This window comes from Trichormus sp. NMC-1, assembly GCF_001858025.1.
GTDB lineage: Bacteria > Cyanobacteriota > Cyanobacteriia > Cyanobacteriales > Nostocaceae > Anabaena.
The window spans coordinates 8232-65902 of sequence record NZ_LZQD01000006.1; the positions used below are offsets into that span (position 1 = coordinate 8232).

60 protein-coding genes and 1 tRNA gene (1 of these 61 only partly in view) are annotated in these 57671 nt (G+C 40.3%); 30 read left to right on the top strand and 31 right to left on the bottom strand.

From position 1 onward, the window contains the following. Nucleotides 1-122: 122 nt before the first annotated feature. The gene (locus tag A9Y75_RS27770) at nt 123-323 is read left to right on the top strand and encodes a hypothetical protein (RefSeq protein WP_143046450.1); all 201 of its coding nucleotides are present in this window, start codon (nt 123-125) and stop codon (nt 321-323) included. Nucleotides 324-393: 70 nt separating this feature from the next. Here A9Y75_RS27770 and A9Y75_RS18270 read toward each other — a convergent pair whose 3' ends face one another. The 4 genes from A9Y75_RS18270 to lpdA all read right to left on the bottom strand — a co-directional run bounded on the left by A9Y75_RS18270 (nt 394) and on the right by lpdA (nt 4578). Next, nucleotides 394-1545, bottom strand: coding sequence for an alanine--glyoxylate aminotransferase family protein (locus A9Y75_RS18270; RefSeq protein WP_071190970.1), 1152 nt, complete (start codon nt 1543-1545; stop codon nt 394-396). Nucleotides 1546-1680: 135 nt separating this feature from the next. Beyond that, on the bottom strand, nt 1681-1929 hold the full coding sequence (locus tag A9Y75_RS18275) for a DUF5340 domain-containing protein (protein ID WP_071191222.1): 249 nt from the start codon (nt 1927-1929) through the stop codon (nt 1681-1683). Between the two features lie 182 nt (nt 1930-2111). Continuing rightward, complete coding sequence (gene trpC, locus A9Y75_RS18280) at nt 2112-2996, bottom strand: indole-3-glycerol phosphate synthase TrpC (protein WP_071190971.1); 885 nt, start codon at nt 2994-2996, stop codon at nt 2112-2114. Between the two features lie 151 nt (nt 2997-3147). Next, a complete protein-coding gene (gene lpdA, locus A9Y75_RS18285; protein WP_071190972.1) occupies nt 3148-4578 on the bottom strand; it encodes a dihydrolipoyl dehydrogenase in 1431 nt (476 codons plus the stop codon). 570 nt (nt 4579-5148) lie between these two features. Here lpdA and A9Y75_RS18290 point away from each other — a divergent pair. The 5 genes from A9Y75_RS18290 to A9Y75_RS18310 all read left to right on the top strand — a co-directional run bounded on the left by A9Y75_RS18290 (nt 5149) and on the right by A9Y75_RS18310 (nt 16905). Further along, nucleotides 5149-10932: an AAA family ATPase gene (locus tag A9Y75_RS18290; RefSeq protein ID WP_201788427.1), complete on the top strand. Its 5784-nt coding sequence runs from the start codon at nt 5149-5151 to the stop codon at nt 10930-10932. Between the two features lie 128 nt (nt 10933-11060). Then, on the top strand, nt 11061-11387 hold the full coding sequence (locus tag A9Y75_RS18295) for a hypothetical protein (RefSeq protein ID WP_071190973.1): 327 nt from the start codon (nt 11061-11063) through the stop codon (nt 11385-11387). 354 nt (nt 11388-11741) lie between these two features. Next, nucleotides 11742-13970, top strand: a complete 2229-nt coding sequence (locus A9Y75_RS18300) for a TOMM precursor leader peptide-binding protein (protein WP_071190974.1) — start codon at nt 11742-11744, stop codon at nt 13968-13970. A 380-nt stretch (nt 13971-14350) separates the two neighbouring features. Beyond that, nucleotides 14351-15787, top strand: coding sequence for a SagB family peptide dehydrogenase (locus tag A9Y75_RS18305; RefSeq protein WP_071190975.1), 1437 nt, complete (start codon nt 14351-14353; stop codon nt 15785-15787). 350 nt (nt 15788-16137) lie between these two features. Beyond that, nucleotides 16138-16905, top strand: a complete 768-nt coding sequence (locus A9Y75_RS18310) for a transposase (protein WP_071190976.1) — start codon at nt 16138-16140, stop codon at nt 16903-16905. Between the two features lie 52 nt (nt 16906-16957). Here the strand turns inward: A9Y75_RS18310 and A9Y75_RS18315 are convergent, their stop codons facing one another. The 14 genes from A9Y75_RS18315 to A9Y75_RS18385 all read right to left on the bottom strand — a co-directional run bounded on the left by A9Y75_RS18315 (nt 16958) and on the right by A9Y75_RS18385 (nt 27374). After that, nucleotides 16958-17755 (bottom strand): GUN4 domain-containing protein, encoded by a 798-nt coding sequence (locus A9Y75_RS18315; protein ID WP_071190977.1) that lies wholly within the window; start codon nt 17753-17755, stop codon nt 16958-16960. Between the two features lie 119 nt (nt 17756-17874). Then, on the bottom strand, nt 17875-18657 hold the full coding sequence (locus A9Y75_RS18320; RefSeq protein WP_071190978.1) for a caspase family protein: 783 nt from the start codon (nt 18655-18657) through the stop codon (nt 17875-17877). 3 nt (nt 18658-18660) lie between these two features. Then, nucleotides 18661-19044, bottom strand: a complete 384-nt coding sequence (locus A9Y75_RS18325) for a hypothetical protein (RefSeq protein ID WP_071190979.1) — start codon at nt 19042-19044, stop codon at nt 18661-18663. A gap of 447 nt (nt 19045-19491) precedes the next feature. Continuing rightward, nucleotides 19492-19719 (bottom strand): hypothetical protein, encoded by a 228-nt coding sequence (locus A9Y75_RS18335; RefSeq protein WP_236721458.1) that lies wholly within the window; start codon nt 19717-19719, stop codon nt 19492-19494. Between the two features lie 144 nt (nt 19720-19863). Continuing rightward, a tRNA-Ser gene (locus A9Y75_RS18340) sits at nt 19864-19950 on the bottom strand. A 311-nt stretch (nt 19951-20261) separates the two neighbouring features. Next, on the bottom strand, nt 20262-20486 hold the full coding sequence (locus A9Y75_RS18345) for a hypothetical protein (protein ID WP_071190980.1): 225 nt from the start codon (nt 20484-20486) through the stop codon (nt 20262-20264). Between the two features lie 43 nt (nt 20487-20529). Beyond that, on the bottom strand, nt 20530-20991 hold the full coding sequence (locus A9Y75_RS18350) for a hypothetical protein (protein ID WP_071190981.1): 462 nt from the start codon (nt 20989-20991) through the stop codon (nt 20530-20532). Then, nucleotides 20988-21254, bottom strand: a complete 267-nt coding sequence (locus tag A9Y75_RS18355) for a hypothetical protein (RefSeq protein ID WP_071190982.1) — start codon at nt 21252-21254, stop codon at nt 20988-20990. Before A9Y75_RS18355 ends, A9Y75_RS18350 begins: the two co-directional genes overlap by 4 nt. Before the next feature lie 4 nt (nt 21255-21258). Further along, nucleotides 21259-21846 (bottom strand): hypothetical protein, encoded by a 588-nt coding sequence (locus A9Y75_RS18360; protein WP_071190983.1) that lies wholly within the window; start codon nt 21844-21846, stop codon nt 21259-21261. Between the two features lie 109 nt (nt 21847-21955). Beyond that, the gene (locus tag A9Y75_RS18365; protein WP_071190984.1) at nt 21956-22804 is read right to left on the bottom strand and encodes a hypothetical protein; all 849 of its coding nucleotides are present in this window, start codon (nt 22802-22804) and stop codon (nt 21956-21958) included. Nucleotides 22805-22806: 2 nt separating this feature from the next. Further along, nucleotides 22807-25485 carry a hypothetical protein gene (locus A9Y75_RS18370; RefSeq protein WP_071190985.1) on the bottom strand — a complete coding sequence of 893 codons (2679 nt, stop codon included), beginning with the start codon at nt 25483-25485 and terminating at the stop codon, nt 22807-22809. Between the two features lie 2 nt (nt 25486-25487). Continuing rightward, complete coding sequence (locus tag A9Y75_RS18375) at nt 25488-26423, bottom strand: collagen-like protein (RefSeq protein WP_071190986.1); 936 nt, start codon at nt 26421-26423, stop codon at nt 25488-25490. Between the two features lies 1 nt (nt 26424). Continuing rightward, nucleotides 26425-26823, bottom strand: a complete 399-nt coding sequence (locus A9Y75_RS27775; protein ID WP_143046451.1) for a hypothetical protein — start codon at nt 26821-26823, stop codon at nt 26425-26427. A gap of 227 nt (nt 26824-27050) precedes the next feature. Next, complete coding sequence (locus A9Y75_RS18385) at nt 27051-27374, bottom strand: hypothetical protein (RefSeq protein ID WP_071190988.1); 324 nt, start codon at nt 27372-27374, stop codon at nt 27051-27053. A 223-nt stretch (nt 27375-27597) separates the two neighbouring features. On the opposite strand from A9Y75_RS18385, the gene A9Y75_RS18390 reads away from it, so the two are divergent. Further along, nucleotides 27598-28176: a tyrosine-type recombinase/integrase gene (locus tag A9Y75_RS18390; protein WP_071190991.1), complete on the top strand. Its 579-nt coding sequence runs from the start codon at nt 27598-27600 to the stop codon at nt 28174-28176. Between the two features lie 270 nt (nt 28177-28446). Here the strand turns inward: A9Y75_RS18390 and A9Y75_RS18400 are convergent, their stop codons facing one another. The 5 genes from A9Y75_RS18400 to A9Y75_RS18415 form a co-directional block, all read right to left on the bottom strand. Further along, entirely contained in the window at nt 28447-29442 is a 996-nt protein-coding gene (locus tag A9Y75_RS18400) for a hypothetical protein (RefSeq protein ID WP_071190994.1), read from the bottom strand. 24 nt (nt 29443-29466) lie between these two features. Next, a complete protein-coding gene (locus A9Y75_RS28675; RefSeq protein ID WP_177176232.1) occupies nt 29467-29643 on the bottom strand; it encodes a hypothetical protein in 177 nt (58 codons plus the stop codon). Further along, nucleotides 29636-30301, bottom strand: a complete 666-nt coding sequence (locus A9Y75_RS18405) for a hypothetical protein (RefSeq protein WP_071190995.1) — start codon at nt 30299-30301, stop codon at nt 29636-29638. Before A9Y75_RS18405 ends, A9Y75_RS28675 begins: the two co-directional genes overlap by 8 nt. A 19-nt stretch (nt 30302-30320) precedes the next feature. Next, nucleotides 30321-30713, bottom strand: coding sequence for a hypothetical protein (locus tag A9Y75_RS18410; RefSeq protein ID WP_071190997.1), 393 nt, complete (start codon nt 30711-30713; stop codon nt 30321-30323). 154 nt (nt 30714-30867) lie between these two features. Continuing rightward, nucleotides 30868-31116 carry a helix-turn-helix transcriptional regulator gene (locus tag A9Y75_RS18415; RefSeq protein WP_083389661.1) on the bottom strand — a complete coding sequence of 83 codons (249 nt, stop codon included), beginning with the start codon at nt 31114-31116 and terminating at the stop codon, nt 30868-30870. Nucleotides 31117-31478: 362 nt separating this feature from the next. Here A9Y75_RS18415 and A9Y75_RS18420 point away from each other — a divergent pair, with 362 nt between their 5' ends. The 16 genes from A9Y75_RS18420 (at nt 31479) to A9Y75_RS18490 (ending at nt 40476) form a co-directional block, all read left to right on the top strand. Beyond that, nucleotides 31479-31664: a hypothetical protein gene (locus tag A9Y75_RS18420; protein WP_071190999.1), complete on the top strand. Its 186-nt coding sequence runs from the start codon at nt 31479-31481 to the stop codon at nt 31662-31664. Between the two features lie 517 nt (nt 31665-32181). Beyond that, complete coding sequence (locus A9Y75_RS28680) at nt 32182-32349, top strand: hypothetical protein (RefSeq protein ID WP_177176233.1); 168 nt, start codon at nt 32182-32184, stop codon at nt 32347-32349. Continuing rightward, nucleotides 32339-32566, top strand: coding sequence for a hypothetical protein (locus A9Y75_RS18430; protein WP_071191004.1), 228 nt, complete (start codon nt 32339-32341; stop codon nt 32564-32566). The genes A9Y75_RS28680 and A9Y75_RS18430 overlap by 11 nt, the downstream gene beginning before the upstream one ends. A gap of 68 nt (nt 32567-32634) precedes the next feature. Next, on the top strand, nt 32635-32883 hold the full coding sequence (locus A9Y75_RS18435; protein WP_236721459.1) for a hypothetical protein: 249 nt from the start codon (nt 32635-32637) through the stop codon (nt 32881-32883). Further along, nucleotides 32883-33161: a hypothetical protein gene (locus A9Y75_RS18440; RefSeq protein ID WP_071191006.1), complete on the top strand. Its 279-nt coding sequence runs from the start codon at nt 32883-32885 to the stop codon at nt 33159-33161. The genes A9Y75_RS18435 and A9Y75_RS18440 overlap by 1 nt, the downstream gene beginning before the upstream one ends. A gap of 9 nt (nt 33162-33170) precedes the next feature. Further along, the gene (locus A9Y75_RS18445) at nt 33171-33413 is read left to right on the top strand and encodes a hypothetical protein (protein WP_071191008.1); all 243 of its coding nucleotides are present in this window, start codon (nt 33171-33173) and stop codon (nt 33411-33413) included. A 19-nt stretch (nt 33414-33432) separates the two neighbouring features. Further along, nucleotides 33433-33657 carry a hypothetical protein gene (locus A9Y75_RS18450; protein WP_177176234.1) on the top strand — a complete coding sequence of 75 codons (225 nt, stop codon included), beginning with the start codon at nt 33433-33435 and terminating at the stop codon, nt 33655-33657. A gap of 227 nt (nt 33658-33884) precedes the next feature. After that, a complete protein-coding gene (locus A9Y75_RS18455; RefSeq protein WP_071191011.1) occupies nt 33885-35066 on the top strand; it encodes a transposase in 1182 nt (393 codons plus the stop codon). 34 nt (nt 35067-35100) lie between these two features. After that, nucleotides 35101-35469: a 2Fe-2S iron-sulfur cluster-binding protein gene (locus A9Y75_RS18460; RefSeq protein WP_071191013.1), complete on the top strand. Its 369-nt coding sequence runs from the start codon at nt 35101-35103 to the stop codon at nt 35467-35469. A 9-nt stretch (nt 35470-35478) separates the two neighbouring features. Then, nucleotides 35479-36072, top strand: a complete 594-nt coding sequence (locus A9Y75_RS18465) for a thermonuclease family protein (protein WP_236721460.1) — start codon at nt 35479-35481, stop codon at nt 36070-36072. A gap of 164 nt (nt 36073-36236) precedes the next feature. Continuing rightward, nucleotides 36237-37046 carry an inositol monophosphatase family protein gene (locus A9Y75_RS18470; RefSeq protein ID WP_071191016.1) on the top strand — a complete coding sequence of 270 codons (810 nt, stop codon included), beginning with the start codon at nt 36237-36239 and terminating at the stop codon, nt 37044-37046. 97 nt (nt 37047-37143) lie between these two features. Further along, a complete protein-coding gene (locus A9Y75_RS18475; protein WP_071191017.1) occupies nt 37144-38076 on the top strand; it encodes a J domain-containing protein in 933 nt (310 codons plus the stop codon). After that, complete coding sequence (locus tag A9Y75_RS18480) at nt 38076-39287, top strand: ATP phosphoribosyltransferase regulatory subunit (RefSeq protein WP_071191018.1); 1212 nt, start codon at nt 38076-38078, stop codon at nt 39285-39287. Before A9Y75_RS18475 ends, A9Y75_RS18480 begins: the two co-directional genes overlap by 1 nt. 64 nt (nt 39288-39351) lie before the next feature. Next, the gene (locus tag A9Y75_RS18485; protein ID WP_071191019.1) at nt 39352-39579 is read left to right on the top strand and encodes a ferredoxin family protein; all 228 of its coding nucleotides are present in this window, start codon (nt 39352-39354) and stop codon (nt 39577-39579) included. Nucleotides 39580-39607: 28 nt separating this feature from the next. Continuing rightward, on the top strand, nt 39608-39754 hold the full coding sequence (locus A9Y75_RS28685; RefSeq protein ID WP_177176235.1) for a hypothetical protein: 147 nt from the start codon (nt 39608-39610) through the stop codon (nt 39752-39754). Then, nucleotides 39751-40476: an ABC transporter ATP-binding protein gene (locus tag A9Y75_RS18490; RefSeq protein ID WP_071191020.1), complete on the top strand. Its 726-nt coding sequence runs from the start codon at nt 39751-39753 to the stop codon at nt 40474-40476. Before A9Y75_RS28685 ends, A9Y75_RS18490 begins: the two co-directional genes overlap by 4 nt. Nucleotides 40477-40718: 242 nt before the next feature. Here A9Y75_RS18490 and A9Y75_RS18495 read toward each other — a convergent pair whose 3' ends face one another. Continuing rightward, nucleotides 40719-41204: an SgcJ/EcaC family oxidoreductase gene (locus tag A9Y75_RS18495; protein WP_071191021.1), complete on the bottom strand. Its 486-nt coding sequence runs from the start codon at nt 41202-41204 to the stop codon at nt 40719-40721. 424 nt (nt 41205-41628) lie between these two features. On the opposite strand from A9Y75_RS18495, the gene A9Y75_RS18500 reads away from it, so the two are divergent. The 3 genes from A9Y75_RS18500 (at nt 41629) to A9Y75_RS18510 (ending at nt 44628) form a co-directional block, all read left to right on the top strand. Further along, nucleotides 41629-42096, top strand: a complete 468-nt coding sequence (locus A9Y75_RS18500; RefSeq protein ID WP_071191022.1) for a M67 family metallopeptidase — start codon at nt 41629-41631, stop codon at nt 42094-42096. Nucleotides 42097-42126: 30 nt separating this feature from the next. Next, entirely contained in the window at nt 42127-43299 is a 1173-nt protein-coding gene (gene moeB, locus A9Y75_RS18505; protein ID WP_071191023.1) for a molybdopterin-synthase adenylyltransferase MoeB, read from the top strand. 135 nt (nt 43300-43434) lie between these two features. Continuing rightward, nucleotides 43435-44628, top strand: a complete 1194-nt coding sequence (locus A9Y75_RS18510; RefSeq protein WP_071191024.1) for an MFS transporter — start codon at nt 43435-43437, stop codon at nt 44626-44628. 217 nt (nt 44629-44845) lie between these two features. Here the strand turns inward: A9Y75_RS18510 and purB are convergent, their stop codons facing one another. From purB to A9Y75_RS30225, 3 genes are all read right to left on the bottom strand, one after another. Further along, nucleotides 44846-46141 (bottom strand): adenylosuccinate lyase, encoded by a 1296-nt coding sequence (purB, locus tag A9Y75_RS18515; protein ID WP_071191025.1) that lies wholly within the window; start codon nt 46139-46141, stop codon nt 44846-44848. Between the two features lie 73 nt (nt 46142-46214). Next, the gene (locus tag A9Y75_RS18520; protein ID WP_071191226.1) at nt 46215-47120 is read right to left on the bottom strand and encodes a YihY/virulence factor BrkB family protein; all 906 of its coding nucleotides are present in this window, start codon (nt 47118-47120) and stop codon (nt 46215-46217) included. 413 nt (nt 47121-47533) lie between these two features. Next, on the bottom strand, nt 47534-47665 hold the full coding sequence (locus A9Y75_RS30225) for a hypothetical protein (RefSeq protein ID WP_269086313.1): 132 nt from the start codon (nt 47663-47665) through the stop codon (nt 47534-47536). A gap of 128 nt (nt 47666-47793) precedes the next feature. On the opposite strand from A9Y75_RS30225, the gene A9Y75_RS18525 reads away from it, so the two are divergent. The 3 genes from A9Y75_RS18525 (at nt 47794) to A9Y75_RS18535 (ending at nt 51423) form a co-directional block, all read left to right on the top strand. Beyond that, nucleotides 47794-49203, top strand: coding sequence for an ATP-binding protein (locus tag A9Y75_RS18525; RefSeq protein ID WP_083389662.1), 1410 nt, complete (start codon nt 47794-47796; stop codon nt 49201-49203). Nucleotides 49204-49467: 264 nt separating this feature from the next. After that, nucleotides 49468-49809, top strand: a complete 342-nt coding sequence (locus tag A9Y75_RS18530; RefSeq protein WP_083389663.1) for a multidrug efflux SMR transporter — start codon at nt 49468-49470, stop codon at nt 49807-49809. Nucleotides 49810-50340: 531 nt separating this feature from the next. Then, nucleotides 50341-51423 carry a polysaccharide pyruvyl transferase family protein gene (locus A9Y75_RS18535; RefSeq protein WP_071191026.1) on the top strand — a complete coding sequence of 361 codons (1083 nt, stop codon included), beginning with the start codon at nt 50341-50343 and terminating at the stop codon, nt 51421-51423. Nucleotides 51424-51561: 138 nt separating this feature from the next. On the opposite strand, the gene hpsE is transcribed toward A9Y75_RS18535, so the two are convergent. Further along, on the bottom strand, nt 51562-52488 hold the full coding sequence (gene hpsE / locus A9Y75_RS18540) for a hormogonium polysaccharide biosynthesis glycosyltransferase HpsE (RefSeq protein ID WP_071191027.1): 927 nt from the start codon (nt 52486-52488) through the stop codon (nt 51562-51564). 470 nt (nt 52489-52958) lie between these two features. On the opposite strand from hpsE, the gene A9Y75_RS18545 reads away from it, so the two are divergent. Continuing rightward, nucleotides 52959-54239, top strand: a complete 1281-nt coding sequence (locus tag A9Y75_RS18545; protein ID WP_071191028.1) for a tetratricopeptide repeat protein — start codon at nt 52959-52961, stop codon at nt 54237-54239. Between the two features lie 775 nt (nt 54240-55014). Here the strand turns inward: A9Y75_RS18545 and A9Y75_RS18550 are convergent. The 3 genes from A9Y75_RS18550 to A9Y75_RS18560 form a co-directional block, all read right to left on the bottom strand. Beyond that, nucleotides 55015-56181: a pyridoxal phosphate-dependent aminotransferase gene (locus A9Y75_RS18550; protein WP_071191029.1), complete on the bottom strand. Its 1167-nt coding sequence runs from the start codon at nt 56179-56181 to the stop codon at nt 55015-55017. A gap of 273 nt (nt 56182-56454) precedes the next feature. Beyond that, nucleotides 56455-57399, bottom strand: a complete 945-nt coding sequence (locus A9Y75_RS18555) for a heme o synthase (protein ID WP_071191030.1) — start codon at nt 57397-57399, stop codon at nt 56455-56457. Nucleotides 57400-57566: 167 nt separating this feature from the next. After that, nucleotides 57567-57671, bottom strand: the 3' portion of a protein-coding gene (locus A9Y75_RS18560; protein WP_071191031.1) for a heme A synthase. It continues 819 nt past the right edge of the window; the window shows 105 of its 924 coding nt (coding positions 820-924); its start codon lies beyond the right edge, outside the window — the gene reads right to left on this strand; its stop codon occupies nt 57567-57569.

Sequence of the window (57671 nt, forward strand, 5' to 3'; positions counted from 1 at the left end):
CAAAATTAGAAATTCAAAATCAAAATTAGAAATTAGAAAATTGATTGCTGGTGAGAATTTTGACCGCTGGCTGTAGTCAAGTTAAATGTTGGATAGTTGAGCTACTTCAGGAGAATTGAGGTATGTCACATCAACTCTGCCCTGTGCAAAGTTTGAGAGATAAAACGATTAATTCAGACTGTTTATACTCATTTAAATTCAAACTAAAAGAGCGAGTTATTTGTTTAACTCGCTCTTTTAATGTTATGGCAGGAGTCAGGAGTCAGGAGTCAGGAGTCAGGAGTCAGGAGTCAGAAGGAAGAAAAATAAAATATTCCCAATGACCAATAACTAATGACTAATGACCAATGACCAATGACCAATCACCAATGACCAATCACCAATGACTATTAACTATTGTGCAAAAACTCTCGCTGCTGCGGCTACACCTGCGCCAGAATTGAACTTTTCATGGCCAATTTCTAAGAGAACTACTTCCAGTGAGGCTATACAGCTGAGGATATCGCGATCGCTCACAAAACCCAAGTGACCAATTCGGAAAATCTTATTACTCAGATGGTCTTGACCACCAGCTAAAGCAATATCAAAGCGTTTTTTCATCAATGACCGAATTTTATCCGCTTCAATTCCTGGGGTTGCTACGGCTGTAATTGCTGGACTCGCACAATCATCTCCAGCAAACAATGGTAAATTTAAGGCTTTCATTGCTGCACGGGTAGCATTTTTCTGCCGTTCATGACGAGTAAAGATTGATTCCAAACCTTCTTTTTTCATCATCCCCAAAGTGGTGTGTAGTGCCACCATTAAGTTAACTGGGGGAGTAAAAGGAGTTGTATTTTTAGCAGTAGCTTTGCGATATTTACCTAAATCTAAATAATATTTTGGCAATTTCGCAGTTTTGTAAGCTTCCCAAGCTTTGGGACTGACAGAAACAAATCCTAAACCGGGAGGAATCATGTAGCCTTTTTGGGAACCAGAAGCGACTACATCTAAACCCCAAGCATCTACAGGTACATTGTAAGCACCTAAACTGGTGACAGCATCAACGATAATTAAGGCTTGACCATGTTCTTTAACGTGGCGGTTGATAGCTTCTAGATCATTGATTACACCCGTTGAGGTTTCGCTGTGGGTGATAATTACAGCTTTGATTTCCTTGTTGGTGTCTGCTTGCAACTTTTGTGCAAACTTGTCTGGGTCTAAAGGTTGTCCCCATTCTGCGGTAACAGCTTCGACATTGAGACCAAAAGCTTGGCCTACTTCTACCCAACGTTCACCAAATTTACCATTAGAACCAACTAAAATGCGATCGCCGCTTGAGAGAAAATTAATTATCCCAGCTTCCACTGCACCAGTACCGCTAACATTCAGCATTAGTACATCACTTGCAGTTTGATGTAGCCATTTGAGGTTTTCTGTCACCTCACCCATCATGTTGCTGAATTCACTGGTACGATGACCAATAGGATGCTTGGCTAATGCCAGTAAAGCCGCTTCTGGAACCGGGGTGGGGCCAGGAATCATCAACATCAACTTATCGTCCATTATCTCTATCCTAAAAGTCAAATAAAAGTCAAATTTGTGTGAGGATGGTTAAATCGGATGGCAAATTTTAGATATTCATCTACAAATTTCGTCATCAGTTTATAGTACCTGAGAGAGCGACATCTGCTGTAGGTATCAATCAGGAGTAATAACTTTTCCCCCAAGATGATTAAGTGACCAACGATGATCAACCACGACAGCAGAAGCTTGACAAATTTCCTCCAGTCGCTTCTGTTGCGCCGCAGCTTTTCGCATGGTAATAATTAGCTGACTGATCTGATGCCGTAAATCTGAGTTTTGACTTACTGCGCTCATGGTTTGCTTCTCTAAAACTTGAAGTATAAGTTCATAGTGGATAGGTGCAGGTAGAGGAAGTTGCTCCATGAAGTTAGTTTGAGAGTGCTTTCTTTGAGATTTCATCTTACTCAGAGTGTATCTCTTTCCACTAAATTGTTACATAGGAAACAAAGTTTGGGCATTGGGCATTGGTCATTGGGAGATTATGTATTTTTCTTCTGTTCCCTGTTCCCTGTTCCCTGTTCCCTGTTCCCTGTTCCCTGTTGCTGTTATTTACCAAAAAGATTAGTAATTGCCAATTTCGGATCTGGTTGTTTTACTAAAGACTCACCAATCAGCACTGCTGAAGCACCTGCTGTTTCCACTACACTTAAATCTTCTGAGTTATGAAGTCCTGACTCGCTGACTACAAGAATATTTTTTTCCTGCAATTGGCTACCTCTTTCTTTCAGTAGTTGACAGGTAGTTTGTAAGTCAACAGAAAAATCTTCTAGATTGCGATTATTTATACCAACTAAGGAAACACCATCTAAGGCTAAAACTCGATCAAGTTCTTCTAGACTATGGACTTCTATCAAAGCTGCCATTTTTAGCTTGTTAGCAATTTTGACAAAGTATTGTAAATCTTGATCACTAAGAATTGCAGCTATTAATAAAATCGCATCTGCGCCATTAATTCGCGCCAAATACATTTGATAAGGATAAATGATAAATTCCTTACATAGTAATGGTAAATATACGGCAGCACGAACCAAAGATAAGTTTTCAAAACTACCTTGAAAAAACTTGGTATCTGTGAGTACAGAAAGACAACTAGCACCACCGGCTTGATAAGATTGTGCGATCGCTACTGGGTCAAAATCTGCACATAAAACTCCTTTACTAGGAGAAGCTTTTTTAACTTCAGCAATCAGTGCGGGTTTGGTTTTACCTTGACGGAGTGCGGCGATAAAATCACGACTTGGGGGTGCAGAGACTAGCTTTTTCTGCAATTCTGCCAAAGGCAGCTTTTCCCGCATTTTCTCAACTTCTATCTCTTTTTGCCAGACAATTTCTTCTAAAATATTATTTGGTTCTGAATCTGGTAGAGCTATCCTATAGCCCAAAATAGAAACATCAATGGCTTGACTAGGTGAACGACGACGAATTTGCATTTTTTAACAGGGAACAGGAAACGGTGGGAACTGGGAAGTAGGGGAAGTAGGGGAAGCAGGGGAAGCAGGGGAAGCAGCGGAGGGAGGAGAAATATTTATCTTTCTGTCACCTGTCACCTGTCACCTGTCACCTGTTCCCTGTCACCTTCTTCTAACTTGCGATCGCTCTTTTATAAGCTTCATCCAGCACTTCTGATAGTGTAGGATGGGCGTGAACCAAATGAGCCAGGTTCTGCACAGATTGACGGTTAGCTACCGCTGCGGAGGCTTCGTGAATCAAATCTGAAGCGTGTAATCCGAAAATATGCACACCTAAAACTTCACCAGTATCTTTACGGTAAATCACTTTAGCGATACCATCAGCTTCTTTTTCTGCCAAAGCCTTAGAATTACCTTTGAAATAACTCTTACTAGTAGCAATTTCAAAGCCTTCAGCTAAACCCAATTCTTGGGCTGCTGTTTCCGTTAAACCCACATAACTAACTTCGGGATGAGTAAAAGCGGCTGCGGGAATGCTGCGATAGTCTACTTTTTTGCCTTTACCCAGGATATTGTCTACAGCCACAATACCTTGACCAGAAGCCGCGTGTGCCAGCATCATTTTCCCATTTGCGTCGCCAATAGCCCAGAGGTGGGGGACAACTTCACCACCTGAGAGTACCGCCATACTGTCATTAACGGGGATAAAATTCCGTTTATCCAGTTCCACACCCACAGAATCTAAACCAAGATTTTGGGTTGCGGGAATGCGTCCTGTCGCTACTAAACAAGCATCAACTTCTAAAACCTCTAGATCTTCTTTAGTTTGGAAATCTGCCAATTCAATCACCACGGGAGAACCGGGAATTATTCTTTTGGCGTATATTCCCACTTTGGTTTCAATATCGCGGGGAGCGATTAAAACCCGTTCTGCCAGTTTAGCAATATCGCGGTCAAATCCTGGCATTAACACATCTAGGGCTTCAATCATCGTGACTTCACAGCCCAAAGCGGTGTAAATATCAGAAAATTCCAAACCGATATAACCACTACCAATAATCGCTATCCATTGGGGTAAGGATTCTAATTTTACTCCTTGGTCACTGGTAAAGACAGTTTTACCGTCTACTTCAATTCCGGGAGGAACAAAAGGAACAGAACCGGGACAAAGAATGATATCTTGGGCTGTGATGGTTTTTTCACCTTTGTCTGTAGTCACGGAGACTTTTTGAGTCCCAGCGACTTTTCCCCAACCGCGAATGATATCGACTCCCAAACGTTTGAGGCTGTTGGTTAAGTCTCCTTGAATTTTAGAAACAAGATTATCGGCATGATTAGCGATCGCTTGCCGATCAAATTCTACATTACCAACTTGAATTCCCAAAGATTTCAGGTGGTGAGCGTTGCGTAACTCCCGCACCCTTCCCGAAGCCGCCAACAGCGCCTTAGAGGGAATACAGCCCCGGTTGACACAAGTTCCCCCCATGTCTGCTGCTTCGATAATCGCTGTTTTCAGACCATAGTTAGCGGCGTGTAGGGCTGCGCCATGTCCACCTACACCCGCGCCGATAATCACTAAATCGTAATCAAATTCAGAACTCACGTTAGTCTCCCCGTTTTTTTAGCCTACTTGTTTTATAACTGTATATCCCCTCTGTTCAAACATTTCAGCCGGTGCGTTAGTGTTCAGAATGGGGATGACTGGGTAAAATTATAGTTATATTTGGATAATGGGTTTTTAATGACACTGTGCAATTTTAGCGGATTTTCCGATAATTTTGAGTTTCGGTATAGATGATGTGTTGAGTATTTGCTGTATACTGCCTAGACTTAGCTTATATGTATCAATATTCAATATATTTTTGTTTTGAAAAGGCCACAATACGACTTACAGCAGATTTCAGGTAAATGAAATACAAAATTTCAGAAAAAAAGCCATATAACAAAAGACTTTCAACCCTGTTAAGAGTTCCCTGCTGCATATCACAATGAAGTTAAAAATGCTCTCAAAGGATGTTTGAAAAGTTTTGAGGAGTCGAATTTCATGGCAGTTGCCTCACCATAATACGGATCATATTTTGTTTTGGGCAATAACTCATAATCTCTAACCACATAACTTCTAAGTAGGGGAGTGTCAATTCGGTTATTATTGTCCTGAAGGCAGATGACAGAGATGACAAAATTGATGATCACACTTCCAGGCTATCGGGTAAACGAAAAAATCTATGATGGCTCCAGAACCCTAGTTTATCGGGGAATTAAAGAATCAGACCAAAAATCTATTGTCATCAAACTGCACAAAAGCGAGTATCCCACTTTTGCCGAACTTGTGCAGTTCCGCAATCAATACATCATTGCCAAAAACCTCAACCTACCTGGGATTATCTCCCCCATTAGCTTAGAAAACTACCGCAATGGTTTTGCACTAGTAATGGAGGACTTTGGCGATATCTCCCTCAAAGAATACAACAACTCCAAAAACCTCAGCTTAGAAGAATTTCTGAATATAGCCATTGCCATTGCCGAAACTTTAGAAAGACTTTATCATCACCATATCATTCATAAAGATATCAAGCCGCACAATATTTTAATTAATCCCCAAACTAAACAAGTAAAACTAATAGACTTCAGTATCTCCTCTCTTTTACTCAGAGAAAATCAGGAAATTCAAAATCCTAACGTGCTAGAAGGAACCTTAGCTTATATGTCCCCAGAACAAACGGGACGAATGAACCGAGGTATTGATTATCGCACCGATTTCTATTCCCTAGGAGTGACATTTTACGAACTGCTAACCAACAGACTTCCCTTCCAATCAAATGACCCAATGGAGTTAGTTTACTGCCATATTGCTCAAAAACCTATTCCCCCCATTGAGGTTAATCCAGCCATTCCCCAGATAGTTAACGACATCATCATTAAATTGATGGCGAAAACCCCGGAAGAAAGGTATCAAAGTGCATTTGGACTCCGGTACGACTTAGAAAACTGTTTACAAAAATGGCAAACTAACAGCGAAATTACCCCATTTATTTTAGGACAAAGAGATATTTCCGACAGATTTTTTATTCCCGAAAAACTCTACGGTAGGGAAACAGAAGTTTTCACCTTGTTAGCAGCATTTGATCGCATCAGTCAGGGAACCATCGAAATGATGCTGGTGGCAGGATTTTCGGGAATTGGAAAAACAGCCATAGTAAATGAAGTTCACAAACCAATTGTCCGCCAACATGGTTACTTTATTGACGGTAAATTTGACCAGTTTAAGCGCAATATTCCTTTCTCTGCCTTAGTGCAAGCATTCCAGCATTTAATGCGGCAGTTACTCACAGAAAGAGTCGGATCTCTAGCCTCATGGAAGACCAAAATATTGTCAGCATTAGGAGAAAACGGACAGGTAATTATTGATGTTATTCCCGAACTAGAAAGAATTATCGGCAAACAACCAAAAGTTCCAGAAATTCCCCCCACCGCTGCCCAAAATCGGTTCAATATATTATTTGAAAAATTTATTCAAGTATTTGCCAGTAAAGAACATCCCCTAGTTATTTTCTTAGATGACTTACAATGGGCTGATTCTGCCTCATTAAAATTAATTCAGCTATTAATGACAGAGGGAGAACTCAGTTGTTTATTAATAATAGGAGCCTATCGTGACAATGAAGTTCATCTAACTCATCCCCTCATATTAACATTAGATGAAATCCAGAAAAATCAAGCCATAATTAATCAAATCACCTTAGCACCATTAAATGTGCATGACCTCAACCACTTGATTGCTGATACTTTAAATTGTCCTTCAGCAATAGCCTTGCCTTTAACTGAATTGGTGCATCTAAAAACCCAAGGCAACCCATTTTTTGCTAATCAATTTCTTAAATCTCTACATCAAGACGGCATAATTTCTTTTGATTTTAATTCCCGATTCTGGCAGTGTGATATTACACAAGTTAAGTCCTTAGCAGCCAGCAATGATGTAGTTGAATTTATGGCTAACCAATTGCAAAAATTACCAGATAAGACTCAAGAAGTATTAAAACTGGCTGCTTGTATTGGCAATGAATTTGACTTGGATACTCTAGCGATTGTTTATGAAAAATCTCAGGCAGAAACAGCAGCAGATTTGTGGTTGGGGTTACAAGAAGGTTTAATTTTACCTCAAAGTGAAACTTATAAATTATTTCAAGAAGATCCATCATTCAGTAATCAAAACCCAATCATAAATAACCGAGAACAAATCATAATTTATTACAAATTTTTGCATGATCGAGTGCAGCAAGCAGCTTATTTCCTAATTCCAGAAAGCCAAAAACAGTCTACACACCTAAAAATTGGACAACTGCTTTTGAGAAATATTTCTCTAGAAGCACGAGAAGAAAAGATTTTTGAAATTGTCAATCAGTTGAATATTGGCATAAATCTTCTTGATCATCAAGCTGAACGAGATGAACTAGCTCAATTAAATTTAATTGCTGGAACTAAAGCCTTAGCTGCTACTGCTTATACGGCTGCTACCAAATACTTAAATGTAGGAATAGAGCTTTTAGCAGCAGACAGTTGGGATAATCAGTATAACCTAACATTAGCATTATATGAAAAAGCCGCAGAAGCAGCTTATCTCGGCACTGATTTTGAGCAGATAGAAAAATTATCTGAGGTAGTGATACAGCAAGCCCAATCACTTCTAGATAAAATAAAAATTTATGAAATTAAAATTCAAGCTTATACAGTACAAAACCAACTGTTAAAAGCAGTGCAGACAGCTTTATCGGTGGTGAAATTATTAGGAGTTAACTTTCCAGAAAAACCCAGTAATTTAAATATTTTGCTGGGAATGTTGGGAACAAAGTTAACTTTGGCTAGGAAAAAACCAGCCGATTTAATTAACTTGCCGCTAATGAGCAAGCCATTGAAGTTAGCAGCAATGCAAGTTCTATTAAGCGTCCAATCTGCTGTTTATTTAAGCACTCCTCAATTATATCCGTTGATTATATTTAAATTACTCAAACTATCAGTTAAATACGGTAATACTTCTGGTTCTGTAGTTGTTTACGCTACTTACGGATTGATACTTTGTGGCATTGTCGGAGATATTGACACTGGCTATCAATTTGGACAACTAGCTTTAAGTTTGTTAGAAAGTTTAAATGCTAAAGAAGCCAAAACCCAAACCTTATTTCATGTTTATAACTTTATCTTTCATTGGAAAGATCACGCCAAAGAAGGAGTAAAACCTTTATTAGATGCTTATTTTAGTGGACTGGAAACTGGAGATTTAGAATTTGCTGCTTATTCTGCTCATCAATACTGCTTTCGTTTATACGCCATTGGTAAAGAATTAGGCGAAGTTGCTAAAGAAATGCAGACTTACAATGATGCTATAGATAAACTCAAACAAAAAACTGCCCTTAATTACAATCAAATTTATCATCAAGCTGTTTTAAATTTAATTGAAACCCCAGAAAATCCCTGTATTTTAAGCGGCAAAGTGTATGACGAACAGATAATGTTGCCAGTTCATCTGTCCGCAAATGACCAAACTGCTACTTATAATTTATATTTTAATAAACTTATCCTCTGCTATTTGTTTGCTGATTATATACAAGCAATTGAAAACGCAGAAAAAGCCGCAAAGAATTTAGAATCAGTCGTAGGTTCGCCATTTGTTCCTCTATTTTATTTTTACGATTCTTTGTCTCGACTAGCAATCTATCCAGACACTTCAAAATCAAAACGAAAACAACTTCTCGCTCAAGTGCAAGCTAACCAGAAAAAAATGCATAAATGGGCAAAACTGGCTCCAATGAATTATATGCATAAATTTTATCTAGTAGAAGCAGAGCAATATCGAATTTTTGGTCAAAATGTCAAAGCGATGGAATTTTACGAACGTGCTATTGCTGAATCTCGAAAATATGAGTATCTCAACGAAGAAGCCTTAGCTCAGGAATTAGCAGCCAAATTTTATCTTGCTTGGGGCTACCAACCAATTGCTCAAACTTATTTAATTAATGCTTACTACGCTTATGCTCGTTGGGGGGCAAAAGCCAAATTGAAGGATTTAGAAAAACGTTATCCTCAATTACTCATCCCCATATTTAACCGACACACTAACATAAATACTAGCGATACTCTCGCTCAGATGACAAAAGGAACTATTTGTTCTACTAGCACAAGTAATTCAGCAGTTTTAGACTTAGCGACAGTAATTGAAGTTTCTCAAGCTCTGTCTGGAGAAATCATTTTAGAGCAATTACTTTCAACTTTGATGCAAGCAGCCATTAAAAATGCCGGAGCGCAAAAATGTGCTTTTATCTTACAAAAAGCAGGTAATTTGGTAATAGAAGCCACTGGATTTAGTGAAACTACCAACTTAGAAATATTATGCGTAACCTCTTTATTAAAGTCAATTCCAGTTGAATCTAGTTCAGAAATTCCAGTTAGTTTAATCAATTATGTCTCGCGCACATCAGAAACCCTCGTATTCGATGATGCGACTACCCAAAAAATTTTTGCTGCTGATCCCTATATCATCCAACATCAACCCAAATCAGTATTATGTTCTCCTATTATCAATCAAGGGAAATTAGTTGGCATTCTGTATTTAGAAAATAATTTAACCACAGGTGCATTTACTGCTGATAGGTTGGAAGTATTAAAAATTTTATTTTCTCAAGCGGCTATCTCAATTGAAAATGCCAAACTTTATTCAGAAGTCAAAGAAAGTGAGAGACGGTTAGCTCAATTCCTAGAAGCCGTGTCAGTAGGTGTATTTGTGGTAGATGGAAATGGTAAACCTTACTACGCCAATCGTACCGCACAGCAAATTCTTGGTCAAGAAATAGCTACCCATACTTATAATGAACAACATAATGAACAACTGGCAGGACTTTATCAAGTTTATCTAGGAAGAAACCTGAGAGAACGGGATGCTTTAATGCAGGCATTAAAAGGGGAAACGACGACTGTTGATGATATGGAAATCTGCCAAGTAGACAAAGTTATTCCCATAGAAGTTTGGGGAACACCAATATTTGATGAGCAAGGCAATATTGCTTATGCTATTATCGCTTTTCAAGATATTACAGAACGCAAAAAATCCCAAGCAGAACAAGAAAGATTCACTAATGAACTTTTTCAACTTAACCAAGCTTTTTCCCGCTTTGTGCCACGTCAATTTCTACAATTGTTGGAAAAAGAAAGCATTGTTGATGTCCAATTAGGCGACAATGTACAGCAAGAAATGTCAGTATTATTTTCTGATATTCGCGACTTCACAAGTATATCAGAAACTATGAACCCGGAAGATAATTTTAAATTTATTAACTCCTATCTAAGTCGCATGGAACCTGCCATTATCGAGAATCAAGGTTTTATTGATAAATACATTGGTGATGGAATTATGGCATTGTTTAGTCGCAGTGCTGATGATGCGGTAAAAGCAGCTATTGATATGTTGTCAAGGGTAGTTGAATATAATCAAAATCGACAAAGTGTGGGGTATCCGGCCATTAAAATTGGGATTGGCATCAATACAGGTTCTTTGATGTTAGGTACGGTCGGTGGACAAAACCGCATGGATGGGACCGTGATTAGTGATGCTGTTAATTTAGCTTCCCGTATTGAAGGATTGACTAAAAATTATGGGGTGTCACTGTTAATTAGTCACCATACTTTTTCCCGGTTGGAAAATGCTAACCAATATCATATTCGTCTGATTGACAAAGTGAAAGTTAAAGGTAAATCAGAAATGGTGTCAATTTTTGAAGTCTTTGATGCTGACTCACCGGAATTGCGAGAGGGTAAGTTAATGACTCGCTTAATCTTTGAAGAAGCTTTATTGCTCTACAATAATCGTTATTTTAGGGAAGCAGCAGAACTGTTTAAAGATTGTTTGCGCTGTAACCCAGGAGATCGAGTTTCTCAAATTTATGTAGAACGCTGTCAGCAATCGTAATTTGGAAATTAGCTTAAATTATAGGGTTTTCCAGCAAAAGTACGGTCAAGCTAAATTCTATTGCTGGTTATTGCGCTTTGGTGTACAATCTAACAAAGTATTCAATTAAACACAGTCAACAAGGAAACATGGTACTACAAGCAGGATGGCAGCAAATCGGCCAGCAAGTTTCTCAAATCATTGCCAAAGCATGGCTAGACGCTGAGTTTAAGGAAAAACTAATTAATCACCCCAGAAAAATGCTGCAACGCGAAGGGATCGAAATCCCTGAAGGTGTGGAGGTGATTATTGATCAATCCACATATAACTGGAGTGTTGGTTCGGAAGCAGGTTATGTAGTTTGGCGTATCCCCGTACCACCAAAACCGGCCAATATTTCAGAGGAGGAACTATCAGTTTGGACGAAAGAGAACTTTTCCAAAGAACTTGAGGGAATGATACCCGCTTGCTGCTAAACATCGCCCGTGATGTAGAGCGCAAAACCGATGAATGTTAAGTGAATCGACCAGCTTTTACTAGCGGTAATCTCTTTGCAATTCCTCCTGATAGAATACCCGGTTGCTGCTAATAGTTAGCGAAAGTTAAAAAACCCGTTTTTTACAGCCAATACCTTTACCAAAAGGCTAAAGTCCCACTTAGATTGTATTGAGTTTCTTGGCAATATCTACGCAATTGAATTGCCCCCATAGTTGGGAGGGGAGTATGATTCTTCTCTCCCAAGTTTGAGGGTATGGCCGCAAACAGCACTTATAATATAACAACCATGACCTCCACAGAGCAGGGTTAAATAAAAACTATAATTTAGGGTCATGATTCTTCAACCAAGATTTAAGCATTGCTTTCATATAGAAGTAGTAGAACCAGAAGGTGTCTTTTTACTCTGGGAGCAAGATCCTATATTTTTGACCGGACAAATCTATCAAAAATTAGCTCCTTTGCTGGATGGTTCTCACACAGTAGAAGAGTTAGTTAATTTACTGGCAGATAGAGTATCTGCGCCGGAAGTTTACTATGGTTTGATGCGATTAGAACAGCAGGGTTATATTGTTGAAAACCATAGCAATTTATCTCCTGAAGCAAGCGCTTTTTGGGATAGCTTACCCATAAATAATCAGCAAGTATCTTATTTGCAATCAACAGATGAAGTAGGGATAACAACCTTTGGTAATATTCCCACTCACTTATTTGTATCAAGTTTAGAATCATTGAATCTTCAGGTAAATCAGCAGGGAAAATATCAGGTTGTTTTAACAGATGATTACCTGCGGGATGAACTGGCTATTTTTAATCAAAAAGCACTCCAATTACAGCAACCTTGGATGTTAATTAAACCAGTGGGAACTGTGCTGTGGATTGGTCCGATTTTCCATCCTGGAAGAACAGGTTGTTGGGAATGTTTAGCACAGCGATTAAGAGGCAATCGTCCTGTAGATGCGTTTATCCACCAAAGAAAAGGAAAAGCCGCTTCTTTCCCGACTTCTAAAGCTGCGTTACCTTCTACTCTGCAAACTGCATTTGGTTTAGCGGCAACAGAAGTGGGGAAATGGGTTGCACAGGCAGAAAATCAACCCTTAGAAAGTCGGGTCATAACCCTAAATCTGCGATCGCTAGAAATGGTTTCCCATCAGTTAGTTCAGCGTCCCCAATGTCGCAGTTGTGGCCAAGTTGAATTATACGCTCCTACTCGCTCTTCCATCCCCATCAATTTACAAAGTCGTCCCAAAGCCTTTGTCGAAGATGGTGGCTATCGCAGCCTCACCCCAGAAGAAACCTTAGCAAAATACGAACATCACATTAGTCCGATTACCGGAGTCGTGCGAAATCTCAATCGCCTTTCTCACCCCACCCACCGCTGGAATCACACCTATGTAGCTGGACACAACTTTGGTCTCATGTTCGACGACCTTTATTTTCTGCGCCAAACAGTCAGAGGTCGCAGCGGTGGTAAAGGTAAAACCGTAAACCAAGCCAAAGCCAGCGGTTTGTGCGAAGCCATAGAACGCTATTCTGGAACATTTCAGGGCGACGAAATCCGCATTCGCGCCACTTATCAAGACTTAGGTAAAACAGCTATTCATCCCCATACCTGCCTAAATTTTAGTTCCAAACAATATCAAAATCGACATCTTTGGAATGTCAATTGTCCCCCCCATCAAAAAATACCAGAACCCTTCGATACCTCTCGAATAATTGATTGGACTCCCATTTGGTCTTTAACGGATCAAACCTTCAAATATTTACCTACAGCTTATTGCTATTACGGTTATCCTCGCTCTCAAAGTCCCGATTGCTGGGCAGACTCCAACGGAGCCGCCGCCGGCAATAATATGGAAGAAGCTATTCTGCAAGGTTTTATGGAATTGGTAGAGCGGGATAGCGTTTGTTTGTGGTGGTATAATCGCTTGCAGCGACCTGGTGTAAATTTAGCAAGTTTTGATGACCCATACATTCGGGGATTACAAGAATATTACCGCACAATTGAACGCCTGATTTGGGTTCTTGATGTTACCAGCGATTTTGGCATTCCCACTTTTGTCGCTATTTCTAGTACTTTCGATCAAAAAGTTAGTCAACGATTGTTAGGTTTTGGAGCGCATTTCGATGCCAAAATAGCAATTACCAGAGCTTTAACTGAAGTTAATCAATCACTCCCCTCGGTTTTAGCAGCACGGGAGACAAACTCTGACTCAAACAATCATAAATCGGAGCAAACCACTATTGAAGATAGTGCCTATCTTTTTCCCCATCCTCACCTACCTGAAAAGATTTCCTCTGACTATCATCAGTTTGTCCATGAAGATTTACTCGATGATGTTTTAGCTTGCCAAAAAATTGTAGAAAATAAGGGAATGTCTATGTTTGTATTGGATCAAACTCGTCCCGATATCAATTTAAATGTAGTCAAAGTGATTGTTCCTGGGATGCGCCATTATTGGCGGAGATTAGCACCGGGAAGACTTTACAATCTCCCCATACAGTTAGGATGGCTCTCAGAACCGCTACCAGAAGAAAAACTAAATCCTCAATCAATTTTTTAGTTATGATAAAAACCTTTGGAAGCTTTATTTTTAAACGCAGAGGTTCGCTGAGGTAAACGCAAAGTGACGCAGAGTTTTTATTGAAGTTTTCGCTTTGAATTTTGTTATCCTCATAAAGTCGAGATATTAACCGTTTTTAGGATAATTTGTTAATTATAAGTAGCCATCATGAACTGCGTACACCAGAACACATGAAAAAGAACTTCTTATTCCCCTCCTCGCTTGCGGGGAGGGGTTAGGGGTGGGGTTTTATTCTCAAGTCAGGTGGGCAGAATAAAACCAAACTATCTAAAGAAAAGTAAATAAGGCTAAAAACCTTTTTCTCCCTGCCCCCTGCCCCCTGCCTTATCCCAACGACAATTTTTAACGCCAACCTACTTATGTCTGAAACTTCCATCCTTTCTTTTTTACCTAACATATCTCTAGAGCAGCAAAATCAGGAATGGGTGCTTCACTGTCAAACTGCAACCTACTCTAAAAATACGCTTTCTTTAACCAAGTGTTCTCTGGGAATATTGAAAGCTTGGCAAGCACTTTGCGGTGAGGGAGGAACGCGAGAACAACTGAGTTCTCTGGTTCAGGAAACTGATGGATTCTCTAAGCTGCCTGAATTTTATTATTATCTTGAACAATTTGAACGCCTTGGACTGATATGTCAAACTTTCTGTGCAGACGGAACACCGCTAGTCAAGGTGGTTCCTCTTGTACCTGCACCTATATTTAAAATTCAAGTTAAAATTCAAGAAGTTTCTCCCCAATATTCTTATGTTTTATCACGGTTTGCTTATTTGCATCGCCATAACAATCAAATAGTATTGGAATCCCCCCTATCTAAGGTGCAGTTGGTAATAGCAGATTGGCGAGGAGGTGCTATTTTAGCTGAACTTAATCAACCATGCTCTTACTCTCAACTTTGCGAAAAAATATCTGGCATTTCTGCAAATGTCGTCCAACAATTTCTCAATTTGCTGGACACAGCCAAGATGCTTTCGGAAGTGGAAACAGGGGGAGAAATTGCCGAAGATCAACAGGATGCACTTGTGCAATGGGAATTTCACGATTTACTTTTTCACAGTAAAGTCAGAACCGGAAGACATCGCCAACCAGTGGAAAGAACCTATCGCTTTTTGGGCAAAATTCCCCCACTTCCTGCTATTAAAAGTCAGGTAACGGACAGTGTTATTTCCCTATATCGACCGGATATAGAAGCACTCAAAAAAGATGATTTATCTTTTACTTTGGTTTTAGAAGAGAGAAAATCAATTCGAGATTATGGCGACCAAGTAATTAGCGATCGCCAATTAGGAGAATTTCTTTACCGTTCACTCAGAGTTAGAAACATCCTCAAAATAGACACACAAGAACTGAGTAATCGACCATATCCCAGTGCCGGAGCTTGCTATGAATTAGAAGTTTATACTATAATTAATAGTTGCGATCATATTCCCTCTGGTTTGTACCATTACAATCCTCAAGAACATCAACTTTCTTTAGTGTCTCCTAGAACTTCTCAAGTAGAAGCTTTACTGGTGGAAGCAGCGCAAAATAATCATCATGAACAAACTCCTCAAGTTCTAATTATTTTAGCGGCTCGATTTTCTAGAATCGCCTGGTATTACGAATCCATTGCCTATGCTAATATTCTGAAAAATGTAGGCACTGTATTTCAAACCATGTATTTAGTGGCAACTAGTCTCGATTTAGCCCCTTGCGCTATTGGTTGCGGCAATGCAGATTTATTTGCCACTGCCGTAGGCACAGACTACTATGCTGAGTCATCTGTTGGCGAATTCGCTCTATGTACCAAGCCGTCTTAGAGAATGTTTGAAAAGTGAAATTGTAGGGTGGGTAAAGCCCTTGCGGGCATGGCTTCGCAAGAGCGACAGCGTAACCCACCATTAAGCATCAATATTCATGGTGGGTTACGGCGCACAATAATAATTATCTTATAGAACCCATGATTGTTTGTTGCGCCTAAGAGGTTGTTTGAAAAGTATTAGATGAAACCAATAATTTCCAAGAACCTAACCCCCCTGCCCCCCTTCCCTACCAGGGAATGGGGGTTTCAAAGCCTCTCCCCGCGTCGGGGAGAGGTTTGGAGAGGGTTTTATTTATACATTAAAAACTTTTAAAACATCCTCTAACCCACCCTACAAAATAAAATCTCATGTCTCGTCCAAAACGCAATTGTAAACCAGGTTTCTGTTATCACATCACTACCCGTTGCAATAACCGCGAATTTCGACTTACACGGTTAGAATGTCGTGAAGTTTTTCTTTATGCGATTAAAAAAGCACAACAAAAGTATGGTTTTAAACTCTATGCACTGTGCATTATGAGTAATCATGTTCATTATCTCCTAGAACCAAAACAGCCAGAAGAATTACCAAAAGTTATGCACTGGTTAAACTGGTACACTGCTATGTGTTTTAATCGAATGCTGAACCGCACAGGGCATTTTTGGGAAAAGCGATATCACAGTACAGGTTTTGAGAATACAGATTATCGTCGGGCGTTAAATACTTTGCGATATATCCACGCTAACCCGAAAGCAGCAGGAATACAGCAAGGATTTTTTTATGACTTTAGTAATTACGGTACTCATGACCGCTTGAGTAATGATGGTATCACTCAATGGCATCCGGCATTTTTGCAACTGGGGAGAACTTTGGAAGAATGTGCAGCTAAATATCGCGGGTTTTGCAAGAGGTATAAACCAAAGGCCAAACCAGAAAAAAGAAACTATTGGGGAAGTCGGTTTTTACCGTCAATGAAGAAAAGCGGTAAGGGGAAGAAGTCACCCGGACAGATGAGTTTACCGTGGGATAAGCAAAGGGTAACGGAAAGTACAGAGGTGCAGGAGGTAGCAGAAAAATTTATCCACGCAAATAGCTTTTTCTCTGCCGTGCCAGGTAACGAAAATCGCAAATGTTGATTCTAGCGTGGGAAAGAGGGCTGTAATAAATATTTACAAATTTTGGAAAGCCTTAGATGTTACAGTTTACAAGTCTCGATGCGAGAGAAGAGAGAAGAGACCTACTCTTTAAATTTATTAAACTAAGGTAAATAATATCAAAAGGTAAGTGTCCGACTACTTTAAGGTAAATAATATCAAAAGGTAAGTGTCCGTGGGGAGACGCATCATAGGTAACTTCATCTTTCCATCCTACTTTTTCCACAAATTTTCCCCAGGCATCTGAATAATACTTGCCATCAGCCTTACCACCCACGCTCAAGTATATCTCCTTTTGGACGCTGAAGCCAAATTTTCCTTTACTGTATTTTACCCACAATTGGTCAATTGTGCGGAGGTCTTTACATGGGAAATTTAATAATTCATCGCTTGTAAGCCAGTCCCCAGACTTTTTACTTACAGCTTTAATCATAACTTCGTAGGTTTCTTTATCTGCTTCCTGCCATTTTTGTGCTGCTAGTAGGTCACGCAGTGTGGTGTAGTCTATACCTTTTTCTGAGGATAGGTTATCAGTTTGAGGTGGAGTTGGTGGTGTTTCTGGGGGATTATTTGCAGGTGAAATTAACCTATCATGAATAGGTTTTACATCCTCATCTCTTAAATTTAATAGTTGCTGTAAGTCTTTTAAGACTTTATGTTTTTGTTGTTCAGGAATTTTTCCATCACTAATAATTTTTGTGTAATTTCCTTCATATAGTCTGAGGCTTTCCTGATATTTTTGATGTGGCTCTAAGACTTGTTTTTCAATTTGTCCAGCGTCATCATCTGATAGTTTATATATTTCTTGTACTACTTTTAAATACTCCTTCAATGAACCAGTAATTTCACCGTTAATAACTGATTCTTCTACTTTCTTGCGATACTCTAATTTTAATTTTAAATCACCTTCAAGTTTTAATTTTAAATCACCTTCAAGTTTTAATTTTAAATTTAAATCACCTTCACTTCAAGTTTTAATTTTAAATCACCTTCAGGTGCTTTTGCTATTTTAATTTTGTAGCCTTCTTGAGAAGTCTCAATTTGTGGTTTCATCGCGGGTGCTGCTTCATGTACCTTTTTAAAGGCAAACTCATGAAGTTCTTGAACAGAAATATAACCATCATTATCAGTGTCAGCCGCACCAGTTTCAATACCTTCAACAATATAACTGGTATAAATTCCACCTGATGATTCTTCTTGAGAATACTCAGTAGCACTAGAAGAAGCCAAAATTGCCCTTCCTTCACCTCCCAACTGAGTTTTAATATCTACAGTAATATCAGCACTTCTGACCGCTCTTTTCATTGCAAAAGCACCGCTAAAGCAAGAGTCAAGAATTACAACCATTCGCCGAGAACGGCTTTCGTTCATTCTATCCTTTATCCAAGTAGCCTCAGTAGCAGTAGCCTTAACCAAGTTTTTGTGGATATCTCGCTCTGTCTTGCTATTTGTTATGTAGAATTTATTACTATTAAAATCAAGGATACCGTGACCAGCAAAGTACAATAGTACCAAGTCATCTTTATCTCGGTTGGAAAAAAGCTGTTCAATCGCTTTTTCCATCTCTATTTTTTCGGGGTTTTTCAGGACTGTGACATCATCTTTAGCAAAGCCACCCATATCTAGATGCAGTAAAACTCGCTGCATTTTTTCTAAATCTTGCACAACCCCATTTAGCTGACTTAATCCATGTTGATATTCACTCACCCCTATCAGCAGTGCAAACTTCCTCATTATCTAGTCCTGTTTGTTGTTAATAAAATCCTGTGCTTTCTGATAAAAAAATTCAAATTCTTCTTTGTTGTTGATTTCTAGACTGATTTCTCTACCATCTGAGGCTTTAACATTAAATTTAATTGGTTGCTTAACCAAGCGTTTTAAAACCCCAAACAATTTTAAAGCATTGGCTGGTTTTACCTCAGCCATTAACCATCCTGGTATCAAACCTGCACCTCGGCCGTCCTTTGGGGGGTTGGGGTCAATAACTCCCCTTACGTTTTCTACTTCGTCTAGCGACTGGAGTGTATTCCGTAGCTTCTGCACTTCCTGATTCTTGTCTTCGTCGTCTAAGTCTGTATCAGTGAAGGCAATGGTAATTTGAAAATTGGATGTGTCCAACATAGTAACAGGCTGTTATTACAAATTTATTCATAAGTATACCAATATCAGCCCGATAAATTACGTTAATCAGGTAATTTTTGCCACTTTTTAGCGCTAAAGTCCAATTTTAGCGATCGCTAAACCTTATGTGGGAAAATAACGATAAATCTCTTTTCGATGCAAAACCCTTTGAAATATTAGTGTTTCACTATTAAAAATAATCCCAATTCGATAATCACCAACACGAATTCTATAAGCATCATCATATCCCTGACGCTTTCCTAGAACCCTTGTAGAGACGTTCCATGGAACGTCTCTACATTCTTTTCCGGAGATGTCTATTACTGATTTCTTCAAAATTTCCTATTTGCGGTATTTCTTCAAAAGCAAGAGTTTTAATAGACTTATAATAAGGTGTACTTTTAAGACTCTTCAAATCTTTTATAAAGCTGGGTAGATACTGGGTATTCACTCTGATTCTAATTCTGCTAAAGCTTCATCAAGGTTAAGTGGTGTTTCATGTTTTACTTCTTGCATTGCTAGGATGAGTCCTTCATCTTCAATTGCTTCTAGCAAGCGTAAATAGTCATGAAAATCTATAACTACTTTTCTGACATTACCTTCAATATCAGTAATCAATTCTTGAGCAAAAGGATATTGTTCGGCTTGCATCGCTGTTTTGGTGTTTGTTGCCATAATATAACTTTAGCCTAAATAACATTTTACAAAAAGCCGCAATTAAGGTTTCTGTACTTACTGATTCTTTACCGCATAAAAAATTGACCCAGAATGTTTGTATCAATCCAGGTCAACTGAAAATATTTAAACCTGTTTCAGAAACGGAGAGGGAGGGATTCGAACCCTCGTATACATTTCTGCATAACAGACTTTCCAGGTCTGCGCCTTCAACCACTCGGCCACCTCTCCAGGTGCCATGAATTTCAATAATAAAACAAAAACCCAAAAAATGCAAATATTAAACAAGATATTTTTACAATGAATCCCCAACCGGAAGTCAGAGTCAAGTCGTAGTCAAGTCAGGGTATAGAATGTTGCCCTTGGGATTTTGATTCTCATCAATTCTCAACAAGAAAAGAAGAATACAGCTTCATTCGTCCAGTCCAGGTGCAGCTTCTTCTAAGGGGCGAAAGTATTGATAAATCAAGCTTCTTGAAAATCAGCCGCACCAGCTTGATAAAAGTTCATCCAGACTCAATTGAGATTAGTTAGCGATAGAGTCAATTATTACCAGATGAGTTGGCGGTCTTTGCCCCTTCGAGCGCATCCAGGCGATAATTCTGAATTTCATTCTGAGCTACTATCTCAGACCTGAGTAACTTAATTTCAGCACCCATATCAGAGACCTTGCTACCAATGGAGAAGCCACCGGTGATTAAATAAAGTCCTGACTGTGTGGCAATAGTCAGGACGGTGATCAACATCGTCAGTCGTTCGGTACTCATAATCCTGGAAAAGGTGAGAGCGATCGCTTTTCAAGTGCGATCGCTAATTAGATGGAGTGAGAGCGTCAATTTTGCCTTCAATTCGTGCAAGGTAGTCAATATCTAGGGTTACATCGGGTCCATCATACTGATAGATTCCGATGGAGATATCCTTAAACCACTTGGGAGGCAAGATAGTTATCTTGTAATCAGCTTTTACCTCCTGAAAGCAGATTAAATTCCTCTCACCCAAAAATAAAGGTTTCTTCTCCTCAGAGATAGAGTCACCGAGCGCTGTAACTATAATCTTGCTCAAAGTCCCGGCGAACTCCCAAATAGCGCCCGCCGGAACTGACGTGCTAACCGCAACTGATATTACCTGACTATCAAAAACTATAGGCACGATAATTTTTGTTAGCCTGGCACAAACTTCCTCACCGTCTTCCTTCGTAAAACAAAGTGGAGGTATGGAGTTTGAATAAACCAATGAGAAATTGGCAGGATTATTTAAGTCCAGTTGCCTCACAGACCATGCCTCATGATCAGTTCAGTGTGATCTAAGAATTCGCCTACTAACTCGTATGGGTCAGGAGTGCCAAAGAGTTGAAGCTTATCGCAATACTCACTTAATGTGGTTTCACCCCTCAACCACTCCCTACCAGCTTTGTTGATGCCGATCATGCCTTTGACCTCTTCTTCGCTGGCATCTATGTCAACATCGACAGAAAGCAGATCAATATCGTCATCGGGAGTCCAAATAAATCCTTCTCTTTGTGCAATTCCAGCCATGTTTTTAGCCTTCTGGGGTAAATTTGAACGATTTCTTGACAGTTGACGTACTGCTATCTGCCCAAGCTTTAGCCCCGCTTGTCTTGGCTTTGATGTTCACCACTGCGGTGTCGTAATCCTCTGTCATCGTTTTCCCGCCGAAAGGAGCGGAAACAGTGTCACTGGAAGGCTTTTTATAAGACCGTTTAGTGATTCTGGAAACACGATCCACGAATGACTCTCTGTTAATGAAAGAAAGCCTCGCGAATTTATAGCGGGGATTATCAATGACTACTGGGGTAGTACCTGTTGCCGCCGCAAAGTATTGACCATCTAGGGCAGTTCTAAGAGCAGTGGCAACATCGGACCCAGGGCCAGAACCTTGAGTAGCTGCCAAAATTTTCTTAGTTTCTACGTAAACAACAATAGTACCTGTAGCATTAAATGGAATGATAAACCCCGTCCCAAATACAGGTTTAGCCCTGCTGGTGGCAATATTTGGAATAGCATCGTACAAGGCTTTTTTAGCATCGGGGCCTAAAGCCTTCCATGCCTTGTAATTGTCGTATGCTGCTTTTTGTGATTCAAATCGCTCTAAATCTCTAAAACTCATATTAAATTTTCGCTACTACGGGATACTTCTTGGTTCACCATATCCCGTATTTTGCTGTTAACTTTTGGGGTGAAACCTAATAGGTTTTCTCAAAATTTCCCCACCAACACTACAACCATTCGACCAGGCTTTGATTTCTCAGTGTGGTGTCTATCAGGAATATAGGATTGATCAAGTTACCCAGGCTTATATAAGCGTATCGGAATCGAAGGATAGCAACGGGGCGGTATCTCCTGTTGTTGCGCTGCTTTCCTAGAATAGTTGTTTTACCAGCCGTGGCAGTCGTGGTAGACGCTTTGTCTGGGTCGTTGACAACGATGTGGCTATCACCCTTGTAGGGTACGTCAATAGCGTTGCACATCTTTGAGTAAATGTTTGTAGCATCAGTCTTTGCATTTACTAACAAATAATTGCCCTTAGGAAATCCGTTATCTGGGTCTGTGTAGCTTGCTGACTTATTTCCAGTAGTGTATGTGATACCTTTTTTAGCATCCAGAAATAAAGACTTTATCTCATTAGCAATTGCAGTCATATCTGCTTTCGTGATAGCAGGTTGTTTGCCATCAGCAGAACACGAGAATTTCATCAACCTGCAACTTTTTTCATGCTCAATTAACGGTTCATCGGTCGGTTGAGCGGCACCATCCTGAGAGAAGTGCAAAAATAATTGAGGATGCCCAGCAACGGGCGGCGCGGTATCAAATTTATTGCCATAAACAACAGCTAAATTTTTCCTGCCATAACCAATAACATCAAAAAATAACTTGTGCCTCATGTCCGTGATAGCTTGGTTATCATTGTCCGTCATTCGGCAGGCAAGCTTTAATGATGGTCGAGGTCCCGACAAGTCTCCATTACCTTGCACGTCTTTAAAAAACCTGTCAACCCTTCTGTTAAATTCAATTTGATAGGTTTTTTGTAAATGCTCAAAGGGGTTATCTGGTAAATTAGTTGCCATAATTAATCCTCCCCGTCAAATAAATCACTGAAATCAAATGGAGAGGGTTGGGAATCAGTCTTGGACTGAGTTTCTTTTTCTTTAACCTTGTCAGGTTCTGGTATCTCAGTGGCTTTATTTTTCTCGTTACCGTCTTCCTTTACAGCCTTAACAAATTCAGTTGAAGCTGTTGTTAGCTCCGTTGTGGCATTTACGAAATCTAGTGGTATCTGAGTCACCATTTGCACAGTTGACGCAGTAGCCTGGAAGCCTTCTAGCGCTTGCGTAACACGATTAAATTTAGGCTGCGGATTCATCCACCCATAGGCATTTTCCAGAACTACCCCACCTTTTTTCAAGGCATTGCCTATTTTCCCGGTGTAAGCAGCTATCATTTCGGATGCTTGTAGAACAACCTGAGTAAGGCTCATGAAACTATTCAAAACGTTCGTTGTAGCCTGGTAAATGCGATTAGCTTTAGCCCAAGCATTGGTGAGGTTGGTGTAATTCTCAGCCCCCACAATCCCTTTGACAACTCCTTCGACAGTGCTATTTATTGCCTGTCCAACATCAAAAGGCTGCCCTTTTTCATCTTTGGGAGTTATTAAAGTAAGAACATTAGTTAGTGCGCCAACAAGTGTTTGAAGAATGTCGTTTGAAAGCATTGCAGCATTATGGACTGTGGCAGCAAAAGTAAGAATATTCAAGGCTCTATCTATCTGCAACCATTTAAAACCATCAATCAATTTACCTGACAAACCACCGGGAATAAAATTACCAAGGCGCTTTAAAATTTCCTGTTGTCCTGCTAGTAAGCCAGCATTTGCGCCAGCATTAAATTTATTAAGTAAGTCGTTATTATTGGCTTTAGCAGCGCTGTTGATATCTGCGGTTTGACCGTCTAGAGCGGATTTACCGCACCCTCCGTTAAACGACTTACAAACAGCTTTACCCACTTCAGTATTAATTTGAGGGAGTGTAGGAATGGAAGGTCTGAGAGCATCAGAAACTCTACCAGGGAGAAGTGGGATATTCCCTAGCAACGGTAGCATTTTATCTAACTTTTTATTAGCTTCAATATCCATCGTCTCTCCTTCCTTTATTTTCTTGTTGATTTCATTGATCTCTCGTTCCTGCTTATCTAAGTCTTTGCTAATTTCGTTGAGTTGATTATTAATTGGAGCAATTTTTTTATTAACCTGTTTGCTGACATCTTTTTCAATTACTGGAATAATACTTCTGTTTGAATTTCTGTTCTTAATATCCTCCCAGAAATTATCAAGCTCAAGAGCAATTTTTTTATCAACCTCCGCAGCGGCTTTCGCATCTCCCTGAGATGCTTTATATTGCAAAGCGGCTAAATCTCGATAATCATCTTGCAACTTCTTGGTATCAGCGGATATTTTATCTAGATACGCAAATGGATTCTTGCCACCAAACAATGCCTTGTTATTGTCTTCAATGCTTTGAGAATAATCTTTCTCAAGCTTTTTCTGTAAGGCATCGTGAGAGAATATATCGTTATTGTGCTTAATCTCGGCTTTGTTGATTTTTGTGTCAATTAAGTTTTGAGTTGCCTCTGTTTTTTGGTTTAACTCGTTCCTTAATGCGGCTATGTCTCCTTGTCTGGGTACTGCATCAAAAGCCCGAATCAAAGAGGATGATAATCCTACCGCAGCCCTTATTTCTCCATCTTGTAGATGATTCTTGTCTATTGCACTTTGGGCGATGTTTTGAGCGGCTTGTATTTGCAATCTCAATTCTGTCAACCTGGCGTTAACCGCCCCTCCTAATCCCTGTCCTACTTTCAAAGATGATAATTCGTTATATTGTCTCGTCAAAGTATCAATTAAAGTTGCATTTTTGTTTATCCTAGAAAGGGCATCATTACCTAATTTGCGAGATTCTGATATTTGCCCTTCCAGAATCTGTCGTCCCTGACGAGTTTCATATAACGCGTCATTGGCTTGTTGTTTGCTTTCGGCTATCTTCCCTTCCAGAATCTGTCGTCCCTGACGAGTTTCATATAACGCGTCATTGGCTTGTTGTTTGCTTTCAGTTATCTTCCCTTCCAGAATCTGCCTGCCTTGTCGCACTTCGTATAAAGCATCATTGGACTGTTGTTTACTTTCAGTTATCTTCCCTTCTAAAATCTGCCTGCCTTGTCGCACTTCATATAAAGTGTCATTTACGGTTTTATTAATTGGTGCAATTTGTTTTTCAAGCGCGTAAGTTCTGTCTCTAGTTCGTTGGTCACTAAGCTCAAACTCCCTTAACTTTGATCTATTAATTTGTATTTGGGTTAAAGCTTTAGATAAGTCCCGTGAAAGTATATCTGTCCCCTTTTCTTGTGCTGCTTGCGTCATCTCATCATATTTAATTTTGATAGCAAGAATGGCGGCAACTCCACCTATCCCAATTACGGCAGTAACTATCGACCCTATTTGTAAAGCCTTAGCAGAACCACCAAGCCCAAGTATTTTGTCTAAGAGTCCACCTGTTTTTTCTGCTTTTTTTATTGTTGTGTCTAATGGTTTAAGTACCTTGCTTTGCATATATTGATTTCGCTGTAGAGCGGAGGTTAGCCCATTAGCGAGTCCGGGCAATTGCTTCATCCTGGAGACTCTGTAGGCAAGATCAGCTGAAAGTTGTCGGCTGACACGGGCAAAATGAGCGGCTGAATTACTAGTGGAGTAAGGCATGATTATTCAAAAAATCCTGCGAAGAAATCGATAAAATCAACGATGGGTTGTGAGAAAGATTGAAAATTCACCGCTATCTGCTGAATGTAAATTTCAAGCGATTCGGAATATTGTTCAAGGGTCTGAACTCGCCGCGCTAGGTCGTTATTAGAACCTTCGCCCTTAGCTCCTCCTGGACTACCATCGCCCCCACGGGGACCCTGAACGCCTTGAAAACCACGCTCACCCTTAACTCCCTGTTTACCAGGTTCACCTTTAAAACCACGCTCACCCTTAGCTCCCTGTTTACCCGGTTCGCCTTTGAAGCCACGGTCGCCTTTAGCCCCTGGCTTACCCGGTTCACCTTTAAAACCACGCTCACCCTTAGCTCCCTGTTTACCCGGTTCGCCTTTGAAGCCACGGTCGCCTTTAGCCCCTGGCTTACCCGGTTCACCTTTAAAACCACGCTCACCCTTAGCTCCCTGTTTACCCGGTTCGCCTTTGAAGCCACGGTCGCCTTTAGCCCCTGGCTTACCCGGTTCGCCTTTGAAACCACGGTCGCCTTTAGCTCCCTGCTTGCCCGGCTCCCCTTTAGGACCAGGAACACCAGATTTCCCTAATGCTTGTTTTGCTAATCCCAATGCTTGATTCGCAATACTTTTAGTAGCTGTGAGTTGGGATAATATTGTCGAAGATATTTTCTCTAAAGCTGCGACTCTTTGCTCTAGTCCCTTGTCCCCCAGGCTTTTGATGAAAGCAACTAATGCGCTGTAAATTTCGTTGTACGCTCTGGAAACCGCAGATTGTATGATTCCTTCTTTCTGAGATTGAGGGATGCATTTATTAATTTGATTTTGCAAATCAGCAATATCTTTTTTAAGTGCAAACTTCCCATCTAATCCCCCAATAGCCGCACTTAAAGCCGCAATCTGACTGGAGATTTCATCGCAACTACTCATACTATTTCATTGATAAAACTTTTTTCGTAAGTGCAGATAATTGATTAAAAATACCTGCACAATCCAAACAACAGCCGCCACAATCCAATGTATTAGGAGGACAGGGCTTGATACATTCAACACTGAAGGCACAGCTATCATGTTGCCCTTTGTGCAATTCCTGCGCCCCTTGCCTTACGGTGATGATTTTTTTTAAATAATCTTCACCTTGATTAGGCGCGAATCTCTTCTTGATAGAAATTATTGAGAAAGTCCCCGTCGTGGTCTCAGTACTCCAATTATCCCAAATCGCCCATGATGGTTCAGCCGCACCATAAGAAGCGAGTAGTTCTAAATACGTTTGTCCGTTATTAGATTCGGATCGAGTACGTAGTCCCAATACGGGGATGCCTACTTGCATTCCCGAAAAACTAGTCGAGCATTTGGTGTAAGTTTGCGTTGTTGTTACCAATCGCCCACGAGAGATGAACCGGACTGTTAGATTCACTCGGATGCAGACATCTACTGGAATCCCATTAGGCTCTAGCGCCCCATCCTCACAGGTGATATCGATAGGCGCGGCGAAATCCCTGCTGCTGCCATCTGGAAAAGTAACACGGGCAGTATCGCCCGATTGGCAGTACCCCATTAGTAATCGTTAGGATTTAATGTTGCGCCGCTGTCTACCTTAGAAAAAGTTAGTGTCAGCTGATCATTCCGATAAGAAATATTACCTTCCCCACGGGTAATAAAACTAGAGAACCCTTCTTCTACAACAACTGACTGGTCGATGTTTGCGTCAAAGTTTGCTTGAGTAAGATATGTCTTAGCCTTGAGAGCCGTACCAGCAAGAATTGCCTCACCTTTTGCTACGGCATCGGTGACTCCAATGTCGGATTTCAGTAAAGTTACTGTTGTCGCGGTTTGAGTTGCACCATTGCCGAAAATTTGCTGTAATGTTGGTTCAGCCATGTCGATTAAATAATTTATCAATAGTTTCTAAACCATTAATAAATCGCTATCAATTAAATGTAAATATTCCACTTTTATGTAAAAACGGAATGTTTAAAAATTAGTCAAAAGTCTTGCTATATATAAAACACAGGCTATTATAGGTAGTGGGTAATAAAGAATATATTCCAGATTTACCACCCTTAAAGGTAAAACCGGAATAGCTAAAGGTAAAACTTTTTCAATGAAAAATGCACGAAGTGGAAAAGCCGCAATTCTTACAGAAAGTGATTATTCAAAGTTGAGACGAAATATTAAAACTATTAAGTACAAATTACTATTAGACTTGGCTTGGTACACGGGGGAAAGGTGGGGGGCTTTGGTGCAGTTACGGGTAAGTGATGTGTATCTGCCAAATGGAACCCCAAGGGATGTAATCACTTTTCGCGCTGCCACCAGAAAAAAGAGGCCGGATGGAACTGCTGAAACTAGACAAGTGCCGGTTCACCCAATTCTGTTTGAAAATTTGCGGTCGTTCGCACCTGGTGCTAGTCCCTGGTTATTCCCAAATCGGGACGGGGGTAGGTCTGTCACTTGGCGAAATGTGTACGCGGTGTTTATGAAGGCAGTGGAAAAATCAGGTCTGACCGCCAAGGGTGTCAGCACTCATTCCACCCGGCGGAGTTTTATAACTAAGCTACACAATAATGGTGTGGCCACTGCGACTATCAAAAAAATCACCGGTCATCGTGACTTCAAGGCTTTGGAGGGGTATATAGAAATTAGTGGTAATGAAATTAGAGGAGCGATCGCAACACTATGACCATCCCCAAGAAAATTCATAAGCGACTACTCCAACTGGCAACTTTTCCAGAAAATCATACTCTTTTAGAATTGGCTGAGGAATTATTCAAACTTTCACTCAAATGCTCTGAACAGAGTAACGGAGAATTTCGATATGTGGTTTTTTACAACCCCGCTCTCCTTGGAATTAAAAAAGAATAATTATGATATATTTATACCAGTTTCAAATTTGGTAGATGACGCACAACCCAGATAGGTATGTCCCGACGAGTGGGACATACCTATTTTTTTACGCACTCTTGATTAACTGCTGAATTTGTTCTGGAAGATGTCCGAGTGCGATCGCTTTCTCAATCCTCTGTTTCATCTCCAGACACTTATCGCTCATGGTGTTACCGCCTGGTATATGGATATGTTTAATCCTTCCCTGGTAGTAGCAATAGCGGTAGTACCAATACTTTGACCCACTGCGATTCACGTAATAAGACTCTATCCACTGGTTAACTTTGGACTTTTCCAGAACACTATTTACTTGTTCTGGAAGAGTCACGACTTCATTAGAATCTACACCTAACTCGGTAGGCGATGAGGAAGTAATTACCTTTGTAGCGCCGTCTTTGAGTAAAGACGATGAATCCGTCGATATTCTTGGAAGAGAAGACAACTCGCGTAGCAAAACTTTCTCCTTGATAATTTCACCTGCAAAATATCCCTGACACTTGGAAACTGACGCGAGTAGCTTGGTAATTTTGAATTGAGTATTTCTGGAAGAGTGCCAATAAATTCCTCCCTCTTCAAAATGAAAACCCTTCACCGGCTCTTCCAGAACATCATCAACGAATTCTTGGGGTAACTCTTCCAGAAATTCTTCCTCAATATCTTTAATTAGCTCCAATTCTGACCAGTGGAAAACTCCAGCCGTTCCCCAGAGTTCAGTCTGCACTGAACACCGCACAATTTTCTTGACTTTGGTAATTGCTCCAAAATATTTAGAATCTGGTTTCGAGACTGCGACCTGTTGCCCTGCCCTAAATTTGGTTTTAATTTCTTCAGCAATTTCTGGAAATTGCTCCTCCCATTTTAACCACGCCTGCTGGAAATCATAAGGTGTTTCGTGGTCGTCTGGGTCTGGTGGTTCACTGGATGAATCATAGAGCAATGTAACCTGACCGTTAGACTCAATGTTTCCAGAACAATCTAGAACAATTTCATCCCAAGCTGGATCTATCAACCTAGGAACCTCTGGTATTGAGGTGTACTCATCAAGGTTAAATAATGTAGACATGGTAATCACTTTGGTATAAAAAGATTAGCTGCCACTACCAGGACGGCGGAACGGAACTATCTCATGGCGCATTGAATCAGCTATTTCTCTCATGGCCTCACACCAACACAGTGCTAAGTCCGTCGGCATATTGTAAAGGTCAGCTTCTGTTATAAAGCGTTGGCGTATCCAGTTCTTGAATAGTTCTCTCTGGTTATTCATGGTTTTGACTTGGTAAAAAGTAATCCTCAATATTCATCACTGCACCACCAAAGTGCTGAACTATAGCGCAATAGTTCCTGTCCTGATCCCAATATCTATGTCTTAAGCAGTGCCGTATCCATCCTTCAGGATTGTTGATTTTCTGTTCAGCACCTCGCATCTTAAACAGCAGTAGTGCAGCTTTAATTTCAAATTGAGGACGGGCTAAAACTTCCTTTTCATGTGTGTCAAAATGAATACCCTCTTCAGCCATTAGTTGTTGACTAGATAAGATATGCTGCTGCTGAACATCCTGGTCAACGGAATTAGTGGGGTTTGGAGTGGGTGTTTTGTAAGTTGAGTTAGGATTGTGTAACTTTTGTTTCCTGCGTGGTTTTAGCCACTCCAGCGGTCTAACTATTAACTTGAATACCTTCCATGAATACTGTTTAATCGTCTGTATTACACGGTTTTCTACCAAGACGTTAAACATCTGTTTGAGGTAATTGTGGGCGTAACCTTTACCTCGATGTTTCTCGACCCAGTGGTTAAATTCGGATAAGTCTGGCTCAACTTCCTCTGCTACTCCTTCCCTGATTAGCCACTGCCATAGAAGTTTTGCAGCTGGTGGGATGGAGTTCTTTAAGCAAAATTGGTCGTGTTTTTCTGTCCAAGTCATATTTTTGAATGCAGGAATGTTAATTGCGATCGCGCTCCAAATCCCAAATCACTTTTTCCAGAATCCATCTGTCTGACTTCTCTGGATGTAATTGCCGTTGTTGGTTGATCAGTCGTCTGGCTGTAGCTACGTCATTGTTGAGTAGTTGCAACAGCCGCACCTGTAAATCGCTCCTACTTTCTCTTCCACGCCTGGATGGGCTGGGCTTTGGCGTTAACCATCTGGTTATCATTTCATCCAAGTCCACAAACAGAAAGCCAGTTCCTGGTATTCGTTGGAGAAAAATTAGGAAAATTAAAAAGGCAATTGCCACCAATAGAAGGAACAGGATAAAGAGCGTCGCCAATACCAACCCAACCATTGGCTCAGGTGTGCTGTTGGAAAGGCTAGTCAAAAAATCTAAAACAGACATAATTTGGTTTGTAAGTAATCCTCAGTGCTAATTGTTCCCATTCCTCCTTGATTTTGAATACAAGAATCTGTCACCACCTGGTGAATAGGTGGTTGGGATGCTGAAACCGGATTTTAGATTTGGATATTGGACCTAGCGCCGAAGTGGGGAGAGCTTAATCGTCGGGTATTCCTAAAGTATTAATCCCCAATGAGTGAAACATGGTCTTTAGAGAAACTCGGTATAAGCGACATAGCGCGGCAACGTTCTCAGCATTTGGCATAGCCTTACCTGATTCCCAGTCAGCCTGCCGTCGCTCCGAAACACCGATTTTGTCTTTAACTTGGGGGCGCGTTAGCCCCGCCTCTTCTCTTAGTAGCCTCAAAGGAGACTTTTCCTGATTTAGTTTTTGCTCTTCTATCATAGGACGTTTTATTCATGAATGAAAGGTCTTGACAAAGTAAAAATCAGGACGTATCATTCATGTTGAGAGATGCACGATTCCAGCCAAGTTAATACTCGGCAAGTAGTTATAAATTGGCTGGTTGCTCAAAGTCTCTCACCTTAGCTTTTCCAGAACAACAGCAGAACTCAATATTGCAAGTCAATTTTGAATTCCCTGCGCCGCTCCCACCCCACATCGGGGATTCCCACACGGAGCAAGCACCCACGCCTAGACCTTGCGTGGACAAACTGCAATCACCGGAGACATAGGCGCTGATCACGAGTTGACAGCGCGGTGATATTTTCTCGTTCAATGTTCAGTCAACATAACAACAAAAACCCATGACAATAACAGTTCAAGATCTAACAGCGAAGCTCGAACAGTTCCAAGACTGCGCAACTGTTCAAGTAGAAGATGACGGCGTTAATTTGCACATCGCCGAAGTTAAAAAAGACGAAAATCGTAACGCAATTCTAGTCATCAAATCTGAAGATGACGAAGACGAATCCGACGAAGACGACGAGTAAGTAATTCTTGATGTGTTCCTGACCTAATGCTTATTGGTGATGAGGTAATTACTTCATCACCTATCACAACTACCAATTACCAATCATGTGAGCGACCCAATTAACGAAATTAGCCCTAATTGTCCGTCACTGAAGCAGTCGCAGATAACTGGAATCATATCTAGTCCTACGGATGAAGTTGCTTTTGACACTTTGACTGATTACGTGAGCGAACTTGTTGACAAAATCAGGTCTAATTATCCGTCATTAAAGCAGTGGCAGGTATACGCAATCGTAGGTGGTCTTATCAATAAAATGAACAATGATATTGATAATCCTGTATACGAAAAGGGTATATCTAGCGCTATTTTACGGCTCAATGAAATGACTGATATCTAATGACCAATGACCAATGACCAATGACCAATAATTAATGATGTCTAGACGCAAATAAAATTAATTTTCGTAGTAGCTAATTGCAACTGTCTTTTGTAAACGCCGACAGGGTGTAGCTGTCGGCATTATTTACCATCTACCTATGAACTATCGTAATACTCTTAGCCCCTGGTGCGTATTTCGCAAAGAGGCTTCACTTTTTAATGTCTGCGTTGCTAGATTTCGTCGCCGTGACGATGCTTGCGCCTATGCCCGACTACTTGAAAGCAATAATCATCATCCCTATGAGGTAGTTTTTGATGTTAACTAAGGCTCAACTATTAGCCCTGGCTGATTACATCATCGGACTAGAAAGGGGTGTCAGACTTGAACCAGATGCAGAACAAGCGCTAATCCTAGAATCAATCATACCTAAAGTCAGCCGGATGAATTCATTGACAAGATTTCAGGCTCTCAGTTATGCCGCTTTTGGTCTTAGAGAAAATTCAAGAATCGAACAAGCTGTCAATAATTACGTGGAGGAATAATGAGAATCAAAACTATCACTTACAAACGAATTCTCAACCTAGGTAACTACGAAAGTAAGCACCTAGAGATGACTTGCGAAATTAACGAATATGATGACCCGCTAGATGAGGCATCTGGACTTATGAGAAGTGTTGAGTTCAAGATTCGAGAAGATCAATCAGAGGCAATTAAAGACGAGATCGACTCACTTCGTCATGAACTGCGGATATTAAAAGGCGAACAGCGCGGACTGCTTAACAAAACCGCCAAAGAACCTGATATTGAAGATTTTTCAAACGAAGTACGTGAAGGTGTATCTGAAGGAGGGCTTTTCTAATGCCTAAATCCTTGGTTCCCTATAACGAAGATTACGTCCTAATCCACAAACGTGCATTGTTTGTTAATCAATTCACTATGTCACTCATGGTTCAGTTCCTGAGTGATAAATTGAAAATGTCCGAAGCTAATTATGAGCAAATTTTAAATAGTTTTGCACAAATCGCCATCGCAGAAGCAGATAAACTCAGTAATCAGAAAATCTCTGAAACAATCCTGGAGAGTATTATCGCGGGTGAGAAAAAGGGCTGTCCACGGGTTGTCAAAACTGATTTTTAGCAGATAAGTATGATTTCATCCCAATCGATAAAACCGTTTGATGAACAGTATTTGCTTGTTGATAAGCGAAATATTCTGGCATCAAATTTGGCAGTAACCAGCCTGGCTAGTTATGTATCTCTCATTACTGGTAAGCCAGTTGATGCAATCATTGTTGGTGTCGGCGTGGAGTCAAGAAAATTAGCCGAAAAATTCACCCAGCAAGAAGTTGACTCCCACATCCAGACTATCCTAGACAGCTATGAACAGTAACCAAGCACCCCCATCAATAATGCCATTCGACGAAGAATATATTTTGATTCGCAAGCGGCGATTCTTGGCTGGCAATATAGCTATGGCATCAATGGCGAAATATGTTTCAGCTATTGAAAATTGCTCACTAACTTACGTTGCTCAAAAATTCGCTCAAAACGGGGTCAATGTGGCTGAAAGTATGCCGCAAGATTTGGTAGATATGCAAATACAATCTGTCATGAATTCTCAAAAAACCGCCTGATGATGGCTGCTTGTCCCAGCAGCCGAAACACACCCCCTGGTGTGTCGCGGATTGGGTCCAAACCAATCTTGCAACCAGCAAAGTAACTTAAGGCTTTGACGATGAAGTAAGCTTTTTGGCTTTCTTAGATTCATAAGCTTGGTTACTTTTGCTGCTTTGAGACTGAATTAGGCTGTTATGGCCTTTGGGTGATTCTTAAGCGTAATTTCACACCCCTTACAAATTATATGAGAATAGTTGGTTTAGATGTCTCTAAGTCATCGGTTTCGTGCTGCTTACTTGAAAGCAAACCGAGTGATGTTAGGGAATTTTACTATGATTACAAATTCCATCATTTCCAGAGCAACCAAAAAGGAATATCAGGGCTATTGGCTTTAAAACCAGACGTAGCCATCCTTGAACCCACCGGGGTCAATTACTCTAAATTTTGGACTCAACTCTTAACCCGCGCCGGAGTGGAAATTAGACTAATCGGACACAAGGAACTGAGAAGGTATCGTGAGAACCACCTGCAACTACCCGACAAGGACGACGACGCGGACGCGCTGGCTATAGCCTGTTACTACTTTGATTACTGTAGCGATCGTTCTCGATTTGTTCGAGTTTTAGATCCGGTGGTTTCCAGAATTCGGGAATTAATTCTGCGGTTAAATCACTTAAATAAAGTACAGTCACCAATCATCAGCCGTGCCAGACAAGATTTAGCTTGGCAGTTTCCAGAGGTCGCGCTGGTGGTTTCAAAGCGTGGCGTTTCTGGAAAAGTTCCGTTACTTTGGGGGTGGCTATCTGGGGAAAGGAAGAGTAAAAAGTATGATCGTCTTTACTCCCAGACGGCCGGACTGGGATTAACTGACTCGGTGAAATTCCACGCGCAGCGCATTTGTAGCTTACAGCGTGAGGAGCAGTTGATTGAAGTTGAATTAACTGTGTTACTTAAAGATGAAAGATTTGCAAAATACATACAAGTGTTTGATGAGTTTAATTTTGGCGATCGCTTGCAAGCCACAATTATTTCTCAGATATTCCCACTGCAAAACTTTTTTGGTGATGATGGTAATCCGGTAGTGAAAATTCGTAAGGGTAGAATTTCTGGAAAACCTACCAAGCGTTACCTAAGCTTGAGGAAATTTCAAAAGTCGCTGGGCTATGCTCCTACTCAGGAATCCAGCGGCGATATTTCCAAAAATAAGGTGTCCGGTGGTAGCACTATCTGTAGAAAGGCGATATGGCAATGGGTATTTTCTGGAGTTGAGCCAAAGCGCCGCCGCACTAATTTACTAGTGAAAGAGTTGGGGGAATTCCTAGACCAGGAGAAGGTAGCCGGCAAACCAGTATCGCTGGTGAGAAGTCGAACAGCTGTAAAAGCTGTTAAATTGCTTTTCAAAAAATTAGTAAATCTTTTAGACTGAATCTAAAATCCCATATTCTCACCCAAAAATGAAGATGGTTCAGACCCACACAATCAGAGTACACGATCGCGCTACCGGCACATCATACACTCTGCAAGTCCCAGAAGACCGCTATATTCTGCACACAGCCGAACACAATGGCGTAGAATTACCCTTCTCTTGTCGCAACGGGGCTTGCACTACTTGCGCTGTCAGAGTCATCTCTGGAGACATTTACCAACCAGAAGCCATTGGATTATCCCCCGACTTACGCCGCAAAGGTTACGCTTTGCTATGTGTCAGTTATGCCCGTTCTGACTTGGAAGTAGAAACACAAGACGAAGATGAAGTGTATGAACTCCAGTTTGGGCGCTTTTTTGGCAAAGGCAAAATTAAAGCGGGTTTACCCTTAGATGAAGACTAGAGGCAAAAAATGAAGATTGTGGCAGGGTGCAGATACTTACTGAGTAAAATGGCGGCTTTAAAGAGGCGTTTTAGCATCTTGGCGCAAAAAATAGCAATATTATCTTGCTTGTTGTTGTTGGTAAGTTGTCAAGGTAAAAACCCGCCTACTAACATTCCGGCTGAAGTGAAAGTAGCGCGGGTTGTCAGTGGACAAACCTTGGAAGTACTAGGTATGACAGAACAACCGAATTTAATTTCTCCACTGCGGTTAATTGGTTTAGAAGCGCCAGATTTACGTCAGCGTCCTTGGGGAGAAGACGCTAAAGAACTTTTAGATAGTTTGATTGGTGGTGCAGAGAAACCAGTGAAGCTGGAGTTGGACTTAGAAGCCAAAGATAAATTTGGGCGAACTTTAGCCTATGTGTGGAAAGATCAGCTGTTGTTAAATGAAGAAGTACTCAAACAAGGGTATGCTTTATTTGTAGCGCGATCGCCCAATCACAAATACGACGAGCGCTTAGAACGCGCCCAACAATGGGCTAGACTCATGGGAAAAGGAATCTGGAACCCTGATAAACCCATGCGTCTGACTCCTGGTGAATTTCGCCGTCTTTATCGTTAAACAGCGAACAGGGATGGGGTGACGCGGAGAGGAGGAGACGCGGGGACGCGGAGACGCGGGGACGCGGAGAAAATGAAGAATAACTTAATTACCTATTTCCAATGACCAATGACTAATGACCAATGACTAATGACCAATGACTAATAACCAATGACTAATAACCAATGACTAACTTACAAATTTTTCTAGATATTGCTACTGAAGCGGCATTAGCGGCTGGTGTAATTTTACAAGATTATTTAGGTAAAGTAGAAGATGCAACTACTGAAAAAGGACGACCTGGTGATTTAGTTACCGCAGCTGATAAAGCTTCTGAAAAGGTGATTTTAGAAATTTTGCACCGCCATTTTCCCCAACATTCTATTCTCGCGGAAGAATCAGGGAAACTCGGCAACCAAGAGAGTGAATACCTGTGGGCAATTGATCCTTTAGATGGTACAACCAACTACGCCCATCAATATCCATGTTTCGCAGTTTCCATTGGCTTGTTTATTAATGGTGTATCACAAGTAGGTGTAATTTATGACCCTTTCCATCAAGAACTATTCCGAGCGGCCGCCAGCTTAGGAGCAACGCGCAACCGCCGCCCGATCAAGGTTTCTCAAACTAATGAATTGAGCAAAAGCTTGTTGACTACGGGATTTGCTTATGACCGTCGAGAAACTGCAGACAATAACTACGCAGAATTCTGTCATCTTACCCATCTTACCCAAGGCGTGAGACGTGGCGGTTCAGCATCTCTAGATTTGGCTTATGTTGCCTGTGGCCGTGTTGATGGTTATTGGGAAAGAGGAATTGCACCTTGGGATATTGCTGCTGGTATAATTTTATTGCAAGAAGCTGGGGGCAAAATCACTGCCTACGATAACAGTCCTTTCCAAATCGATTCTGGTAAAATACTGGCAACCAATGGTTATATTCATAACACTTTGAGCCAGGAATTAGTAAAAGTTACCCCTCTTTCAGCTTGGTGATCAAAGACAATGATCGAGAACTGATAGCTAAAGATTATAGGTAGGGTAAACTAATTGAAATTGCTGTTTGGGTGCAACACGCAACACTACTATTATTATGGCTTTAAAATTAGATTGTGGACTATTCAAATATGATTTCATAGATCATCATGCAGTTTTGTGTGTTCCAATTGATGCAGATGCAAAAGAAGTTCGCAAACGCTATCTCAAAATTGCTCGGCGCTTGCACCCAGATAGTTCTACTGTGGTCGGTGAAACAGAAAAATATATAGCCAATGAATTGTTATCTAAGCTGGTTAATCCAGCATACGAAAAACTATCTGTAGAACGCAATCGGGCAGAATATACCTTAGTATTATCGCAAATAGGCAAGCGTCTGGCACAAGGATCAGCATCAGTAGATCTCACCACCGATTTAGCCAAAGAATTTGCGATCGCACACGATATAGACCTATTGTACAAAAATCAGATCACTAAAATTGCCACAACCCAATTTGATGAATTGCCGCAAGCAACCCAAATAATTGGTCAAATTAGTGAATTAAATTTAGTCTACCTGATGCGAAAATCAGGGACGTTAATCATCAAGCCTCAATTACCTAACGCCAGTCCCCCCAGGACAAATCTAGCGCCACCACCACCGCCACCACCGCCCAAAGAAGACACAGCTGTAGAACAGTACGTCCGTCGCGCTCAAACGTTACTTCAGAAAAACCAATTTGTCCTAGCCAAAGTAGAATTGCAAGATGCCTTGAGGCTAGAGCCGAGAAATAGTCGTTGCCATAGCTTGATCGCAATGGCATATTTAGGGGAAAATCAGCTGCGAATGGCAAAGATTCACTTTGACAATGCACTGAAATTAAATCCTCAAGACAAATTGGCTTTGGAATGGAAACCCAAAGTAGACAAGGCTTTAGGCATTAAACCCAGTGCTACTCAGGTGAATTCATCTCCTAATAGTGGAGATAAGCAACCAGATAAGTCTGGAAGTGGCGGTTTGTTTGGTGGTTTGTTTGGTGGAAAAAAATAATGGTGTATCAACCAGCAGCGGGAGCTAGGGATTTACTTCCCTTAGATGTGGCTCAAAAACGCTGGATTGAAGATAGGTTACAACAAGTATTTCATCGTTGGGGATATCACAGGATTATCACCTCAACTTTGGAACGCATGGATACTTTGATGGCGGGTGAAGCAATTCAGCGCCAGATGGTAATTGAACTGCAAAATGGGCAAAATGAAGAATTGGGCTTACGTCCAGAACTCACAGCTTCTATTGCCCGTACAGTTGTTACTCGCATGGCAGAAGCAACTTATCCCCAACGGCTGTATTACAATGCCAACGTATTTCGCCGCAACTGGGAAAAACGGCATAATCGTCAGCAAGAGTATTATCAAGCTGGGGTGGAATTGCTAGGATCTGGTGGGTTGCTGGCAAATGCCGAAGTGCTATTGTTGGTAGCTAATTGTTTAGCCGCTTTAGATTTGCAGGGCTGGCATTTAATCTTAGGTGAAGCAGGAATTACTCGCTCCCTACTCAATGCTTTTCCTGCCAATTTGCAAAGTAAGGTGCGGAGTGCGATCGCTCATCTTGATCGCATTACCATAGATACTCTACCTCTAAGTGACGAACTCCGCGAACGTGCCAGAATCATGCTGGATTTGCGCGGTAATAGTGCAGATGTCTTGGCAAAAGTCAGCAGCTTAGATCTAGACTCCGAGCAGCAAGAGGCGGTAAATAATCTCAAATCTCTAGTAGATTTACTAGAATCAGACCGCAAATTTCCCTTAATTCTCGACCTGAGTTTGATTCAAACTATTGATTATTACACAGGTATTGTGTTTGAAGTAGTCAGTGATACAGATGGTCAAGCCAAGGTTTTAGGGCGAGGTGGTCGTTATGATCAACTTTTGGGGCTATATCATCCCCAAGGGGAAAACATTCCCGGTATTGGTTTTGAATTGAGCATTGATGATTTATACCAAACTCTTGTATCAACTCAGCAATTACCCCAGAATATACCCGCAAGTAATTGGTTAGTAGTACCAGAAAGCAAAACGGCTGAAGCTGCGGCTTTTGCTTACGCCCAGAAGTTGCGAGATACTCCTGATTTAGTGCGAGTAGAAATTGACTTGGGGGGAAGAGATACAGAGGCTATCCGTCAATATGCAAGCGATCGCTCTATCGCCCAAATCGCCTGGATTCAAGCGGATGGTACAACGACAATTGAAGCAGTAGGTTAACAAATAACATTACAAATTGTTACGCTAAAAACTACTGATTCATTAAAGAGAGGGAATCGATAAAATGCCACATACAATTGTGACTGATGTTTGTGAAGGCGTGGCTGACTGCGTAGTAGCTTGTCCTGTAGCTTGCATTCATGATGGCCCAGGTAAAAACGTCAAAGGCACCGATTGGTACTGGATTGACTTTGCTACCTGTATCGACTGTGGCATCTGTTTACAAGTTTGCCCTGTAGAAAATGCAATTCTGGCAGAAGAAAGACCTGAACTGCAAAAAATAGCAGATTAGGTGACTGGGGATAGGTGACAGGTGACAGGTGACAGGTGACAGGGAAAAATTAATTAACTCCTACCTATTCCCTATTCCCTATTCCCTATTCCCTATTCCCTATTCCCTATTCCCTATTCCCTATTCCCTATTCCCTATTCCCTATTCCCTATTCCCTATTCCTAATAACTTATGACAAATTATTTATTAGAAGTGGAAAATGTCTACGCTGGATATATCAAAGATGTAGATATATTGCAAGGTGTAAATTTTCGAGTATCACCCGGCGAATTAGTTACCGTTATTGGGCCTAATGGTGCTGGTAAATCCACTTTAGCAAAAACCATATTTGGACTTTTAAAACCCCACCTAGGTACAATTACCTTCAAAGGGGAAAATATTGTGGGGTTAAAGTCAAATCAAATCGTCCAACGGGGGATGTGTTATATCCCACAGATAGCCAACGTTTTCCCTTCCTTGACGATTGAAGAAAATCTGGAAATGGGAGCCTTTGTGCGAAATATTTCCCTCAAACCGCTAAAAGACAAAATATTTACCATGTTTCCTAGATTAAGCGATCGCCGTCGTCAACGTGCAGGAACCTTATCCGGTGGGGAAAGACAGATGTTAGCGATGGGTAAAGCTTTGATGTTAGAACCTAGTTTACTGCTTTTAGATGAACCTTCAGCGGCTTTATCTCCCATTTTGGTAACGCAAGTATTTGAGCAAATTAAACAAATTAACCAATCAGGTACAGCCATTGTCTTAGTAGAACAAAATGCCCGTAAAGCTTTAGAAATGGCTGATCGTGGTTGTGTATTAGAATCAGGACGAGATGCTATTTCTGGAACTGGTAGAGAATTGTTAACTGATCCCAAAGTGGGAGAATTATATTTAGGTGCAGGGAAGAGGCATTAATTAGGGCTTGCTTAATAAAGCTAAAACTTAGATATATCAAGAGTTAGAAGGTTAAAAAGGTGAATAAGGTGCAAGGAATAAGCCTTGAAACTACCAAAAATCTATCACTGGATCTGATTCAAGACTATTCTTCTCTTCTTCTAATTCTTCCTCCTGACTCCTGACTCCTGACTCCTGACTCCTGACTCCTGACTCCTGACTTCTGACTCCTAGCCCTAACGGAAAGACTTTTTCAGCAAGCCCTAATTAACTTTTTCAGGCATTGCCGAAGAATGATGTTCGATAATTAACCATTTATTTCCAACTTTGCGGTAAACAAATGTATAACGTGCTTGCACTTTATTGACTTGGCCATCTTGAGTTAAATTGAAGGTATAAATACCAGAATTAATTGCGATATTGCAATATATACGAATATTTTCTTCATCAATTTTTCCTACCGGCTTCAGTTTCAGAAATTTCTGAAAGTAATCTTTAATTTCAGCAGGTGTATTACGAACCTGATTAGATACAGTGGGTAACAAAACACCATCTTTAGCGTAATTTCTGGCAACTTTTTTAGGTGAGCCAGTTTGTAAAGAGTTATTCCATTGAACAAAAAGTAACTTAATATCCTTATTATTTACTCGTGGACACTGTGAGGCTCTTTGAGCTTGAACGGGAAGAAGTGCAACCGGAGAGTTAATTGCCGCAAAAACGGATAAGATAACCAGCGCCTTTGGGAACATAAGTTTAACTTGGGATAATCACTTGCATAGTTTATTGTACAATAGTAGCCCCCTCAGATTTAGTAATTAAAATAGCATATTTGTAGGTTGCATCAGATGGCAAAATTTTGTTAATTGTGGGCAAATTAACCGGTCTGACGTGGTTGGTGAGCTTGCCGAACCACACCATAGAAAAGATAAAATCCACAATTTATATTTGATGAACTTTTTTGATGAACTTTTTCAATGCGTAAGTCCTAGATTGTATCTTTGATAAGCAATTAACCGAACTTGATGTAATATAGTAATTTTTAACCGCAGATGTAGACACCAGTAGGATAGCTTCTCGAAGTTGGAAATTCTCAAATAGAAACCAAACGAGCAGTACACAACCTCTAAAAACATATCCTCTTAATCTGCGTTAATCTGCGGTTGAAAATCAAAAATGAACCTCAAACTCCACCCAGAACATTTACAAATTATCAACAATCACGCCGAAAGCACCTATCCTGAAGAATGCTGTGGGATAATGCTTGGCCATATGGCTGAAGATAGCAAAACTCTAATTACAGTCATACCCACAGAAAACGCCTGGAATCAAGAAGCGGTGAATTTTACAGTAGAAGCCCAGAGTACCAAGAGAAGATATGCGATCGCACCCGCTTTCATGTTACAAATGCAAAGAGAAGCCAGAAACCGCAACTTGAGTATAATTGGTATCTATCATTCCCATCCCGATCACCCCGCTATTCCTTCAGAATGGGATAGACTGTATGCTTGGCCAGAATACTCATATATAATAGTTTCCGTTGAAAATGGTAAAGCGGGCAAACTCCAAAGTTGGAGTCTGGACGAAAATCACCAATTTCAACTTGAGACAATCGAACATATAAACTTAACAATTTTAAGTTAACATTAATACTCCGCGCTGACTCATTTAACTATGCTAAATCCGAATCTGGATGAAATCCAGTTGACTAAAGACGACTACGAACGCTACTCCCGTCACTTAATCTTGCCAGAAGTGGGACTGGAAGGGCAAAAACGCCTCAAAGCTGCCAGTGTATTGTGTATCGGTACTGGTGGACTAGGTTCACCATTGCTGTTATATTTAGCAGCAGCAGGGATTGGCCGCATTGGTATTGTAGATTTTGATATCGTTGATACTTCCAATCTGCAACGTCAAGTTATTCACGGAACATCTTGGGTAGGTAAACCGAAAATCGAATCCGCGAAAAACCGTATTCACGAAATCAACCCCCATTGTCAAGTTGATTTATACGAAACTCGTATCAGTTCCGAAAACGCCCTCGATATCATTCGTCCTTACGATATCGTAGTTGATGGTACTGATAACTTCCCCACCAGATATCTAGTTAACGACGCTTGCGTATTGTTAGACAAACCTAACGTTTACGGTTCTATTTTCCGCTTTGAAGGACAAGCTACCGTATTTAACTATGAAGGTGGTCCCAACTATCGTGATTTGTATCCAGAACCACCACCACCAGGAATGGTTCCCTCCTGTGCAGAAGGTGGTGTATTAGGGATTTTACCAGGAATGATTGGTATCATTCAAGCCACAGAAACAGTCAAAATTATTCTTGGTAATGGTAATACCCTCAGCGGACGCTTGCTGTTGTACAATGCCTTAGAAATGAAATTCCGAGAATTGAAACTGCGTCCTAATCCAATTCGTCCAGTCATTGAAAAGTTAATAGACTACGAAATATTCTGCGGTATACCGCAAGCGCAAGCAGAAGAAGCGAAACAGCAAATGGAAATTCAAGAAATGACGGTGACGGAGTTGAAGGCATTAATAGATAGTGGTGCAAAGGACTTTGTATTGCTAGATGTCCGTAACCCCCACGAGTATGAAATTGCTAAAATTCCTGGTTCTGTATTAGTACCTTTACCTGATATTGAAAACGGTGATGGTGTTGCTAAGGTGAAGGAAATACTCAACGGACACCGCTTAATTGCTCATTGTAAAATGGGTGGACGTTCTGCAAAAGCCCTTGGTATCCTCAAGGAAGCCGGAATTGTGGGAACTAATGTCAAAGGTGGAATTAATGCTTGGAGTCAGGAAGTAGATTCTTCTGTTCCTCAGTATTAAATAATAGGGAACAGAGAACAGGGAACAGGGAACAGAGAATGGAGAATGGAGAATGGAGAATAAATTAATTCCAAATTAATTCCAAAAACTCCCTTTACCTGTTACCTTTCCTATCCGTAGGAAATCGAAAATCGGATGAATACCTCAAAATCTCAACGCAGTATTTTATGGTTACAAGTTTGGGTTTTAGCAGGTTTGCAGGCAGCAATTACCCTGGCTTGGTTGGTTTATAATACTTATTTACCCCAACTTTTAACTCAATTTGGTTTTCCCGCATCTTTAGCAGTTGGTATATTAGTTGTAGAAAATGCCTTGGCTGTGGTGATGGAACCACTGATGGGGGGACTTTCAGATCAAGCTAGACTGAAATTAGGAACTCGCTTTCCTTTTATTTCCGCAGGTGTAATTCTCGCTTCAACTTTGTTTATCGCTATACCCTGTATTGTGACTTTCATCCCACCGACTGAGGTGATACGGGGAATTTTACCATTAGTTTTGGTAGCTTGGGCTTTAGCAATGACTGTCTTTCGTTCTCCAGCAATTTGCTTGTTGGGAACATATGCAATTCCTTCTGAGTTACCTTTAGCAGTCAGTTTTGTGACTTTAGCGGGAGGAGTCGTTGCTGCTTTTCGGGGAATTGCAAATCAGTTTATTCTGAGTTTAGGTGCAATTTTTGCTTTTGCGATCGCTTCCTTTGTTCTTCTTGCTGCTGCATTTGCGTTACGCTTTGTCCAACCCCCAGCAATACCAACAGCACAACAAAACCTAGAAACACCCAAAATACCTCTCAAAAACTTAGGTTTAATCCTAGTCACCGGTTTTTCTGTCGGTTGCGGTTCCCGGTTACTCATGGATGCTTTAGGCAAAACCCTGAAAACTCAATTCCATACCAATGATATAACTACAATCATGGTTTGGTTTGGATTAGCTCTGGCTGTTGCTGCCTTACCCGCAGGTTTCTGTGCAGTCAAGCTGGGAAATCGTCGAGTCATGCTCGCAGGTGTCGGTATAACTGTTTGCTCAATTCTGGCGATGGTATATCTGCGCGCACAGATTTCCATTATATTTTTCATAATAACTGGATTTAGTTTAATTGTCAATGGGGTAATTCCCTTTGCTTTGGAGTTAATGCCTCAGCGCTGGGCTGGGTTAGGAATTGGGATGTATTTTGGGGGATTTTCCTTAGCAATGAGTTTATTTGGCGTATTTTTTCCGCCAGGGATGACAGCTGTAGCCAGTGGATTTAGAGGTGCGGTGGCGTTTTTGGTGGCTGGTGGGTGTATTTTTTTAACGCAGAACAAACAGGGGGAAATAATTCGTAATTCGTAATTCGTAATTCGAGCCGTGGACAGGGTGCTTAGGACATCAATTGATAATGAAACTCCCACTACAAGAGGGTTTTACTCTTAACTCCTGAATTCTGCTGTAGTGAAAAAAAATGTAGAGACGTTCCATGGAACGTCTCTACAAAAGAACGTCTCTACAAAAGTTTTAGAAAACGCATATCTAAAGAAAAGCATCTTTTCGATCAATAGCAGCAGGAATTCTAAATACCCAGCCTTTGATAAACTTGGTCTAAATGTCTGAGATGCTGCTGTGGATCAAAACAGGTTTCTATTTCTGCTGATGACAAATTTTGAGTAACACGGGTATCTTTGCTAATCAAATCCCGGAAATTACCTTCTGGTTGATTCCAAGCTGTGTGTGCATTTTGTTGAACGATCGCATAAGCTTCTTCGCGGTTGAGTCCTTTGTCGATCAAAGTCAGTAAAACTCTTTGGCTGAAAACTACGCCACCATAGCAGTTGAGATTCCGTTCCATATTCTGGGGATAAACCAGCAGATTTGTCACCAAGTCTGTGATTTCATGCAGCATGAAGTGAGTTAAAATGCAAGCATCTGGTAAAACTACCCGTTCTACAGAACTGTGAGAAATATCTCGTTCGTGCCATAAAGCCACGTTTTCTAAAGCTGCACCTGCATGACTTCTGACTAATCGCGCCATCCCGGTAAGCCGTTCAGAACGAATGGGGTTGCGTTTGTGGGGCATAGCACTGGAGCCTTTTTGGCCTTTGGCGAAGAATTCCTCAACTTCCAAAACGTCGGTTTTTTGGAGATTGCGAATTTCTACAGCAAAGCGTTCAATGGATGCAGCAACAAGGGCTAATTGCTGTACATAATCAGCATGGATATCGCGGGAAATTACTTGTGTAGAGGCGGTATCAGGTTTGAGTCCGAGTTTTTGACAAGCGATCGCTTCTACACGAGGTTCGATATTAGCATAAGTTCCCACTGCACCAGAGATTTTACCTACAGCTATGGTTTTGCGGAGAATTTGCAAACGTTCTTGGTGTCGCAACACTTCTGCCAACCATCCAGCTAACTTAAAACCAAAAGTCATTGGTTCAGCGTGAATACCATGCGATCGCCCAATCATCACAGTATAACGGTGTTCTCTGGCCTTGTGGCGAATTGCCTGGATTAAATCTTCTAGGCGTAGCAACAGCACATCCAAACTCGCAACCAATTGCAGCGCCAAAGCCGTATCCAACACATCCGAACTTGTTAAACCGAGGTGAATATAGCGTCCTGCATCACCTACATATTCATTGACATTTGTCAAGAAAGCGATCATATCATGGCGAACTTCAGCCTCAATTTCTAGCACCCGCTGAGGGTCAAAATTCGCCTTAGACTTAATTTCTGCAACTGCTTCTGATGGAATGTAACCCAATTCTGCCTGTGCTTCGCAAACAGCAATTTCTACTTGCAGCCAGGTTTGTAGCTTATAGTTTTCATTCCACAGATTGCCCATTTCCGGCAAAGTATAACGCTCAATCACATTCGGGCATCTAATACAACCGTCATATTTTACATTTTAATTAGGGTTTCTAATCTTTAAATACTTTTTGGTATCAGCGATACCCTGGGTTATTGTTTTCCTTGGGGTTTATGGATACAGCGTTCTTTGTAGGAATGATGCGATTACCATATTTTCTGGCATAAACTTGGGTGAACTCAGCACCAAAAAAGAGAATTTGGGCGGCATAGTATACCCAAGCGAGAATTACCATCAATGAACCAGCTGCACCGTAGGTAGAAGCAAAACTGCTGTTACCGAGGTAATGTCCTAATAAAAACTTGCCCAGGGAAAATAAAATTGATGTGATCACCGCACCAATTAACACATCACTCCAACCAATTTTGACATCAGGTAAAACTTTGAAAATTAACCCAAACAGCACTGTAGTAATGCTAAAAGACAAGATAAAATTGATAATCTGCCAGATTATATCCACTCCCGGTAGCACATTAGTAAAGTATGTAGTTATCGCTGATAATGCTGCACTAATTACTAGGGAAACTAGTAGTAAAAATCCAATTCCTACCACCATTGCAAAGGACAAAAAGCGCTGGCGAATAATATTAAACATATTCCGTCCAGGTTTGGGTTTTACTTCCCAAATTGTATTTAAGGAATCCTGTAACTCAGCAAATAAACCAGTTGCACCCAATAGCAAGGCTAAAATACTAATAATAGAAGCGATATTTCCCTCCTCTGGTTTACTGGCATTTTTAATCGCTAGTTCTATAAATTCTGCCCCCTCTTTGCCGACTAAACCTTGAATTTGCTGGACAATTTCACCCCTGGCTGCCTCCTCACCAAAGAGAGTTCCAGTAATGGCAATAACGATAATTAGTAAGGGTGCAAGTGAAAAAATGGTGTAATAAGCCAATGAGGCCGCTAACCGCGAGGCTTTATCTTCACTCCATTCTGTAAAAGTTTCCTGCAACAGCTTCCCAATTGACCGGAAGTTTATTTTCATAAGTCTTCTTATCAGAAAATAGTTTTTCTCCTGACACATTTGATACTAATTTCCTAGATAGCCGCATCTTCCTAAGGGTGTTTGTCCAACTTCCTTGAGGTAGAATTATGTGAAAAATAAATAACTATAAGAATTACGCATTGACAAAGTTGATCAAATATGAATTGTGGATTTTATCTCTTCTATGGTGTGGTTCGGCAAGCTCACCAACCACGTCAGACCCGATAATTTGCCCACAATAAGTAATATCTACAGTATTTACACAGATTTTTAAGTAATTGCCAATTTAAATTAAGTAAATTTCCTTAGACAAAATATTCTAGGTCATTTTGGCTGATTTTAGCTTTAATCCTTAACTTTTAGTTAAAGGCTGAGTGCTAAGATTTATGGCATCCGCTTATTAGAGACTAAATCGATTCTGCTATACTCCTGACTCCTGACTCCTGACTCCTGAATTCTGCTGTATGTTTCACCCAAACCCTAGTATTTCCTGCGGCAATCTTGAGAATGCGATCGCTTGATTTAATCAATAACCGCACATTCTGCAAAGAACCTCAGATGAAGTGCGTTGCAAGAAGGTTTGATACGTCGTTTTTTGATACGAGCTTAAGCAATAATGCGGATGTTAGTAAGCGTCAATATTACCTGAATATTAAGGATTGCAAAAATGCTGGCTATGCATAGCATGAGAAATGCTGATGAGTTGAACCTAAAACTAGAGTCAACCTTGCAGGAACTACCAGTTTGGACTGTTCAAATCGAGCTAGATCATCTAGGAAACGAATTGACTGAACTTTTTGAAGAAGAGCCGTTACTTCCAGGAATTATCTTGACTAAAAATCGGCAATGTGTAGGCATGATTTCGCGGCGACTATTTTTTGAGCAAATGAGCCGTCCTTATGGTTTAGGGCTGTTTGCTGGACGGCCTGTTGATTATCTATATAATTTTTTGCAGCCAGAAATATGTATTTTACCTGAAGAGATATCAATTGTGGAAGCGACTCAGATAGCTTTAGGGCGATCGCAAAAACTTGTCTATGAGCCGATTTTAATTACAGATTCATCTTGCCAGCATGGATTACTTGATTTCCATCAATTGCTTTTAGCTTATTCTCACATCAATGTTTTAACTGTAACTCGATTACAAAAGGAAAAAGAACGAGCCAGAGTCGCGCGGGCAGATTTTCGGGATCTCCAACACAATTATTCTCGATTGCTACAGAATGAAAAAATGATTGCTTTGGGACAGCTTGTGGCTGGGATTGCACATGAAATCAACAATCCCATGAATTTTATTTATGGCAATCTCAACTATGCAACTGAATACGTCAAAGACTTACTATATCTACTGGAATGTTATCAACAGGAGCAACCTCATTGTGATGTAATATCACAAGCAAAACTTGAGGGAATTGAAATCGACTTTATTATAGAAGATTTGCCAAAATTATTATCTTCTATGAAAGTAGGTGCTACCCGAATCAACGAAATTGTCTTATCGCTACGTAATTTTTCTCGACTAGATCAGGCAGAACTTAAATTAGTTGATATTCATGAAGGCATAGAAAATACATTAATTATTCTCAGACATAACCTAAAAGCTAAACCTGATCGTCCCGAAATTAAGGTGATTAAAGAGTATGGAAATCTCCCCTTAGTGGAGTGTTATGCAGGGCAACTTAATCAGGTATTTATGAATATCATTGCCAATGCTATTGATGCGCTTTCAGAAAGTTACAAATTATCAGTTTCTAGTGATGATATAACTGCCAAAATTCACAAAGATATCACAATACATATTCGTACTGAATTAACTGATGATAATCAAGTAATGATTAGTATCGCGGATAATGGATTAGGAATACCGGATAATATCCAAAAGCGCTTGTTCGACCCCTTCTTTACTACTAAACCTGTAGGTCAAGGAACCGGCTTAGGATTATCAATCAGCTATCAAATTGTAGTTGAAAAACATGGTGGACAACTTATCTGTGTATCTACTCCGGGACAAGGTGCTGAATTTATAATTAAAATCCCCATTGTTTCAGATCGTTTAAAACAGAAAGAAGCTGATTAAAATAATTCGTAATTCGTAATTCGTAATTCGTAATTCGTAATTCGTAATTCGTAATAGTGCCTCCGGTTTCGTAAGAGATATAAACTCTTATGTAGAACCCATCTGTAGCTTACTTAGAGCAGGTAAAATAACCTAAGTATAGACGTATGTTCTGTAGGGTGAAGTATTCAACCCTTTCATTTTCTACTTATAGAATTTTATAGGTTAAATAGGGATAATTGAATAACCTTAATTCGGCAATCTTCTCCAGCATTTATAATAATTATGCCAATCAGTTGGGTTTACCTCATCATAGCAATTATTTTTGAAGTCTTCGGCACAACTTGCATGAAATTGTCTGAAGAATTCACTAAAATAGTTCCTTCAATTTTCATCTTTGTCTTTTATGGACTTTGTTTGATTTTTTTGACCCTTTCTCTCAGAAAACTGGAAGTTAGTATCGTTTATGCTGTTTGGTCTGGTTTGGGTACTATCGTCATTACTAGTATTGGTATTGTCTGGTTTCGTGAGTCTTTCACACTCGTAAAACTCATATCTATACTTTTAATACTTGTCGGGGTGATTGGTTTAAATTTAGGTGACTATTTGCAGAATTACAAGAATTAATCTTCATTCAAAAGTCAGGGTTTAGCAATGCTGAACCCTATAGCTATAGCGATCCTAAATAAGTCATGAACACATATTGTATAGTGGATGTTGGGTTACGAAGCAGTTTGATGATTTATCTGTGAGCTAGGACTTACGCAAGATGTGACTGAAAACCTTATTCGTGTGTAGCGGTAATTCATGAATTACCGCTACTTTGGCTCTGTTTTGCGTAAGTCCTATGAGCGTTATAAGTTAATTACCGCGTTTAACCCAACCTACAAGATGTTCACAACTTCTGCAAGTATTGCTATGAGTGAATTTTGGAAAAATATTCTTAAAATCCATGTTCATATTCAACAGATTTATTTTTGAGAATCAAATAAGTAGATTATTTGATAATATAGTATTATGTTGCATGATTGACTACTAAGTGTTAGGTAGGTTTAGATTGCCAGAGGATCGTTATCTTATCGACGAATGTTGATAGTTGAACGAAGGCTTTAAGCAATTCACCATTTTTTATCCCTTATTTTCAGGAACAACGCAGCCATGAAAAATATCATTGCCCAGACAATCAAAGAAGAATTACACAAAGCTTTAGGCCAATTAGATAGATTTGAATCATGTGCATTGCTTAACTATCCAGATCACCTCAATTTAGGAGATCATTTGATTTGGTTGGGGACGGTGATTTACCTAACTGATATCATGAAAACCAAAATTAACTACGCTTCTAGCATTGCAGATTTTTCACCAGCAGAAATGGAAGAAAAAATTGGTAAATCTCCCATATTTCTGCACGGAGGAGGTAATTTAGGAGACCTTTGGCCTACTCATCAAAAGTTTCGAGAGCAAATTATTGCTAAATATCAAGATCGCCCAATTATTATTCTCCCACAAAGTATTTTGTTTAGCAATTTAGATAATCTTAAAAAAACCGCAGATGTATTTAATTCCCATCCTAATTTAACTATATTTGTCCGTGATGATCGTAGCTATAAAATTGCCGAAGAATCTTTTGATAAATGCCGAGTTATTAAATCACCTGATATGGCTTTCCAGTTATTAAATTTACCAGGTGTATCTACTAACCGTCAGCCAAAACAATCAATTCTCTTTCTCTGTAGAACAGACAAAGAATTAAATCAGGGATTTTCGGTAGATAATGTCAAAATTCCTAACTTAGTTGTACAAGATTGGGTTTCATGCGAATGGTTGCTAGGAGTTCGATACAGAGGTATAAAACGTTTTGTTACGCAAATGGTAAGAGAAGTTTGGCAACGCGGTTTGATGGCTCCAGTTGAGTGGATATATCGGCAGAAATGGCAATCTATTTATTCTAATACTGATAAATTTAATCAAATGTATAATCCTTCTATGCACAAACTTTTATGGAGTTTTATGTACAGTGGTATTTATCAATTTCAGCAACATCAACTCGTTATTACCAATCGTTTGCATGGACATATTCTTTGTATCCTGTTAGGTATTCCTCATGTTTTTCTACCTAATGCTTATTACAAGAATGAATCTTTTTATGAAGCATGGACAAAAGACATCCCATTTTGTAGATTTGTTAAAGATGCTACCCAGATTGAATCTGCGTTACAAGAACTATTAGAATTAAAATAATTCGTAATTCGTAATAAATATTCCCGCCTACCTACTAACTATCAGTGCCACCATTGAAAATCCTCAGCCAAGCCAGATGCACTTCTGTGGATAAAATTTTACTGGGTTTCTTAGAGGATGTCTATTAGTAATTGATCATCATTTTTTCCAATGATAAAAAGGACTGAGAGATAGACTTAAAAGCAATTCCATTTCTCCATTTATTACCACATCAGTTTTTAAAACATTTCTGTTTTTAATATAAAAACTAATTGCTTTTTGAAAATCATTAATCATGTATATAATACTCATCACTGGTCTTTGCCAAGGTTGATAATTGAGCATTCTAAAATAATATCGACATATCCCATTCTGGCGGAAAAACTTTCTTAAATACTCCTGTTCAAATCGTGATTTAGGAATAAAATGATCTAATTCCATTTCAGCATTAAACCACAATTTCCAGCCTTTTTGCCACAGATAATATAACATCTCTAAATCTTCATTTGTTTGGGGCAATAAGGGAATTGGTGGAATACTTTCTTGCCAGGCTTTTTTACGAATTACTATTCCCGCACCAGGGGGAAACATTCTTTTTTTAGTTGATGGATATTTTTCGTTGTAGCAATAATTTTTATTACCTTCTATAAGTGCAAAAAATCTAGCTATTCTTGCAAATCCTGGAGGAGGTTCGACTTCAAATTTTCCATGAATTTGTCCCCCATAAGCACCTGCCTCTGCATGAGTTTGACCGAATTTATACGCGGCTGCTACCCAGTTAGGATAGGGTAAATTATCATCATCTAAAAATCCAATTAAATCACTTTTTGCTTCTCGGATAGCACATCTTCGAGCAAAAGCGAGTCCTTGTTCTGCTTCAAAATAATATTTCAGAGAATAAGGTTCAGTCCAATTAGATAAATAGTCTTTTACTACCTCAGCAGTCTTATCAGTGCTATTATTATCAATAATCAAAATTTCCCAAACAAGTTTCTCTGTGCCAACTTGCGATCGCAATTTTTCTAAGACATCTAATACACGTTTTTCACCATTGTATGTACAGATAGCCACTGTAAAGTCTACCATAGAAGCTTTTCCCTATAAACTTTGTAAGTTAGTATCGGTGAATGCAATGCTGCGGTGAGCAAAGCTATAGCTAATGTCTAGAGTACTGTAAAAACTCAGTTCTATGCGTAATCGCTCTAATTGTATCGCCAAAAATGGGATTTGACAATCAATAATATACATCATCTGGCACAATACGCTCTTTGATTTTCTCTTGATCAAACTGGATAACTGTATCCAAAATTCTCTCTACATTACAGAAAATATTGTGCATTTTCGCAGTTGACAATAGTGAAATTATTACCAAAATTTACAATAAAATCGCAAAAACGCGACATTTGTCTAGTTAAGTCTTTTTTTACCCCAACCCTGGAAGTAATTTTTACACATATATTGTTAATATTGACACATTTTTCATCCTTGATTACATAAGCTATTATTGACCAAAGCTGTAAATACTATCTTGCTGCTATATGAAACTCAGCTTGTGTATGATTGTTAAAAACGAAGAAACTGCCTTGCCAAAGTGCCTGAGTAGTGTGAAAAATGTTGTCGATGAAATTGTAGTCTTAGATACAGGATCAACTGACAAAACGCCCCAAATTGCCCAACAGTTCGGGGCTAAGTTACATCATTTTGAATGGTGTAATAACTTCAGTAAGGCTCGCAATGAAGCTTTAAAATACGTCACAGGAGATTGGGTTTTAGTATTAGATGCTGATGAAAGCCTGACACCGGAAATTGTGCCGCATCTAAAAGCAGCAATTAATATAGAAGAATATCTATTAATTAATCTTGTGCGTCAAGAAGTTGGAGCAACACAATCACCTTATTCTCTGGTTTCTCGACTGTTTCGCAACCATCCAGATATATGTTTTGATCGCCCTTATCATGCGTTGGTTGATGATAGCATTACCGCTATTTTAGCTCAAGAACCCAATTGGCAAATTGGTTATTTACCAGGGGTAGCAATTCTCCACGCGGGATATCAAAAAGCTGTAATTAACCAACAAAACAAGTATACTAAAGCTGCCGCCGCAATGGAAGAATTTTTTGCAGCTAATCCTAATGATGCTTATGTTTGCAGTAAATTGGGAGCTTTGTATGTGGAAATGGGGAAAATTAAGGAGGGGATGGAGTTATTAACTAGAGGTTTAAAGCAGGTGCTTGGGAATCAAAATTCCGCAAACAAAAACCGCCCACGCGGATTTAAAGATTTTCAATCTAAGGGAGGTAGAAATATTATTCATGAAACCATTACAACCAATGAAACAAATTATGATATTTTGTATGAATTACATTATCACTTAGGAATTGCTAATACACATTTAAAAAATGTAAATCAGGCTCTTTCCCATTATCAAGCTGCTGTAAAATTGCCTATTTATCCTTTGTTGAAGTTAGGAGGATATAATAATCTGGGTAATTTGTTGAAAGCGGCTGGAGATTTACAAGGAGCAAAAAATGCTTATGAAACAGCTTTAAAGATTGACCCTGGTTTTGTTTTTGGTCATTACAATGTGGGTATGGTAAATAAAGCAATGGGTTTATTTGCTGAAGCTATTGATGCCTATAACCAAGCTATCCTGTTAAATCCTGACTATGCAGAAGCTTATCAAAATTTGGGAGTAGTGCTGTTAAAGGTGGGCGATGTTGAAACCAGTTTAGCAGCTTTTGAAAGTGCGATCGCTCTCCATGAGCTACAAAACCCCCAAGAAGCCCAACGTCTGCGTCAAGGTTTGCAAGAAATGGGATTAATTCGTAATTCGTAATAGTGCCTACGGCAGGCTACCGCCAACGTAATTCGTAATTCGTAATTTTCTCCCCCTATTCCCTATTCCCTATTCCCTATTCCCTATTCCCTATTCCCTATTCCCTATTCCCTATTCCCTATTCCCTATTCCCTATTCCCTATTCCCTATTCCCTATTCCCTATTCCCTATTCCCTATTCCCTATTCCCTATTCCCTATTCCCTATTCCCTATTCCCTATTCCCTATTCCCTATTCCCTATTCCCTATTCCCTATTCCCTATTCCCTATTCCCTATTCCCTATTCCCTATTCCCTATTCCCTATTCCCTATTCCCTATTCCCTATTCCCTATTCCCTATTCCCTATTCCCTATTCCCTATTCCCTATTCCCTATTCCCTATTCCCTATTCCCTATTCCCTATTCCCTATTCCCTATTCCCTATTCCCTATTCCCTATTCCCTATTCCCTATTCCCTATTCCCTATTCCCTATTCCCTATTCCCTATTCCCTATTCCCTATTCCCTATTCCCTATTCCCTATTCCCTATTCCCTATTCCCTATTCCCTATTCCCTATTCCCTATTCCCTATTCCCTATTCCCTATTCCCTATTCCCTATTCCCTATTCCCTATTCCCTATTCCCTATTCCCTATTCCCTATTCCCTATTCCCTATTCCCTATTCCTTATCTCCCTATTCCCTATTTTTTATCTCCCTAACTCACCAGATTAAGGAGGGTTGGGGAGATATAATTTGTCTGTCTCATCATTATGGAAAATGGATGAGATGATTGCTGTTAAATTCGAGAACGCACAAATTTCTCTAACCTATCCATTCCCTTTTCAATCGTCGCCATATCAGTAGCATAGGAAAGGCGAATGTTGTTATCAGCACCGAAAGCCACGCCTGGAATAACTGCAACTTGATGTGCTTCTAGTAAAGCGTTGCAAAATTCCAGAGACTTCAAGCCGGTTTTGCTGATATCAGGAAACAGATAAAAAGCACCATCTGGTTTAGGACAACTCAAACCGGGGATAGCGTTGAGTCTATCTAACATTACCTGACGACGTTTAGCGAAAGCTTGACGCATTTCTTCCACACAGTCTTGGGAACTTTCCAAAGCCGCGATCGCACCATATTGAGCAAAAGTACACACATTTGATGTACTATGCCCTTGAATGGTACTAGCAGCTTTAATAATTTCCACAGGCCCTGCTAAATAACCAAGTCGCCACCCAGTCATCGAGTAACCTTTAGCAAAACCGTTACTAATCAAGGTGCGCTCAAAAATTTCCTTACCTAGAGAACCGATGCTGATATGTTCTGCACCGTCATAGAGGATTTTTTCATAAATTTCATCAGAAACAACATAGATATCTGCATCAACTACTACTTTCGCCAAAGCTTTAATTTCCTCTGGCGTGTACACCATCCCTGTGGGGTTAGATGGAGAGTTGAGGACAAATAACTTAGTTTTTGGGGTAATTGCCTTTTGCAATTGTTCCGGGGTAATTTTATAGCCAGTAGAAGCGTCAGTTTGCACAATTACTGGTTTACCAGCTGCTAAAATCACCATTTCTGGATAACTTAGCCAGTAGGGTGCAGGAATAATGACCTCATCACCCGGATCAATTAGCGCCATCATCAAATTGTACAAAGAATGCTTACCACCATTAGTGACAATCACATTCTCTGACTTATAATCAAGACCGTTATCTGTTTTCAGCTTTTGGGCGATCGCTTCCCTTAACTTTGGTTCTCCAGCGGCTGCACCATACTTGGTTTTGCCTTCATCCAAAGCTTTTACTGCTGCGGCTTTGATATGCGCCGGGGTGTCAAAATCCGGTTCTCCGGCGCTAAAACTACAAACATCTATACCCTCTGCTTTCATGGCCTTAGCTTTAGCTGCGATCGCTAAGGTTATAGAGGGTGTCACCTGACTTACTCTTGCTGCCAGCTTCATTCTACTTTATTCGGCGAATCTCTATCCTATCTAAGGATATCTCAGAACCTCAGTCGAGATTTGCCTTTTCCAAAAACCTTAACTCAAATCAAGATTTTCAACCTCAGCGTACCTCAGCGCTAACCTCAGCGTTCCTCTGCGTTAAAAAAAGGATACTCCCTTCCCACTCAAGATTTGCCTTTTCCAAAAACCTTAACTCAAATCAAAATTTTCAACCTCAGCGTCCCTCAGCGTTAAAAAAAGCGATAGCGCCAAGCACCATCGCTCTTCCTACTAACTAAACTGATTAACCACAGCACTTACCAAACTGTGAGTAATCGGTAAACTATCAACCACCATCGCTAAACACAAAAGCATCATGTAGGAAATCGAATAAAGGAATAACTCTCTAGCTACAGTTCGATCCTCTGGATTTTGCAACAAGCGCCAAGCCTTGTGAACAAATATTCCCCCCAATGTCAATGCTACAAACACATAGACAAAACCACTAGCGTGTAAAGGATAAAACAGCAGTACAGTTGCTGTCACGGTAATCACCGTATAGTACCAAATCTGACGTACCGTGGCTTTATCACCAGCTACTACCGGTAACATGGGTATTCCCACTTTGGCATAATCATCACGAATCATCAAAGCCAAAGCCCAGAAATGAGGGGGAGTCCACAAAAACACAATGGCAAAAATTAGCCAAGCTGCCCAGCTTAAAGTATCCGTCACAGCCGCCCAACCAACTAGGGCTGGAATCGCCCCCGCCGCACCACCAATGACAATATTTTGAGTGCTGTGACGTTTTAGCCAGTGGGTATAAACTAAAACGTAAAATACAATCCCAGAAAATGCTAAAAGTGCGGCTAATAAATTGGCAAATACTGTGAGTAGGGTAAAAGAAGCAACAGCCAGAGCGATCGCAAAAATCAAGGCATCACGGGGCTGCACCCTACCAGAAGGCATAGGACGATGGCGCGTCCGCTCCATATCATAATCTATATCTCGGTCATAGATACAGTTAATAGTCTGAGCGCTGGCAGCAGCCAAAGTACCACCCATCAGGGTTACTAGCAATAGGAAAGGGTCAACTTGTCCCTTTGCAGCAATCCACATACTCCCAGCAGTGGTAATTAACAGCAACGGAATAATGCGTGGCTTAGTTAGCTGGTAGTAACTTTGAATTACTTGTAAAAATGTATCGTGGTGGCGAGAGACATTAGTCTCAATCATGTTAGCTCTACTTCCTTTCTCAGTTATCAGTTTTCAGGTATCAGTTTTCAGGTATCAGTTATCAGTTATCAATTTCATCCCTTGGGTATAAATCTCCCTATAAGACTGTTGGGAGGCTTTCGTGGCGCTTTTTATCCCTCACATAATTACTGATAACCGCTTACTGTTTACTGAGTAATGATTCCATTTGTTCTGTCACGTAGCCCTAAAACTGTAAACACCACTAAAGTACCCAGCAAAGTAGCACCTACAGCTTGGTGAGTAACGGTTAG

Excerpts from the sequence above, each read along its gene's own strand:
- A9Y75_RS18400 (WP_071190994.1), bottom strand. The coding sequence starts at position 29,442 with ATGTCTACATTATTTAACCTTGATGAGTACACCTCAATACCAGAGGTT.
- A9Y75_RS28680 (WP_177176233.1), top strand. The coding sequence starts at position 32,182 with ATGAACTATCGTAATACTCTTAGCCCCTGGTGCGTATTTCGCAAAGAG.
- A9Y75_RS18300 (WP_071190974.1), top strand. The coding sequence starts at position 11,742 with ATGATTCTTCAACCAAGATTTAAGCATTGCTTTCATATAGAAGTAGTA.
- A9Y75_RS18485 (WP_071191019.1), top strand. The coding sequence starts at position 39,352 with ATGCCACATACAATTGTGACTGATGTTTGTGAAGGCGTGGCTGACTGC.
- A9Y75_RS18470 (WP_071191016.1), top strand. The coding sequence starts at position 36,237 with ATGACTAACTTACAAATTTTTCTAGATATTGCTACTGAAGCGGCATTA.
- A9Y75_RS18430 (WP_071191004.1), top strand. The coding sequence starts at position 32,339 with ATGTTAACTAAGGCTCAACTATTAGCCCTGGCTGATTACATCATCGGA.
- A9Y75_RS18440 (WP_071191006.1), top strand. The coding sequence starts at position 32,883 with ATGCCTAAATCCTTGGTTCCCTATAACGAAGATTACGTCCTAATCCAC.
- A9Y75_RS18370 (WP_071190985.1), bottom strand. The coding sequence starts at position 25,485 with ATGCCTTACTCCACTAGTAATTCAGCCGCTCATTTTGCCCGTGTCAGC.
- A9Y75_RS18355 (WP_071190982.1), bottom strand. The coding sequence starts at position 21,254 with ATGGCTGGAATTGCACAAAGAGAAGGATTTATTTGGACTCCCGATGAC.
- A9Y75_RS18270 (WP_071190970.1), bottom strand. The coding sequence starts at position 1,545 with ATGGACGATAAGTTGATGTTGATGATTCCTGGCCCCACCCCGGTTCCA.
- A9Y75_RS18510 (WP_071191024.1), top strand. The coding sequence starts at position 43,435 with ATGAATACCTCAAAATCTCAACGCAGTATTTTATGGTTACAAGTTTGG.
- A9Y75_RS18535 (WP_071191026.1), top strand. The coding sequence starts at position 50,341 with ATGAAAAATATCATTGCCCAGACAATCAAAGAAGAATTACACAAAGCT.
- A9Y75_RS18335 (WP_236721458.1), bottom strand. The coding sequence starts at position 19,719 with ATGGCAACAAACACCAAAACAGCGATGCAAGCCGAACAATATCCTTTT.
- A9Y75_RS18465 (WP_236721460.1), top strand. The coding sequence starts at position 35,479 with ATGAAGATTGTGGCAGGGTGCAGATACTTACTGAGTAAAATGGCGGCT.
- A9Y75_RS18490 (WP_071191020.1), top strand. The coding sequence starts at position 39,751 with ATGACAAATTATTTATTAGAAGTGGAAAATGTCTACGCTGGATATATC.
- A9Y75_RS18375 (WP_071190986.1), bottom strand. The coding sequence starts at position 26,423 with ATGAGTAGTTGCGATGAAATCTCCAGTCAGATTGCGGCTTTAAGTGCG.
- A9Y75_RS18290 (WP_201788427.1), top strand. The coding sequence starts at position 5,149 with ATGACAAAATTGATGATCACACTTCCAGGCTATCGGGTAAACGAAAAA.
- A9Y75_RS18360 (WP_071190983.1), bottom strand. The coding sequence starts at position 21,846 with ATGAGTTTTAGAGATTTAGAGCGATTTGAATCACAAAAAGCAGCATAC.
- A9Y75_RS18405 (WP_071190995.1), bottom strand. The coding sequence starts at position 30,301 with ATGACTTGGACAGAAAAACACGACCAATTTTGCTTAAAGAACTCCATC.
- A9Y75_RS18525 (WP_083389662.1), top strand. The coding sequence starts at position 47,794 with ATGCTGGCTATGCATAGCATGAGAAATGCTGATGAGTTGAACCTAAAA.
- trpC (WP_071190971.1), bottom strand. The coding sequence starts at position 2,996 with ATGCAAATTCGTCGTCGTTCACCTAGTCAAGCCATTGATGTTTCTATT.
- A9Y75_RS18555 (WP_071191030.1), bottom strand. The coding sequence starts at position 57,399 with ATGATTGAGACTAATGTCTCTCGCCACCACGATACATTTTTACAAGTA.
- A9Y75_RS18495 (WP_071191021.1), bottom strand. The coding sequence starts at position 41,204 with ATGTTCCCAAAGGCGCTGGTTATCTTATCCGTTTTTGCGGCAATTAAC.
- A9Y75_RS18365 (WP_071190984.1), bottom strand. The coding sequence starts at position 22,804 with ATGGCAACTAATTTACCAGATAACCCCTTTGAGCATTTACAAAAAACC.
- A9Y75_RS18450 (WP_177176234.1), top strand. The coding sequence starts at position 33,433 with ATGCCATTCGACGAAGAATATATTTTGATTCGCAAGCGGCGATTCTTG.
- A9Y75_RS18305 (WP_071190975.1), top strand. The coding sequence starts at position 14,351 with ATGTCTGAAACTTCCATCCTTTCTTTTTTACCTAACATATCTCTAGAG.
- A9Y75_RS18385 (WP_071190988.1), bottom strand. The coding sequence starts at position 27,374 with ATGGCTGAACCAACATTACAGCAAATTTTCGGCAATGGTGCAACTCAA.
- A9Y75_RS18475 (WP_071191017.1), top strand. The coding sequence starts at position 37,144 with ATGGCTTTAAAATTAGATTGTGGACTATTCAAATATGATTTCATAGAT.
- A9Y75_RS18435 (WP_236721459.1), top strand. The coding sequence starts at position 32,635 with ATGACTTGCGAAATTAACGAATATGATGACCCGCTAGATGAGGCATCT.
- A9Y75_RS18310 (WP_071190976.1), top strand. The coding sequence starts at position 16,138 with ATGTCTCGTCCAAAACGCAATTGTAAACCAGGTTTCTGTTATCACATC.
- A9Y75_RS27775 (WP_143046451.1), bottom strand. The coding sequence starts at position 26,823 with ATGCAAGTAGGCATCCCCGTATTGGGACTACGTACTCGATCCGAATCT.
- A9Y75_RS18545 (WP_071191028.1), top strand. The coding sequence starts at position 52,959 with ATGATTGTTAAAAACGAAGAAACTGCCTTGCCAAAGTGCCTGAGTAGT.
- A9Y75_RS18480 (WP_071191018.1), top strand. The coding sequence starts at position 38,076 with ATGGTGTATCAACCAGCAGCGGGAGCTAGGGATTTACTTCCCTTAGAT.
- moeB (WP_071191023.1), top strand. The coding sequence starts at position 42,127 with ATGCTAAATCCGAATCTGGATGAAATCCAGTTGACTAAAGACGACTAC.
- A9Y75_RS18415 (WP_083389661.1), bottom strand. The coding sequence starts at position 31,116 with ATGATAGAAGAGCAAAAACTAAATCAGGAAAAGTCTCCTTTGAGGCTA.
- A9Y75_RS18410 (WP_071190997.1), bottom strand. The coding sequence starts at position 30,713 with ATGTCTGTTTTAGATTTTTTGACTAGCCTTTCCAACAGCACACCTGAG.
- A9Y75_RS18455 (WP_071191011.1), top strand. The coding sequence starts at position 33,885 with ATGAGAATAGTTGGTTTAGATGTCTCTAAGTCATCGGTTTCGTGCTGC.
- A9Y75_RS18530 (WP_083389663.1), top strand. The coding sequence starts at position 49,468 with ATGCCAATCAGTTGGGTTTACCTCATCATAGCAATTATTTTTGAAGTC.
- A9Y75_RS18390 (WP_071190991.1), top strand. The coding sequence starts at position 27,598 with ATGAAAAATGCACGAAGTGGAAAAGCCGCAATTCTTACAGAAAGTGAT.
- A9Y75_RS18445 (WP_071191008.1), top strand. The coding sequence starts at position 33,171 with ATGATTTCATCCCAATCGATAAAACCGTTTGATGAACAGTATTTGCTT.
- A9Y75_RS18500 (WP_071191022.1), top strand. The coding sequence starts at position 41,629 with ATGAACCTCAAACTCCACCCAGAACATTTACAAATTATCAACAATCAC.
- A9Y75_RS18550 (WP_071191029.1), bottom strand. The coding sequence starts at position 56,181 with ATGAAGCTGGCAGCAAGAGTAAGTCAGGTGACACCCTCTATAACCTTA.
- A9Y75_RS18460 (WP_071191013.1), top strand. The coding sequence starts at position 35,101 with ATGGTTCAGACCCACACAATCAGAGTACACGATCGCGCTACCGGCACA.
- A9Y75_RS27770 (WP_143046450.1), top strand. The coding sequence starts at position 123 with ATGTCACATCAACTCTGCCCTGTGCAAAGTTTGAGAGATAAAACGATT.
- A9Y75_RS18320 (WP_071190978.1), bottom strand. The coding sequence starts at position 18,657 with ATGAGGAAGTTTGCACTGCTGATAGGGGTGAGTGAATATCAACATGGA.
- hpsE (WP_071191027.1), bottom strand. The coding sequence starts at position 52,488 with ATGGTAGACTTTACAGTGGCTATCTGTACATACAATGGTGAAAAACGT.
- A9Y75_RS18275 (WP_071191222.1), bottom strand. The coding sequence starts at position 1,929 with ATGGAGCAACTTCCTCTACCTGCACCTATCCACTATGAACTTATACTT.
- A9Y75_RS18420 (WP_071190999.1), top strand. The coding sequence starts at position 31,479 with ATGACAATAACAGTTCAAGATCTAACAGCGAAGCTCGAACAGTTCCAA.
- A9Y75_RS18295 (WP_071190973.1), top strand. The coding sequence starts at position 11,061 with ATGGTACTACAAGCAGGATGGCAGCAAATCGGCCAGCAAGTTTCTCAA.
- A9Y75_RS28675 (WP_177176232.1), bottom strand. The coding sequence starts at position 29,643 with ATGAATAACCAGAGAGAACTATTCAAGAACTGGATACGCCAACGCTTT.
- A9Y75_RS18325 (WP_071190979.1), bottom strand. The coding sequence starts at position 19,044 with ATGTTGGACACATCCAATTTTCAAATTACCATTGCCTTCACTGATACA.
- A9Y75_RS18345 (WP_071190980.1), bottom strand. The coding sequence starts at position 20,486 with ATGAGTACCGAACGACTGACGATGTTGATCACCGTCCTGACTATTGCC.